Below are 57,671 nucleotides of genomic sequence, written 5' to 3'. Positions count from 1 at the left end.
CAAAGCTTAAAAATAAGCATATCGAATTGTTCTGGTGGTTAAGGTTTTCTTAATACAGAAGTAGACGGTTTTTCTATGACCTAATATCACAAAAAGTCCATATGGATTAATAACTTTTTGAATACTTTTTCTTTTCTTCTAATTGGGTTATTTGCTTACCATTCCCCACTAGAAACTTGGTGGGTAATGTTTCTCTATCCTTAAATCGCTGTAAAAATACAATAAAGTGTAAATGCGGTCCGGTAGACCACCCAACATTACCACTATATCCAATATGTTGACCTTTTTTCACCATTTCTCCAGGTTCTACTTTAGCGCCATCCTTTTTAATATGAGTATACTCGGCAAAAGTTCCATCGGAATGATATACTAATATGTAATTATTAAATTTGGCACAACCTTGCTCCGTACATGTTTTATCAAAATTTTGTTCTACAAGTACTACTTTTCCATCTCTTGCCGCATATATAGCAGTTCCTATTGGCATTCTAAAATCCAATGCATATTCATTATGATGAGAGACCGCGCCATTATATCCTTGTGTCACCATATACTCGGCTCCTTTCTTAAAAGGTAAATGGTATGCATATTCTTTATCGTAAGAAGTCTGTAAATGATTACCGTGATTATACCGTATACTAAATCCCAATCTCAGCGCTTTTTTTCTGTCTACGACCGTAAGATCTGCAATGTAAAATTTGGTAGTCTGTGCTGGTACTTCTATAATTTTAATATCTCCAATGCTGGATGAAAGGTTCTCTATTTTAAAGTCAATCTCTACAGAAACCGGACAAAACTCACCATTATCTGCATAGATTTTATACCCATTCTCATTTTCTTCATAATATACCTTGAAATTTTCTTGTGCAAAAGTGGATATCGATAGTAGACTACATATCCAAAAGATAACGCTGTTCATATTCAATTCATTTCCAATTACTACAATAAAATACAGTTTTTTAATGTATAATCTCTAATCAGAAACATTTTTAACTAAATCTCTTAATAATTAAACTTGTATGTAATACCTCCTAGCACTTGTATTCCTTGTACGGGAAAGTTAGACCAACGTTCGTAGTTTTCGCCTGCAAGATTATTTCCTTTTATAAAAACAGATAGTTTATCATTAAATCGATATCCAAGATTTACATTGGCATCAAAATAACTATCCAAGGTAACCGTAGCTTCAGGAGTTGGTGGCACAAAAGTAATAGCTGTATTGATATCTTTTCGTTCTCCTACATAAAACAATTGTGCTCCGGCAAACCACTGATCTGTTATCTGATAATCTAATAGCACGGATGCTCTGAGTTCTGGTAAATTCCAAGCTTCTTGCTCGTCTTCTGTGTTATAATCAAAATATTCTGCGGATACGCCCAGCTTAAACTTTTTATTAATATTAAAATTCAGTTCCCCATACCCACTAAGCGTTAATATATCATCATATCGATACGCAAAAGAGTTCCCAAAATCATAGCCTTCTAATTGTAATGTCTGCGGTCTGTTATTGACAAACAACGCTTTATCATCTTCAGAAGCATAACCTCCTCTAAAATTATAACTCACTACATCAGAGATTTTACCTTTTAATCCCACATAGGCATCAAATTGATTGTGCGTAGTTGTTAAAAATAACGTTGGCGACACGTACGGATTGACTTGTACTGCATCTCTATAAGTATTTTGTTTTAAACCTCCTTCTAATCCTCCATATGCAATTACTGCTTCATCTAATAATCGATAAGAAGCGGTAACTTTAGGGTAGATAAAAAAGTCATTATCATTATTCTGACTGTCTATACTATAAAAAATCGCTGCTCCAAGATTTAATGTTAGGTTATCTCTTAGCACTACTAAATTTGGCTGAATTCCTAAATTAAGAATACTAAAATCATTTGGTGTTTGCAATGTAAGATTAAGTGGTCTATCAAAACTTCCTCCTAGATAATCGATAATAAAATCCGTAGTAATTAGCTCGTCAGCTATTTCGAACTCAAATGTAGGTGTAAAAACTGCGTGATGCTCTGCAGTACTTAACGCATCTCCAAAATATCGATAATTTAATGAAGCTCTTTTAAAATACAAATCGTCAAACTGCAATTTGCCCCCCAACTTGGCCCCAAAATAATTCTGTTGGGGGTCAATTGCATCAATTTCTGCTTGTGTCAATACAGGAGTTTCTGGTAAGCCATACCAGTTATACAATTGGTGCTCTACTCCCAATTCTATTCCGTATGTAAAATCCTTAGTACGGGATGTGTAATTAAGATCTAAAAATGTATTATAGAACTTATCATCTAACTCTATGTCTTTTATTCCTCCTTGAGAAGAGTTATGATGTAAATATAATCCAACATTATCCGTACGATTTATTTGGAAATTGCTGTAAAACTCTGCTAAAACCGACGTGAAATTACCAAATCCTAAAGTTGCATAATTATCATACAGTGGTATTTTTTTTGGTCGATCTATATTGGCGGCTCTACCCTTTGCAGGAGTAAATGTGGATGCTACAGGAACTGAAAAAATACTATATCGTAGTTGTTTCTTCTTCTGGGTAACAGAATCATTTAATATTGGTGTAGATTTTATTTTAAATGCATCACTAATGGTAGGCGTGTATGTCTTTACAATTACTACGCGTTCTGTTTCTATAGTTTCCTCTTCTTTTTCCTGGGCAAGCATGTTACTCACCATTGAAATACTAAATAAAAACAGGATTATTTTAGACCTCACAGGTCTCGGAGACCTGTGAGGTCTTCTTAATTTCTTACAATATCTAAACATAAGATATATTCGTTTATAACTGATTATTATTGTTCGGTTTGGATGGATGAATTTGTTTTAGCTTCTTCGGCTTTTATTTTTTTAAGTTCGGATCGCGCTTCAGCAACTACATCAGGATAATCCGTAAAGTTTTTGATAACACTTTCTAAAATATAGGTTGCCTGATAGGCATCTTCTAATCCATAGAAGTTTTTAGCCATAAGGACAAGACCTTTGGCTCCATATAATTTATATCCTGAATAATCTTTGGCTAATTTTTGTACAGTTTCATTCGATGCTTTATAACTACCTTCTTTGTTTTTAAAATAAGCTTCATAATATAACGCCTCTGCCGCCAACTCTCCAGTCGCAATTTTTCTTACCTCGGCATATGCTCTTTTGGCTCTGGCATCATCTGCAGTTTGTAATGCTGCGCGAGCAATAAAAATCTGCGCATCACTTTTTACATCATTCTGGATCTTTGGATTTTGCAATACCTTTTCGGCGTATGCAATAGTTTCCTGATAATGCACTAATTGATAATGTGATTTCATCAAATTAGATTGTGCAAATATGATATTCTGAGGAAAATCAGCTGCTGTTTCTAGTCGCTCTAACACAGGAATAGCTTTATCATAATTACGATCTTCTAAATAGATTTGGGATAATCTTGCTAATGCTTGCTCAGTGAATTCTGTTCTATCTTTTTGTAACACATATTCATAATGAGGAATCGTAGCTTGTTTATCTCCTTTCTTAAAATATAATTGTGCTAATTGAAAATGACTTTTTAATGCGTGAAGGCCATTAGGAAATTCTTCTAAATATTTTTGAAAACCAGCGATGGCTCCATTATCATTATTCTCTAAGAACTGTTTTTCTGCTGCTTCATAGGAGGTATTATCCAGATCCGCATCTGTAACATCTACAAAGCTTAATCCTTTTACCCAACTAGAATATTCATCAGTTCTACCCAGATCTACGTAGATTAATCTGGCTGTATTCACTGCTTGCAAGGCTTCATCAGTTCCTGGATAATCCGCGACTACTTTTTTGAATTTGATTAACGCTCTATTTCCCTGATCACCATTATAATAGATCAACCCTTGTTTTAACAATGCTTTTGGCACATAAGAACTCTTAGGAACTTCTTTAACCAACCGATCATACGCTGCAATACCTCTTTGGGTTTTATTTTCTGCCACATAGGTATTTCCTAAAGCAAACATTGCATCATCACGGTAGGTTGATCTTGTATATTGTTTCAGAAACATCTCTAGGTCATTGATTTTCTTATCATTCTTTTTTACAAAACCATAGCTAATGGCTTTCTGATAATGCGCATAGTCTGAATCTGGTCCGCCATTTTTGATAGCCTTGTTGTAAGCCTCCATAGCCGGCCAATACTTACTGGAAATGAAATGACTATCTCCTAATCTTAAATAAGTATCCGTTAGTCTTATCTCATCAATACCTCTTTTCTTAGAATAAGTATCAAAGAAATCTGCAGCTTGTGGATATTGTTTTAATTTGAAATAGGTATATCCAATATTATAATTTATTTCATTAAATTCATTAGTGGTTGAAGCTCCCTGACTTCCTTTAAACTGTTTAAACCCTATTAATGCTTCTTCAAAATCACTTAATAAATAATCACATTCTGATTTCCAATACATAGCTTTAGCTGCAAACTTCGGATCCGTTTGTTGCGCTAAAGATTTATCAAAATATACTTTTGCATCTATATAGTTCCCTTCATTATATAGTTCTACTCCTCTGAAATAAGCTACCTTTTGATAAACAACCTTATCATCAAAATTACGACTCCCTTCTAATAGATCCATAGCTTCTTTATAATTCTTAGAAGTGATATACGAGCTGATCAATAATTCTTGTATCTCTTCTTTGAACTCTGAATTAGGGTAGGTTTCTGCATAGGATAATAACACTTTTGGTGTACTTTCATAAGAATTACCGATCTCATAACTCAACTTCGCATAATTATAAAGTGCATCTTCTTTAATCTTAGCTTCAAAATCCATTTCTGAAGCATTTTTAAATGCATTTAATGCTTGTTGTTTTTGATCTGTCTTTAAATAGGATTCTGCCAAGTGGTAATAAGCATTTTGAGCGGTAGCATTACGCCCATCTACTATTTTATTAAATTCTGAAATTGCATTGGTATAATCTACTCCTTTATAATAGGCATATCCTAATTGGTAATAATCGGTATTATTCCATTTTCCTTTTCGCCCTCTATACGCCTTAAGGTGAGGTATTGCTTTATCGTATTGACCAAGGTTGAAATAACTCTCTCCAATAATCTTATTTAGTTCTGATTTTTCTGAAGGTTTTGATCTAGAGAGTTGTCCTAATCCATCATTGATAGCTTCCTGGAACTTTCCTGATTTAAAGTTCATATCACTCTGAAAATACGATAGGTTCTTGTTGTATTTATCAAGATCCTTTACCTCATCAAAAAGCTTATCTGCTTCTTGATAGTTATCTCCTTCGTAAGCAATAAAACCCAAGTAATACTTTGCCTGAGCTCCATATTTATCAGTTTCTTCTACTTTGGTTAAAAACTTTTTTGCTTCATTAAACCGTTGAATTTTAAAATATGCATATCCATTATTGAAATTAAACTTTTCTTTTTCAGTACGACTCATATTTCCTTCATCTACCTTATCATACCATTTACGAGCATAGGCGTATTTACCATTGTCAAAATAGTAATTGGCTACATCAAGATATGCTGCATTACGTTTAATACTAGTAGGGTATTGTACCACAAACTCTTCCATCAAGGCATCTGCTCCCTTTTGATTAAGCCATACGGCACAATTGGCTATGTAATAAGTACATTCTGCATCAATATTTTCGTCATCTACAGCATCTCTAACTTTATCAAACAAATTCTGAGCTGCCAGAAACTGCTTATTATTATAAAGTTCTAAAGCCTGATTATACAGTACTAATTCGTTAGTATAAATTGCTGATTGTTGCGCAGAAATCTTAGAAGATAGGATCGCAACAAAAAGCATCAAAGTGATGTATTTGTTCATGTAAATATTTCTTTCAAAGTTTAGATTCTGTATTATAACAGAATAACAGTTTAATAGAAATTTCAAGGTTTCCCTTGACCAATTTTTCTTAAAGTAAATATCGCTTCCCGTGAATAAATTTTGTGTTAAAGATACCCTAATCTTCATCTTAATAACGAAATATTTTTGAGATAATTACATCAATCATCATTTTTCGGATCAGATATGATTGTATTTATGATTTTTGTATACTTTTCGGCTCCTTTATGATTTAAATGATCAGGATCGTATAAATCAGATTTCTCTAGTCTAGGATCTTGACGTAAATTAATATACATCACATTACTATTATTGATTGCCAAATCACTGCAGGATTTAGTTATTTTCTCAAGCTTATTCGAATCTAGTAAATCTAAGTATCCTTCATATACTGGCATATCTACTAAGTAGACATTACAATGTATTTTCTTACAATACGCTATAATAGATTGCAGTCGAGAGATATTTTCTTCAAAATTAAACAGGAAATCTTCATGTCTTTTTGCTGTAGCTCTGCTTTCTATATCCAAAACTCCCCCGTTTGTATTTTCATAATACGTACCCCAACCAGTAGCATCACATCCTATGATTGTTCCTTTCTCTACATATGTATGAATCAAAGAAACAGATTTATTAAAACGACGTGTCATTGATAAACTATACTTTTTAAAATCAAATGGACCAATAACTGGCACATCCAGCTCCATCTGACTACGATAAAAATATTTCCGCCATACATCTTCTTTAGTATTTGGTAATTGACTTAAACTATAATAACCGATGGTTATAATCACATTTCTAAGCTTAGGAAGACTATCTATATGCTTCTCGAATAGCAATTGATCAAAATATAAACTTTGACTAATGTTTGATAAGTTATATGCCCTAGTATCTAGATATTCTGGATTAATTCCGAAAAAAGCATGAGAATCTCCTAGAATCAATGTTTCTATATCATCATAGTTCTCAGAAATCAATCGATGTTTATACGAATAATTGGATGCAACAGTTTTATAGAAACATTCTAATACAGCCCAAACAATTAGAATAGGTATAATAAAAACGAGTATTTTTCTTATAAAAACCTTCATCATTAAAACTGAAAATATATAAAGGTTTGTAAATCTCCTCCGTAATAAAATACCAAAAATGCAGTAGCGTAATAAATCAAATATCTAATAGGTTTTAAGGATATATGACAAATATCCAATAAGTGTTCTCTTTTTTTCTGAAACCATTCTATTAAGAAATACCCCATCAACAAAATCAAAAACAACTTATTCCCTTGAGGTATAGAAAAGAAGGATGTAGAAAAAATCCGATTAATGTACCCAAAAGCTTCCGTGATGTTTTCTGCTCTAAAAAACACCCAAGCAATGGTAACTATAAAAAATGTGATCCCGATTCTAATAAAATCAATAGCAATGGATTTTTGATTATCCATAAAAACATTTAATCTCTTATACTTACTTATAAAAACAGTACATATCAATATCGCCCCATGAATCAATCCCCAAAATAGAAAAGTAAGATTAGCGCCATGCCATAGACCACTTAATAAAAAAACGATTAGAATATTGAAGATCAATCTGGAATTTGAAACTCGATTACCTCCTAAAGGGATATATATGTAATCTCTGAACCAAGTAGAAAGTGAAATATGCCAACGTCTCCAAAATTCGATCAGATTCTTTGACAAATATGGGAAGTTAAAATTCTTCATTAGATCGAAGCCTAATAACCTTGCAGAACCAATTGCGATATCAGAATAACCGGAAAAATCTCCATAAATCTGAAAACCAAAAAATATGGCTCCACAAAACAACGTACTACCTGAATAGTCTGTATAATTTTCGAAAAGATTATTAACGATTAGTGCACAATTATCTGCGATTACCATTTTCTTAAACAATCCGCCCAGAATCAATCGTAATCCATCAACACTTTTATGATAATCAAATATTCTGGTTTTCTGAAACTGTGGTAAAAGATTAGAAGCTCTTTCTATAGGTCCAGCAACTAATTGCGGAAAAAAAGAAACAAATGCAAAAAACGAAACAACATCAGCAGTAGGATCTATTCGCCTTCGATATACATCTATAGTATAACTTAAGGTCTGAAAAGTATAAAAACTAATACCTACAGGAAGAATAAATTCTAAAGAATTGTAAGATATAGGTTTTCCAAATAACAAAAAGGCCTCTGTAAACGTTTCTATAAAAAAATTAAAGTATTTAAAAACAAAAAGTATCCCAATATTAAAAAACAAACTGATTCCAAATAGTACTTTTCTCGGATTACCTAATGCAGATTTCAATTGCCTACCAACTAAAAAATCAATCAAAGAACTCAAAAAAATTAATGATAAAAATCGCCAATCCCAAAAAGAATAAAATAAGTAGCTTATTATAAGAAGAAAAACATTTTGAATCCTTGTTGATCGATTAAACACAAACCAATACAACACAAAAACGATTGGAAAAAATAACGCAAAATCGACAGTATTAAATTGCAAAATGTATGTAATATGAATTCTTTGGAAAAGTACTTAAAATCAACGTGGATAAAAAAACATTTTTAATAAATACATTATTGCATAAACTTTTTACTTTTACTAAAATTAATAAAATCAGAATCTCATATTATGTCCGAACCGGTTCTAAGTCTTAAAAATGCATCTATTTATCAACGCGAAAACTTAATCCTATCCGATGTGAACGTAGAGGTTAACAAAGGAGATTTTGTTTATCTGATCGGAAAAACAGGCACAGGTAAAAGTAGTTTTATGAAAACTCTTTATGGCGATATTCCTTTGATAGAAGGAGAAGGTAGTATCGTAGATTTTGATTTAAGTACATTAAAAGAAAATCAAATTCCTTTTCTTAGAAGAAAATTAGGGATTGTTTTTCAGGATTTTAAATTACTTAATGATAGAACTGTAAAGGATAATTTGTTATTTGTATTAAAAGCTACTGGTTGGACTGATCAGAAAGCCATGGATAGTAAAATTGATAATGTACTGGATAAAGTTGGAATGAAAACCAAGGATTTTAAGTTTCCATATCAATTATCTGGCGGAGAACAACAACGAATTGCAATTGCCAGAGCTTTACTTAATGATCCCGAGCTTATTCTTGCGGATGAGCCAACCGGAAATCTGGACCCTCAAACTTCTGTAGAAGTAATGGAAGTATTACAGGATATTAATAAAAATGGAAATACGATCTTAATGGCCACTCACGATTACGCTTTGTTACTTAAATATCCTTCAAAAACATTGAAATGTGAAGGAAATAAGGTTTTTGAAGTAGTACAAAGAAAAGGGTAATCTAATTACAATCTAGATATTGTTATGCAAATTAATTCTAAATGTAGACGGGACAATTATTGGCAAAATTAATCAATATTGGAACAAGTGTTTTAAAGTTGAATATGAATACTAAAAAGAACATTTTAGTTATTTTGGATTTATGAAAAACATCCTAACTAATCTCTTTTAAGAATCATCTTTCTTATAAACATGAGGGTTTTCTCTAATCCCCTTTTTGAATATTTTTCGAACCCCCATTCGCAGAGATGAATCAAGTTTAAGGATTTTATCTTTAAAAAACTGACCAGGTCTCCCTCTAAATGTAGTTACGTGAAACGATGTTTTAGCATCTACAGGTTCTGTAGAAAAATAATAGTTAGAAATACAACAACGCACTTGGTCTTTTTTTACCTTACTAACAGAGTGCCAAGATTGTTTGTGGGTTACCATAATTACCAACCTATTAAACTTTGAGTTTATTGAAATAGGTTCACTTTTTAATCCGTTTGGCCATAATTCTAGATTTCCTCCATTAGTAGGTTCCCAATTTGGAGTAACATAATATAATAAATTGAGTACTCGCCATAGCTTTACATCTTTATCATGAGAATTATCTAAATGTGGATTTAAGTAATTCCCTTTCCCCATCATAGAAATTCCACCGGCATAAAGATTTTTATCCGGCACCACATTGTTATAATTACAAATCATAGCAATAAGATCAACAATTTTACGATCTTGAAACGCATATATAACCTCTTCTAACAATGGATGATATTTGTTCATCTGAGCAGCTACATACTTATATTCTCGAATACTTTTTTTAACCTTTACTTCTTTGGTTCTTGGAAATTTATCAAAAATATCTCTAGCCAACTCATCCGGTAACAAATCATCTAAATAAAAATAACCAATACCTTCACTAGTCTGACGAAAGTGATTTTTTAAAACTTCTTCATTATCTTTGAGTTTTAAAAAAATAAGATCGGCTATTTTATCTCTATCGAGGTGACTCATCTATCCAATTACAAATTTGACCTAAAAATAATTATAAACTTCTAGTAAAGCATCTTTAAATGTTATCAATTTTGATCCCAGTTTATAATTATAATGTAATTCCTTTAATTGAGGAAGTTCATCAACAAGTTTCTTTATGTAATATAGCTTTTGAAATACTTGTACTAGATGATGAATCAGAGCTTTATTCTAAGGAAAATAATCTTATCAATAACATATCAGGATGTACATTTAAAAAATTACCAAAAAATATAGGACGAAGTGCAATACGAAATCTACTAGCTTCTAAAGCTTTATACGACTTCCTTTTATTTATTGATGCAGGAACATTTCCTAAGGACAAAAACTTTATCAGAACGTATTTAGAGAATATAGATCAAGAAGTAGTAACTGGTGGAATGACTTATTTAAAAGAACCTCCAAAAAAACCTTTTAAACTACGTTGGGTTTACACTAAAAAAAGAGAATCCATATCTCAAGGTCAAGGAAATAAGCGATCTGTTGTTTGTTCTTCTAACTTTTTAATCCATAAAGAAATTTTTAAAACTATAAAATTTGACGAATCTCTGCATAAATATGGGTGTGAGGATGTAGTCTTTTTTGATGCAATTACTAAAAAAGGTATTCCTATTAAATATATTGATAATCCTGTGATTCATGATGCTATGGACGACGCAGAAACTTTTATAAAGAAAACCGAATTTGCTATTGAAAATTTAATTGAGTTAATTAATAATGACAAACTTGAATATAACCGATATAAAGTATCTAATTTATACTACACTATGAATAAAATTAAAGTTGATAAAGTTATTTCATTAATTTTCAGAATCTCAAGAAATTTACTTAAAAGAAACTTCAAATCATCTTATCCTTCTATTTTATGTTATGATTTCTATCGTTTGGGTTACTTTTGCTTAACTAAAAACAAAACCTAGTGCCTTTTTTCTCCATTATAGTTCCGCTTTACAATAAAGAGAATAGCATTGCTAATACATTAGAATCAGTTTTTAATCAAACTTATATCGATTATGAAGTTGTAATTGTTAATGATGGTTCTACAGATCATAGTGAAGAGATTGTAAATCGGTATACTGATGAAAGAATACATTACTTTTCTACAAAAAACAATGGTGTTTCTAAAGCGAGGAATCTGGGGATTGAAAAAGCTAAAGGAAAGCTCATTGCTTTTCTTGATGCAGACGATTATTGGTATCCAAATCATCTTGAAATAGTGTTCCGATTATATCAAAAATTTCCTGATGCTGGTCTATTTGCTACATCTTATGAAAAAAGGTTTAATGCAAAGTCTACGTTTTTAGCTAATTTCAAGAATATCGATGCGAACAGTAACACTTTAATGATTATTAACGATTTTTTTGAATCCAGCACTATTGATGCTATCGCTTGGACTTCTGCTTGTGCAGTTCCTAAAAAAACTCTGGACAATATTGGTCTTTTCGACACTTCTATTACCCATGGAGCAGGAGAAGACACAGATCTTTGGATTAGGATTGCACTTAAATACAAAATTGCCCTAGCTACCTATGTTACTGCCACCTATAACTTAGATGCTAATAATAGAATTTCAAAAACAGATACACTAAAAAGAAACTTTCAAGATCTTAATAAGTTCGAAAAAGAAGAGAAAACTAACCCCAGTCTAAAAAACTATTTGGATCAAAACAGATATTCAATTTCATTGCAATATAAAGCAGCTGGAGATTCAAAAACTGCTAGAAAGTATAGAGAAGAAATTGATTATAAAAACCTAAATATTAAACAGAAAATATTATTAACTACTCCCAAATTCCTTTACAGCTTTTTTAAGATTATTAGGAGGAAATTAATTTTAAGTGCCGGTATCAAACTATCAGCGTTTGAATAATGAAAAGTCGTTAAAATCTCTAATATAATCTTCTTCTTCAAAAACTTCAGAGGCTAATACTAGACAAACCGAACCAGAAGAAAAATTCTCTAACTCTCTCCATATTCCGGATTTAATCAACAATCCTTTATTTGGTTTATTAAGAGTAATCTTCTTTTGTTCTCCACCATCGTGTAAAATCACATCAAAACTTCCACTTAGTGCTATAAGAAATTGGCATAAGTTTTTATGCGCATGACCTCCTCTGCTCGCATCACTAGGAACATCATATAAATAGTACACTCGTTTCGTTTCAAAAGGGATTACATCCTTCTCTACTACAGCTATGTTTCCTCTTGGGTCTTTTATCTTGGGAATCTCAATAATTTTACAATCCTCAATGGTATTTGTGTTTTTTATCTTTTTCGTGGAAGTATTGCTTGCCATTGTGGAATTATATTTTCTATTTTAAATTTGGATACACTAATGATAGTACCTTCTTTACATCGTTTGTGAAAATCCTGATCTTCTATCATTTTATTTAAGGCCTCAGTATACGCCTGCTCATCTTTGAACGGCACTAAGATACCATTCTTACCTGTAACTATAACCTCTGAAGGTCCGGATTTACAATCCACAGAAACTACAGGTGTTCCTATGGCCAAAGATTCAAGTAAAACCATTGGAAAACCTTCATAATTACTGGTTAAAGTAGTAAACAACGCTTGTTTTATATAAGGAAATGGATTTTCTAAAAACTCCTTAAAAATAACATATTCCTGTATTCCGTAGAATTGAACAAGATTTTGAATCTTTATCTTATCTGGTCCATCTCCAATAATAAAAAGTTTTATTCCTCTCTTAGGTAATTGCGATTGAGAATATGTTTTGATCAAAAAACTATAATTTTTTATCTCATCAAAAATTCTACCATACGATAATATAAAAGGTTCTTCTGATATATCAATCTTAACTTTTGATAACATATCCCAATGAGCTTCATCAAATGCATTATAGATACATCTTCCCTTTTGCAAACCATATTTTTCCTTAAAATGAGTCACAGAATCTTTAGAAACTCCTACCAATTCATGTGAATTTTGATACAAATACTTACCCAAAATCGTATGGTTAGGAAAATAACTATCGAGATTATAACTATGCACTACAAATACAGTACTTGTTTTTTGATATACAAAAGTATTAATAAACCATTGTTTAAACCATCCTGGTCTTGATGCTGTATCTATAACATAATCAAATTTATTATTACTTAATATATTTCTACTAATAATAAACTTACGCCAGCGTTTGTATAATCCTTTATAAGTTGAAGTTAATAGTTCGAGATTTACTAGTTCTCCTTTGTAATCATATACAATATCATTCAAAATACTTATGATTGTTACATCATATCCTGAATCAACCAACATTTTTGATAAAATAGCACTTGATCTTTCTGCTCCTCCTACTCCTAAAGAAGAAACCATTATACAAACTTTTATGCTATCTTTTTGATTCACTTTAATTAAATATCTCTATCAGGTCCAAAAAATGATTTTCTGAATACCAGTATCAATAATAGAAAATAAAAAACATAATTAAAAAAATACGCCATAGAAGCACCAATAAAACCGAAATGTTTTATCAAATAAATACTTACCAGATACAAAAAACCAAACGAAATGATCTCTGTGATTATATAATACCAAAACATTCTCTTAGCCAAGAATTGGTATGCTATTACTAAGGAAGCTATTTTAAAAAAATCCCCAAACAATTGCCATAAAAACAATGGTTCCATGGCTACAAAATCATCAGAAAAAAGAATTCTAATTATGATATTTCTTAGAAAGTAGATAATTAAAAACCCAACAACAAACACAGGTAATATAGTCTTGTAAAAATTTATTACCTCTAATCTAAAATCTTTACTTCTACCAATCTCTGCCAATTTAGGAAGGAGATAAATCGTTAACAAAGTTGTTATAAAAAGCATATATTGATTGCTAATACTCTGTATTGCTTCCCAATAACCTGCTTCTTCTACTCCTTCTGTATTAATAATAAAATTTCTAATTCTAATAAGAATTGCAGGTAATACCGTAGCAGATATCAAAGCCATAATAGCATAAGAACTTAATCTTTTTATATACCTTAAAGAAACTTTTGTAAACTGTAGCGGGTTAATTACATTTTTAAGATTGGTCATAATCACAATTGTGATTATTAGTGAAATTGCAGGATTTATTATGATAGCTATAAATGCACCTTCTAATCTATATTCCCACACTAAAAAAACAGTCACTAATAAACCTAAAAAGCTACTAGCTATATTAACTCCTATATATGCCTTATACTTAGAATAACCATTAATTATTGCCAAGCATAACGTATTGATAGAATAAAAAGGTAAGGCAATCGCTATAGCTTCAAAAATAAAACCATAGTCATATTGATTTCCAAAAATCAAATTATTCCAAAAGTTCGGATCAAAATACAACCAACCTGATAAAATCAAGGTGATTATAAAACAAAACAGATAAGTAGTTGATAGCATTGCTATTAACTCCTCTTTATTATTTTTAAATTCTGCTATGTATTTTACTACCCCATTATACAATCCTAAGGTGCCTGCGGATTGTATTGAAGTCAAAACATTACGAAGATTACCCATCAAAGCCAACCCCTCTGGACCTAAGAATATCGCTATCACTTTTAGGCTAATAACACCAGTAATCATTTTTACAAAAACACCAATAGCATTAAAAGAGCTAACTTTAATTAATACATTGTTTTTTAATTTATCAAAGTATGAATTCACTCTATTAATATTGATTAAGTGTCATTATTATCTGCTCGATCTGGTAATTTTCTAAACTTATATTCAGAGGAATACTTACTACTTCTTCATGTATTTTTTCGGTGATTGGTAATGACAGATCAGAAAATTGTTTTAACGCTTTTTGGCGATGTGGCGGAATTGGGTAATGTATATGGTATCCTATCCCAGATTTTTCTAAATAATCACAAAATCCAGAACGATCAGCAACTCTTATAACAAAAAGATGAAATACATGATTTCCTGATCCATCCCAAAATGGTAATTGAATTTTTTCATTTTTAATTTCTGACAAATATTGTTTAGCTATTTGCCCTCGTAATTTATTATCATCTTCTAGATTTTCAAGCTTTTCTAACAAAAATGAAGCTTGCAACTCATCTAATCTAGAATTTACTCCCAGATAATTATTTTCATATTTTATGGACGAACCGTAGTTTCCAAGATCTCTTACAACTTTTGCTAAAACTGCATCATTAGTAGTCACTGCACCTGCATCTCCAAATGCTCCAAGATTTTTAGCCGGATAAAAACTAAAAGAAGAAGCATCACAAAGATTCCCTGCTACACCATTATCATTATTTTTAGCTCCATGCGCCTGAGCGGCATCACTAACAACCAATAAACCATGTTTTTTAGCTATCGCATTTATTTCTTTCATTTGTGCCAATTGCCCATAAAGATGCGTTGGAAGAATTACTTTAGTTTTATCAGTTATATTTTGTTCAATCTGATAAACATCCAGATTAAAAGTCTTTTCATCTGGTTCTACCAATACAGGTTTGAGTCCAGAATATTCAATAGACAAAATTGTCGCTATAAATGTGTTTGCTGCTACAATTACCTCATCACCAGGATTTATTTTACCTATTTCAATATATCCTTTTAGAATGAGTGTCAGTGCATCTAGACCGTTACCAACACCAACACAATGTTTAGCACCGCAAAACCCAGCAAATGTGTTCTCAAACTTTTCTACAAAACTTCCTTTAATATAAATGCCCAAATCTAAGAAATCCGAAAAACGGTTTTTAAGTAGTTCATGATAACGACTATTAATTTTATGTAGATCTAAAAATGGAATCGACGGTTTATTGTTTGTCATTATCAAAAATATCTAACTACCTTTATTAATTCTATTAGTACAAAATAATTCGGCAGGACTCTGTTTTTATTATTAAAATATTAAAAATACCTTTACAACAAAGATATTTGTTTTTGTGTACCCCCATAAAAACGTGTCATATTTTTTTAAAGTCTTACGTTACACATAAAGACTTAATATTATTTTAATGAACATATTACTAGTAGGAGAATATAGTCGGCTACATAATTCGCTTAAAGAAGGTTTGATAAAAAATGGACATCAGGTAACTATTATTGGTAATGGTGATCTTTTTAAAAAATACCCTGTAGATATTGATATAGATGGAAAGTTTATAAAAAATAATTTTCTTCTAAATAAAATCAGACACGTAATCTTTAAAGTTACCTCGGTTGATATCGCATCTATTGAAACTTTTATAAGATTCGGTAGAAATAAAAAATCCTTATTAAACTATGATTTTGTTCAATTGATTAACGAAACTCCTTTTAATATTGGATCTTATTTTGAAAAAAAGCTATTAACATTCCTTTTTCGAAATAATAAAAATGTCTTTTTACTTGCTTGTGGCGATGATTATAGATATATATCGTACTTACTTTCAGGAAAATTTGCATATAGTACAGTCAGTCCTTTATTAGACAATCCGAATCTAAAAACGACCTATAGACATACATTAAAGTTTGTATCCAACAAACAAAAAGAAATTCATGATTTTGTTTTTAAACACATTAAAGGTGTTATTCCCGTTAGTGTAGAATATCATATTGCCTATGAAAACACTTCTAAAACATTATCATTAATTCCTAATCCTGTAAATATTGATAAAATTGAAGTTGTTCCTTTTGGAAACAACAGAAAAATAAAAATATTACACGGAATTAATAGCGCTAATTACCTAAAGAAAGGAAACCGATATTTTGAAGAAGCATTAGAGATCATCGCTCAAAAATATCCAAATAAATTCGAAGTAATTACGACCAAAGACCTACCTTATAAAGAATATATAAAGCACTTTTTATCGGCTCATATTATTTTAGATCAAGCGCAAGCTCATGACCAAGGATATAATGCTTTAGAAGCTATGGCTATGGGAAAAGTAGTTTTCACAGGTGCTGGAGCAGCCTTTATAAAACACTACAAATTACGGGAGACTGTAGCGATTAACACATCTCCGGATAGTAATAAAATCGCAGCAGATCTAGAGCAACTCCTTATTAATCCAAGTGAAATTAAAGAAATTGGTAAAAATGCCAGAGCATTTATAGAAAAAGAACATAACTATGTGGAAATTGCTAAAAAGTATGCGGAAACTTGGAAAACCAATTTTTAGAAAACCCAACACCTATTTGGACTAAAGATCTAATCTATAAAAATCCTGTGTGTAGATTTCACATCCTAATTCTTCTTTCTGTTTTAGTAGTCCAAAGTTATTTTCAGTTACCGTACCCATATCAAAAAATCTATAACCTTCTTCCCGATATTGATTAATCAATGAAATAAAAAGGAAATCAAGTGCTCTATGTTTTTCACCCTGATCCGTAACAGCTCCGTATTGAGATTTTACGACCTCTTTAGTCTTAAAAATAGTAATTCCTGCTAAAATTTCATCATCCAAACTAATGACAAATTGTTTTATGGATTCAGGAAATTTATCTTTAAGCAAATGAATTTCTTCTAGAGTGTGTACTGGCTTAGTACTATGCCTTTCTTGTAATCTTGGAATCAATACTTCATTCCAAAAGCCTGAAAAATCATCCACTTCCATTATCTCAAAGCCAATATTCCTTCTTTTTTCATAATGTTTCAGTTTACTTTTATGAATGGTAGAAGGTAAATTATAATCAATTGCCAGATTAAGATCTCTACCATAGAGTTCTGCACCAAATTCTGAAAAGAAAAAAGCGAATTCATTAGATGGTTTTTGATGGTAAAAAATAGGTAGTGATTTAACATACAAACAATCAATTGTATGAGAACGAAGAAAATCAATTACATCAGAAAGAATATTTCTTACTTTCTCTCCTCCTATACTCTTCCCTAACACCAACCCTCCATAGGTAAGTCCTTGATGAGAATATATTTTTTCATCTTTTATATTAGAAGGAAAAACAGCAATTATTTTTTTTTTATCATAAATCAATAGAGAAAAATCCTGGAATCGGTCCGAATGGTATTCCATAAAATCTCTATAAAATAGAAAAGTACCGTTTTTAGAATTATCTATAAAACTATTCCATAAAGAATAATCATCTTTATGATATCTCTTAATCGTATACGTTTGCAAAATAATTATTTAGGAAAGTGAAAATACTTAATTTGTTTGAGTATTCGGAATATTAGTCTTACTTTTAGCTAACAAGAAAAAACAGTTGCGTTTTTTCTTACAAAAAGGCAATAAAATTTACACCTTATTTTATATCATTAGTAATGATTATAGACAACGGTTACCCCGTAAATCTAAAAAGCCACCCACCCCGCAGTATTTATAGAAAAAAATTTAATGTTTTGCATTAAAAAATAGGTGTAACCATCATAAATGGTGTAAAAACTCTTTATTAGTTTTATTGCGAAATTTTGATTCAAACAAGAAAAAAAGTGTATTTAATCGATAAAAAAAGTATTTTACCGTTATTTTAAAGAATTTTACAAGTTATTCATTGGTTTAAACCTTTACATTTGTCGAAGATAAAAAATATTGAAAAATAAATAATTTACCCCTCAAAAACGAATTGATCCCAAAACCATAATTACCCCATAATTTCGACAAAAAATCCCGAGTTTCCTCGGGATTTTTTAATTGTATATAAAATTAGAAATTAGATTATACGATCTTATTTCTTTTACGCTCTACTTCAGTTAAGAATACTTTTCTTAATCGTAAATGATTAGGAGTCACTTCTACATATTCATCCTTCTGAATATATTCTAAAGCTTCTTCTAAAGAAAATTTGATAGCAGGAACAATTTTAGCTTTATCATCAGCACCAGAAGAACGTACATTACTCAACTTCTTAGTCTTAGTAATATTTACCGCCATATCATCTCCACGAGAATTCTCTCCAATCACCTGTCCTTCATAAATATCTTCTCCCGGATCTACAAAAAACTTACCTCTATCTTGTAACTTATCAATTGAGTAAGGTATTGCAGAACCTTTTTCCATAGAAACCAATGATCCATTAATACGACCAGGAATATCACCTTTAAGCGGCTGATACTCTTTAAACCTGTGTGCCATTATCGCCTCACCAGCGGTAGCAGTTAGTAACTGATTACGCAATCCTATAATACCTCTAGAAGGAATCATAAATTCGCAAACCATACGCTCACCTTTGGCTTCCATGCTTAACATTTCTCCTTTACGCATTGTTACCATTTCAACCGCTTTACCAGATACGTTCTCAGGTAAATCAATGGTTAATTCTTCTATCGGTTCACACTTAACACCATCAATTTCTTTAATGATTACCTGTGGTTGTCCTATCTGCAACTCATATCCTTCACGACGCATTGTTTCAATAAGAACAGATAAGTGAAGTACACCTCTACCAAAAACTAAAAATTTATCTGCACTATTAGTTTCATTAACTCTAAGTGCTAAATTTTTCTCTAATTCTTTTTCTAATCTTTCTTTGATATGTCTAGAAGTAACGAACTTACCATCTTTTCCAAAAAATGGAGAATCATTAATAGTAAATAACATACTCATTGTTGGTTCATCAATCGCAATTGTTTTTAAACCTTCTGGATTTTCGATATCAGCAACTGTATCACCTATTTCGAATCCTTCTAAACCAACTAAAGCACAAATATCTCCGGCTTCTACTTTATCAACCTTCATTCTTCCTAAACCTTCGAAAGTATGAAGCTCTTTAATTTTAGATTTCTTAATCGTCCCATCTCGTTTCACCAAAGAAACCTGCATTCCTTCAGTTAAAGTTCCTCTTTGTAAACGTCCAATTGCGATACGACCTGTAAATGATGAGAAATCCAAAGATGTAATTAACATCTGTAATGTTCCTTCTTCAATTTTTGGTGCAGGAATATGTTCCATTACCATATCTAATAATGGTTCAATACTATCAGTTTCTTTCTGCCAGTCATCACTCATCCAATTGTTCTTAGCAGAACCATATACAGTAGGGAAATCCAACTGCCACTCCTCTGCTCCTAATTCGAACATTAAATCGAATACTTTTTCATGTACTTCATCTGGTGTACAGTTTTCCTTATCCACCTTATTAACAACAACACAAGGTTTTAAACCAAGGTCAATTGCTTTTTGAAGTACAAAACGTGTTTGTGGCATCGGTCCTTCAAAAGCATCTACCAACAATAAAACTCCATCAGCCATATTTAATACACGTTCCACTTCTCCTCCGAAATCGGCGTGACCTGGTGTATCAATAATGTTAATTTTTGTTCCTTTATAAGTAACAGAAACGTTTTTCGAAGTAATCGTAATTCCTCTTTCACGCTCTAGGTCGTTGTTATCCAAAATTAAATCTCCTGTATTCTCGTTTTCACGAAACAATTGACAGTGATACATAATTTTGTCTACCAAGGTAGTTTTACCGTGATCTACGTGAGCAATAATAGCAATGTTTTTTATAGCAGTCATATACGCCTGAATTTAAGGGTGCAAATGTACGTTATATTTTAATAGGTTGTATGTTAAATTAAAAATATTGAAAAATCCTCAAAATCAGGGATTTAAATCTACCTTTCGAAGCCGTTTATATTTTCAGTCGAAATGCGTGATCCGGAAGACTATCTACCAATAATACAAACAGCTGAAAAACAAATAATGCATGCTTTTAAAATTATTCTGATCATAAAATTTCTTATTGGATGATGTAAACTTTTCATACGATTATTAAAACGCATATCTTTGCTTTTTTAAAATATCGTTATGGAACTTTCTAAGATCAAAAATCTAAAAAACCTTGATGCTAATAATTTTTTCCTTCTTGCTGGACCTTGTGCCATCGAAGGTGAAGAAATGGCATTGCGAATTGCCGAAAAAGTGGTAGAAATCACTTCTAAGTTAAAAATTCCATATGTTTTTAAAGGTTCTTTTAAGAAAGCAAATCGTAGCCGTATTGATAGTTTTACTGGTATTGGAAATGAAAAGGCGTTAAAGATTTTACGTAAAGTCGGAGAAACTTTTGAAGTTCCAACCGTAACAGATATTCATGAGAATGAAGATGCTGCAATGGCTGCGGAGTATGTTGATATTTTACAGATTCCTGCTTTTTTGGTTCGACAAACAGATTTAGTTGTAGCTGCTGCAAAAACCGGAAAAACTGTAAACTTAAAAAAAGGGCAATTTATGAGCCCTGAAGCGATGCAACATGCGGTTAGAAAAGTAAAAGATAGTGGTAGTGATCTGGCAATGATAACAGATAGAGGAACCATGTTTGGATATCAAGATATGATCGTAGATTTTAGGGGAATACCTACTATGAAAGAATATGCAACTACAGTTCTGGATGTAACACATTCATTACAACAACCTAATCAATCTAGCGGAGTAACGGGAGGCAGACCCGATATGATAGAAACTATTGCACGTGCAGGAGTGGTTACAGGTGTGGATGGTTTGTTTATGGAAACACATTTTGACCCTGCAAATGCTAAAAGTGACGGAGCAAATATGTTAGATCTCCAATATTTAGAAAAATTATTAAGTAATTTGGTTGCTATCAGACAAACAGTGAACACACTATAATTATTTCTCAAAAAACCTTATTATCCTAGTATCCAATCTGATTATCCATATCGAAGACTTCATTTAAAAAAATCCGAGTGGAAAATTAGTTATTTAGCACATTTCATCAAGAAATGCAACAACTTATATCTTAGACTTTTAGCTTTTAACAGAACGCTATAGTTAACCAATTCCTTTAATCATTATGTCAAACTTACAATCAATTGACTATTGATTATCAACACCATAGACAAAATTTAGTGTATATTTATGGTAAAGTAAAGTGCTTTAAACAAATCTGTTTTGTAATAATTTTTGGTAAAAACAACAGCTATGTCCAGTAGAGTTCATATCGTTTTTAATAAGATAACTGAATTAAATAATCTTGAAGGTTATGTTAACGAAAAAATATGCAAACCTCCCACAAGTAAAACCATGACTTTTTCGAACATAGAAGACCAGGTCAAAGTTTTAAGAACACAAGAAATGATACAAAGTATTACTTCAAATCTTAGTGCAGACTTAGAGCCAAAAATAGCTACTATAGAAAATATTTCTAACGGATTGGAGATACAACAAAATCTGAAACAACAGATTGATTGTTTTATTCAAGAAACTGATGCTGTCATAGCATTAGGTATAGGTGAAGAAATAGTACCGAATGGTCAGACCGCTTCTTACTTGTTAGAAGATTGGAAAAACTACAAAAAAGGAACACCATTTGTAAAAAGAGTAACTAATAAATCTACGCTGTATTTTTTTAGACCAGATCTGATTATCGAAGATGGAAAACTAAAAGATATTTCTCAGGAGGATATCGAAATGCCGTCTGATTTAATAAACCTATCCCTACTATCTGGACAAGTTTATGCGCAAGATGCAGATTGGACCAAAGGAGTGAAAGTTTTGCTTGATGCACTTATGGGAACAGCACCTCCTCCATTAAATATATTAGGCGCAGCATTACTCGCAATGGTATGGCCAAATGGTGGTGACACTAATTGGCAGGTAATTTATGACAATATTCGTAAAATTATTATTGAAGAACTGGATAGAAAGACACTTACAGACACCTATGCAGAACTTAGTGGCATATTAGATTATATATCTAGTGAATATAAACATCTGGCAGAAGACCCAAAGACGCCCAAGGAGACATTACAATCCAAACTTGAATTCTATAATCATACACTATACACCAAAATTCTAGCTATTTTTCAAGAAGAACGTTATGCAAACGCGGCATTAGGAAATTTCTTAATTGCTGCGAGCACACATATTGCATTATTCCAAGAGAGAGCATTACAAGATCCTAATCACCTCACGGACCCTTCTAATTCTCCTTATGCGAAAACCTTATCCCAAAAGGCCAGAGAATATGCTACTCATATAGACACCGTAATTCCTAAACTTGCTGCTTCGAGAGTAACAAAAATATCCGGTTTGAAGATCTATCCGGATTGTACAGCATCAAGTACAGGTGATTTAATCTGTTCTTACAGTTACTACTATGTTGATTCAAAAACTGGTAAGAAATCCAAGTATATAGGCAGGGAAGCCGGAAAAAAGGCTTTAGAAAAAAAATGTAAAGCTAATGCAGAAAAGCATAGAAAAGAATATATAGCACAAGTCAAAGCTAACACAACTAAACAACTTCAGGATACGGCTGGAAAAGTAGGAGAAAAATGGAGAATGTTAGCAGAAAATCCAATTCCAATAATTAAATCTATTTAGTTCTTCTTTAATCAAACAGATAATTAATCTGTAATAAATTTTTCATTTCTGTAGGTATATGCCTGCTGAAGAATCGTTACAAAAACTTGCTCGTCTATCTCTTCTGGTTTACGATACCGAAAAGACTTTACATACTTTCTTTTATCAGTAACTAGTTTATCAACATGGTCTGTAAAATATTGGGCTCCCCAAAAACCCACATCGACATATCCCTTTGTTACATTTAGATAACAAATTGGACTCTTACCAATATAATAAAAAGGTACTCTCCATTTATATAACAATTCGACTTCCGGTAAGGTAGCCTCAATAATTACTTGTAAATGAAGTAACATTGATTTAAATGGTTCTGGTTGATTTAAAATATACTCTTCTGCTGGTTTCATTAAACAAGCCTTTACTATTTATTTACTAAATCTAAAAAATCATTTGCACAATTCAATAATTTAATTTTACTTTGTATTTCAAAGTACTTTTAATATGAGCACAGAAGATTATTTAAAAGATATCACAGAGATCAAAGACATGATGAATAAATCATCTCGTTTTTTCTCTCTAAGTGGTTTATCTGGAATTCTAGCAGGGATCTACGCATTAATCGGTGCAGGTATCGCCTATTACCTCGTTAGCATTAGTGGAAGAGAATACTTAATTCTAGATGGAAAAATATTTAACTACATCTTAATTGATTTGGCTGCTATTGCTCTGTTAAGCATCATAACTGCAGTGATTCTGAGTAGCAGAAAAGCTAAGAAGAATAATGAAACCTTATGGAATGGTGCTTCTAAAAGACTACTCACTGCCTTTTTAGTACCATTAATTACAGGTGGGATTTACATCATGATCAAAATCTTTAGTAATCATTATGGTCTAACTGGTTCTTTGATGCTTATTTTTTATGGACTTGCGCTGGTAAATGCTTCAAAGTACACTATCGGAAATGTAAAATATTTAGGATATGTAGAGATTATATTAGGATTGATCTGTGCAATATATCCAGGTTTTGGTTTTTGGTTTTGGGTGCTCGGATTTGGCGTAATGCATATTATATACGGAAGCTTAATTTATTTTACACATGATTATTCTAAATAACAATATGATGATACTTAATCTCAACCGAAAAGCAACAAATAAATACTCTAAACTAAGAGAAACTTTTATAGAAAATTTAAAAGTTTCAATTGCTATTAAACCATTACAATATTTGTTTCAATCCAGAAGCGAAGTAACATTAGATGAATTGAGTTTACTACCTGAAGGAACAATTGGAAATGATGTTTTTAAAATGTTAAATAGCCGTCATTTAAAAATCATTCCAAAATTTGAAGAACATGACATGAAACACATTATATTAGGATACAGTATGTCATCTATTGATGAAATAAGAATGCAAGCCTATTTATTTGGAAATGGTAATTATAGTATATCTTGTATTTTATTTTTAGCATCGGGTATACTATTCCCAGAGCATTGGAATACTTTTTATAAAGATTATAGAAAAGGTAAAAATGCTATATCTATATCAAGTTTAGTACTTAAAAAGTGTCAAGCCGAATTAACAAAAGATTTAAAAGCTATTTATTGTAAAAAATAAGATCATAAATAATTCATTAATAAAACAATAATTAGAAGACAAGTATAAAATCCTAAACTAATCTTGGGGCACCAAATGAAAAACATAATTAACGACATAAATAAAGCATTTGATCATCGTATACGATTAGGAATTATGTCGATTCTTATGGTAAATGAATATGCCGATTTTAAAATGTTAAAAGAACTTTTGGGCGCAACCGATGGTAACCTAGCTAGTCACACCAAAGCTTTGGAAAAAGAAGAATATATAGTCGTAGAAAAATCATTTATCGGAAGAAAACCGAACACTAGGTACAGTACCACCAAAAAAGGTCGTGAGGCTTTTAAAAAACATGTAGAAGCTATTGAAAAATTACTAAAACAATAACATTATAATTTGCCCTATATAATGAGCATATTTTTTTTATCATTTAACTTTGAAATTCAAAGTACTTTTAAAACAAAAAAATGAGATCAATTTTATTAGAAATATTATACGAATGGAGTAAAATTCCATATCAAAAATGGTTTAAAAAAGAAGAACCCTGGGACATATCAGTATCGCAATTATTGAAATATCCCACAACCAGTCTTGGGTTTCATCTAGGAAGTTTTTTACTACAACATGATTTTACACCTCAACCTAAACTAGAAAACCATGATGTGTTTCACGTATTGACAAAAACAGGAATCACGGTACCTGAAGAAATCTCCATGCAATATTATCTTCTGGGCAACGGCAAGAAAAGCTTATACCTGTATACTGTAATTTTCATTGGAACCCTACTCTATCCGGATAAATTCAAGATGTTCAGAACATCTTATACAAAAGGGCGCAGTGCATATACATTTTATCAATTGGATTTCAAAAAATTACTAGATCAACCTCTAGACACTATAAGAACCACATTTTTAATTTCTACATCATGCAAATAATACAATCTATTAATAGAAATGCATTAATCATTGCAACTTTCAGCTTTTTATTGGGTACAATTCTTTTATTACTACATCTCATTACTTATTGGGATAAAGTCATAATCATTGGATTATTTTATGTGTTAATCGCTGCAGCTCTTAATGGTATTACCTTCATTGGACTGTTAGCTAATACAATTATAAATCATCATTATTACAAAGAAAATCTAACGACCATATCGATATTCCTACTTAATATTCCTATCACCATTGGGTACTTTCTTATTGTAGTCAATAACCCTTTTCATAATACTTTCATATAATGAACATAATCTATAAACAATTACCTTTTATTAAAGGTTTCAGTATCGCTGTTACATTCAGCATCATACTTCTGTACATAAGAATAACAAAAGTAGAATCTATTTTTTTCTTATTCTTAGTTTGGAATCTGTTCTTAGCCTGCATTCCATACGGAATAACAACAATATTAAGTTTCAGAAAAATACATCAGAATAGGTTTTTGTTTGGAATAGGCTTCACCTTTTGGTTAGCATTTCTTCCTAATGCTCCATATATCCTTACCGATTTACAACACATCCGTCTCAGTACTTTACAATCTGTATGGTTTGATGTATTACTGATTCTATCTTTTGCCATCAATGGATTGATTGTGGGATTTGCTTCTTTACGAACTATGCAAGAATTACTTCGAAAACATTTTTCAAAGAAGACAACCAATTTCATAATACATCTCACACTATTATTATGCGGATTTGGGATTTATATGGGACGAATATTACGATGGAATAGCTGGGATCTTCTCCAAAATCCAATGAATATTCTAGGAGATATATTTCAGCGAATCATATTCCCAATAGAACACATAAACACTTGGGCATTTACTATTGGGTTTGGTGGTTTTTTAATCATAACCTATCACCTGTTCTATCATTACAACAAAGAAAATAACTAAAAATACAATCACTATAAATTTCAAATATTATGGAAGTTCAAAAACAAAAAAAGTCCTTCGGGCAATGGATAAAAACCTCAATCACCGTACGCATGTTAATGGTTGGCATATTAATTTTAGTGCTGTTAATTCCGCTCTCTTATATCAAAAATTTAATACAAGAAAGAGCTTACAGACAAGAAGAAGTAGTAAGTGAAATTAATCAAAAGTGGGGGAATGAAGTATTATTATACGGACCGATCCTGAAGGTACCTTATCAGACTCATAAACTTAAAAAAATCTGGGACGAAAAGACCAAATCTTACCTTCGGGAAGATATCATTTCTGTTCATCAGGCTTTCTTTTTTCCGAACACATTGGATATCAATACTAATGTGGAATCCGAAAATCTAGGTAGAAGTATTTATGAATCGGTTGTATATACAGCCGATATGAAAATCAAGGGTTCGTTTACTACTCCAAATTTTGAAATACAGGATATTAAATCAGAAGATATATTGTGGAACAAAGCTACTGTTATAGTAAATTCTACTAACTCCAAGGGAATTAGAAGTAATTTAGAATTAAAAATTGGCACAGAAAACTATCCATTACAATCCAGATATACTCAAAATACCAATACCAACAGGTTCGAGACAAAATTTCTTAAGGATTCTTCTTTACCTAAAGAAAACCAGATCAATTTTGAAATGGACTTAAAAGTCAACGGTAGTGAGCAACTACGCTTTATACCTGTGGGAAGAGAAACCAATGTAACTATGGCCTCTAACTGGGCTTCACCAAGCTTTAATGGTAACTATTTACCAGATACCAAAACTAAAGAAATCACTGAAAATGGTTTTAAAGCAAACTGGAAAGTATTACAAATAAATAGAGAATTCGAACAAGAGTTTTTTGGAGAACTACCACATATAAACTCATCTGCTTTTGGAGTTAAGTTATTAATTCCCGTAGATGAATATCAAAAGAGTGAGCGTGCTGCTAAATATGGATATCTGGTCATTGCACTGACTTTTTTAGTGTTTTTTTTGATACAAACGGTTAGCAAGATCACTATTCATCCATTTCAATATTTAATGATTGGATTGGCGCTCACTATGTTTTATACCTTATTGATCTCCATCTCTGAGCACTCTAGTTTTCTTTATGCATATGGAGCTGCCGGGATTGCGGTTGTATTACTAATATCCATTTATTCTAAAGCAATTCTTAGAAGTTTTAAATTTATGGGACTCATAGCAGCATCGCTTACAGCATTATATACATTCATTTTTGTCATTATTCAATTAGAAAACTATGCCTTACTCGTAGGAAGCATTGGATTGTTCTTAATACTGGGAACTATTATGATGATATCCAGAAAAATTGATTGGACCGAATAATTTCAGTCCAAATAATCTTATATATTGTAGCTTTAGTATTTATAAAAACATAATCATATACAAATACCTAAAATAGTATGAACCTAGATAAAAACGTACCATACTACATACTTGGAATTTTTCTTTTTTTAGTGTTCAAACTTGGTTTTAAATATGCGAACCATGAGGATTTAATCTTTTTAATTAAACCAACGGATACATTAATTAGCTCATTAACTGGATCTACATCAGTTTACATAGAGAATGAGGGATATTATAACAATCATCTCGATATATTAATTGACAAATCTTGTGCTGGTTTTAACTTTTGGGTCCTATCTTTTCTCATGATTATGTTTTTACTACTTAAATATGCTAAATCACATTTACAAAGAATAGCATCAATTCCGGTAGCGCTTCTCTTTACATTTGTTTTAACTATAATAGTAAATACATCTAGAATTTATGTATTGATTGTGGCACAAAACAGATTAAGTTCTCTATTAAGCATAGAAACCACAGTCATCCACGAAAGTATAGGAATCCTCATCAATTTATCGTTTCTAATTATCACGTATCTGATGCTTGAAAAAATCATCATTAAATATAAAAATCATGCAAAATTTGCTTAATCCTAGGTGGATTCTAATAATCAATACGATTCCAATAGTACTATTATATTTCCTGTTTTTTGGGCAATTTACTATTATTCATAGCTTACTGGATGATATTCATATAACACACTGGAAAACCTTCGGAAGTATATTATTCTTATTAGGTTTTCTAAATCTTCTTTATGCTATTTTTCTTATTATCAAAAAAAGAAAAGTTTCGATTTTTTATGCTATTATAGCACTACTTGCATACATTCCTTTTATCTACGTGTATAACGAATATTCGAATGAGATTATACCATTCTCAATCCCACAATGGATGGTTTCCAGTAATATCACTTTGTATGTTGGAACTTTTCTTATGCCTACGATAGCATATTCTTTATTTATAATAGTTATTCGTCTTACATCAAAAAACAAAGAACACAATGCAGGGAAGAATTTCCTTGCAGCTATTGCAGTTCCATTATGTGGGTATCTTTTTTTTCAAGTAATATTACCTCTTTGGAAACCTGTAGAAAATAAATTTAGTGTACATGCTTTTTTGATCTTTTTAATTTCTGGAACTTTATTATTTCTTTTTTTTATCATTCGAGGGTTTTTCATACTTGCAACCAAAAAAGGTAATTTATGGAAAAAATATGAATTAGCCTGGAAAATCCCCATATCAATTCTATTTCCTTTACTAGGTCTAGCAATAAACAATGGTCTATTATCTAATTTCAATGCATTCGATAATTCTTCTGGTTTCTTTGGTGATTTTAATGATCCTTGGTTCTATATCATTGCTGTTATCAATGGTATTCTGGTTTGCTTACCTAATCGTCCAAATATAAAGTATCAAATACCCCTATTTATAGGTAGAAATATCACATTTGTATATAGCGTATATTTTTTCATTGTATTCCTTCCGTTTCTACCATTATCGGTGATCGCAATAATTGTAATTGGTACTGGATTCTTAATGCTAACGCCTTTAATTTTATTTATAATTCATATCCAAGAACTCGTAAACAGTTTTAATTTACTAAAACAACATTTCTCTGTAAACGTATTACGTATAATTTCTATCCTTAGCTTTTTAGTTATTCCGATATGCATCACCATTCAGTATAAATCAGATCAAAACACTCTAAAAGAAACGCTCAATTACGTATACAATCCTAATTACTCCAAACAATATTCGATAGACAAAAATTCATTAAAGTACACAATTAACACTGTCAAGCAACATAAAGAAAGAAGAAATGGCGAGATTTTCAATTCGGGTCAAACTCCATATCTATCTTCTTTTTATAACTGGATTGTCTTAGGAAATCTAACTTTATCAAATGCCAAAATAGATATCATTGAACATATATTTTATGGCGATCCTTCATCAGAATTTCTCTCAGAAAACATAAGAAACGATACGGTAGAAATTTCTAATATAACAAGCGAAAGTGTTTTCGATCCATTACAAAATGCTTGGAAAAGCTGGATTCATCTAGAAATTGCAAACAACGATTCAACAAATGGGTTTAAGGAATATGCTACTACACTAAAATTACCCACTGGTTGCTGGATTAGTGATTATTATCTATATGTAGGAGACAGAAAAGAAATGGGATTATTAGCAGAAAAAAAATCCGCTATGTGGGTTTTCTCGCAAATACGAAATGAAAATAAAGATCCTGGATTACTTTACTATCTAACCGGAAATAAGGTAGCGTTTAGAGTTTTTCCTTTTACAAGGAACGAAACGAGAAAAACCGGAATTGAATTTATTCATAAAGATCCATTTACATTAAATATTGATGGAAAAGAAATAGCACTCGGTAAAGAAGCACAGCAAGTAATTAACACCTCATATAATAATGGTAATACTATTTATATTTCTTCCAAAGAAAAAGAACAGCTTAAAGAAATAAAACGTAAACCTTATTTCCATTTTCTTGTAGATATCTCTGCAAAAAAAGACACCCTTATAAATAATTTTAGTACTAGAATAAAAAAACTTACTTCGGAGCATAAGGAACTCTCTCAAAACGCAAAGATCAGTTATGTAAACACTTATGTTTCATCATCTGAATATAATGATAGCTGGGAAAAAGAATATAAAAATCAATCATTTGAAGGAGGGTTTTATTTAGATAGAGCAATAAAAAAAACACTATTCAATTCTTATCTTAATGATACGGATTCATATCCTATTATGATTGTTATTACTGACTCTATCGAGAATTCAGTATTACATAAAGATTTTTCAGATTTCAAAATAACTTTTCCTGAAAATAATGAATTCTACGATCTCTCCGAAAAAGGAGTGCTACAACCTCATTCGCTTCTTTCGAATCCTAAAAAAAGAATTACTGACACTATTACTCTAAAACAGTTTGACAAAACGGTACTCGAGTATAGAGATAACACTAATAGTATAACATATCTCCCTAATAATAACGAACCTTCTATTATTATTAAAAAAGGAACTCATAAAACTAAAGAAAATAAAATACTCGAAAAGAATTGGGCCGATGCTTTATCAATGCAAGGTATGTGGATTTCTCAAACCTTGTATCCTGAAAACTCTAAAAAAGAATGGTTAAACCTGGTAAAGCATAGTTTCACTACTAAAGTAATGTCGCCTGTGACCTCTTATTTAGTAGTAGAAAATGAAGCTCAAAAAGCTATTCTCAAAAAGAAACAAGAACAAATTTTGTCTGGCAACAAAGATCTAGACATTGGAGAAGACACTCCAAGAATGAGTGAGCCTAGTATTTTAGTAATACTTATTCTTCTTATCTCGGTACTTTTCTATAGACATAAACAGAGAAATAAAAATGCTGGTTAGTTAAGAAAAAGTCGTACTTCAGAAATCTGAAGTGCTGCTTTTTTTTAACAAAGATTTGTCTTTGTTTGAAATTGCGATTCAAAAATAAAACTATTACTTTCAGATTCTAAATAAATTCCGCTATACACCAGAATGACAAAAAGAAAATACTAATGAAAAAAAACATTTTTATAATATTTATAGTTGCTTTTACTTTATCTATTTTTTCTTGTAAGAAAGAAAACGACAAAAAAATTATTACTGAAGAAATACAATTTACTAAAGAGGGAGAGCTTTCTATATATAACCTAAAGGATTCTATTCCAAATCAAATTGTTACTTTGGATATTGAAATTGCCGATAACGACTATGAAAGAGAAACAGGTTTGATGTATCGAAAATCTATGGAAGAAAAAAGAGGCATGCTTTTTATCCAGGAAAACATGAGACCTCAAAGTTTTTATATGAAAAACACTTTAATACCACTGGACATAATCTACATAGATGATCAATATAAGATTGTAAGTTTTCAGAAAAACGCAAAACCACTTGACGAATCGTCATTACCATCTGGAAAACCCGCAAAATATGTTTTAGAAATTAACGCCGGACTATCTGATCAATGGAATTTTAAAGTTGGTGACTCTATATCTTATAAAAAGAGCTAGATTAAGTTATTACATAAAAAAACCCTTGAAAAGAATAACTTTACAAGGGTTTTATCTAGGGATATTCTGAGAAAATTTATTTGATAATTTTCACAACCTTATTCATAGTTTTATTACTGAATTTCACAAAATACATTCCTTTTGCAACATCAAGAGGTATTGATATTGTTCCGTTCTTACTAGATATTGTATCGGAGTAATATAATGCTCCTTTTACATCTCTAACGGTAACATTGAGGGATTTTACTTCTCCTAATAGATTAAAATTAATTTCATTCTGAAAAGGATTAGGGTACGGCGAAGAAATTAGGGTTGTAGCAGTCTCAGGTTGTTTATTTAAAGGATTGCTTACCCAACCATTATCATACCATCCTTCTCCGCATATTTCTAAATCTTCTGTTTGCTGTCCTCCATTAGTACTAAAAATAACTTTTGCACACTCCACACCAGATAATGTATATTCATACCATCCGTCTCCATCTATATCGGTCATCTCGATACCCGGCCAGGAAGTAGTTAAAGATATAGGAGTTGTCTCCCAATAATATAAGGTTACTGGATTCCAATTGGTATTGTTATTATTAAAATGAATTATCAATTCGTCATCAGAAATATCACCTGGACAAGCTGTTGGACACGAATCATACCATTCATTAGTAGATGGATCATACCATCCGTTTGTTGCCCTAGTTAAATCATCCGATTGTCCTCCATTGTTGTTGTTATTAAAAACAATCCCTATTTCAACATTATCTTCAACTAAAAATGAATACCATTGAGAAGATTGTTCTCTATTCATAGGTTTACCAGGCCAATTCCACCCTGGTAAAGGCTGATTAGTATTTTTGTCAAACAAATACACATATACATCATTCCAGCTAGATATATTTCGGTAATAAACTGTGTATGATTGAGTTTCAGCAATATCATAATCTTCAGAAATAATAGAAGACTGACCAATACTATTATAAGCAATAGCTTTTAAAGTAGTATCTTCAGTAAAAGTTAATTCGTTTTGATACAAAGAACTTGAATCTGAAGGTTCTGATCCATCGGTAGTATAATAAATAACTCCTTGATTCGTAGAAGATAAATTTACCGATACGCTACTCTCATAAGATCCTCCCGGAGGAGTAATCGACAATTCTGGCAATCCTAAAACTCCCGGACAATCCGAAGGGCATTGGTCATACCAAATATCTTCTGAATATACATACCAGCCATCTGTGTTTCTAAATTGATCATCCGATTGTTCGCCATTTCCATTTGTAAAAACAAGACCAACTTCTACTGACTCTGCTATCGTTGTTATATACCAAGGAGAATCTTGCTCTTTAGTCATTAATTTGCCTGGCCAATTCCATCCAGGTAACGCCGCATTGTTATTTTTATCAAAAGCATACACATAAACTTGATTCCAATTGGAAGTATTCTTAAAGTGAACATCATAAGAAGGTAGATCACCAAATGTATAATTTCTGGTAATCACTTCTGAAGCGTTTCCATCAGCATCATATGCGATAGCTTTTAGTGTGATAGGTTCGCTATCATTACCTCCAAGACTAAAAGTAGAAGTGTACTGGATACCAGACTGGTTTGGTTCTGATCCATCCGTGGTATAATAAACAACCACTCCACCTGCATCAGCTGTTGTAGATCCTTCCATCATTACAGCAACCGCATCATCATAATTCCCAGAATCAGGAGTAACGGTAAGTGTTACTTCATCACTGTTATTAAATCCTCCAACATACACATGCTGAATAGGTGTTTTAAATACATTCCCCTTAGTATCCACAGCTTCTACATAATAATCTACTAATACATTAGACAGACCTTTAATCTCTGCATAACACAAGTCTGCAATTGCCGTTGGTTCTATAAACAAGTCTATTTCCGGATCTTGTGTTACATTTCCTTTAGGGAATTCTTTCTGTACCATGGAGATACTACTCCAGGAACTCACACCATCTCCACTAGAATATACATCATTCACATTATCGGAAATAGGGTTTACTCCATCATTATCCGTTCTATATTTTAATTCTACTGAAGCCAAACCACTTACATCATGTGCAAATGTCCAAACGTGGAAATCAGAAGTATTCTGAACTTCTTGATATGCATAAATAGGTCCAAAACCCTTTCCTCCTGGATTATATGGAAAACGTTGTGGTATAAATACTGATGGCGGTGTACTATCTTGTTCTGGACTGTCTCCGATTTCAGCTTTCGCGTGCTCTATTGCTATATTACCCGCTAAAGTCTGCTTAACCTCCATATCAATTGCTTTTCCGTAATACATATAACCGCTAGTTAAAGACGGTAAGAAAAAATGCCAAGCTTTTTCTGCATTAGAAGCTCCAAAAGAAGGATCAATAACTTTAGCTAAATCTACTCCTCCACTATTATCTTCTGCTGTTAATACATAGTTTTCTGCAGCAGTAATTACAGCCCAGTTTCTAGCATCCTCAGTCCATCCATCTGGATTGAATCTATAATCTGTAGTATCATATAAAGGCCATAACCAATTAATAAATTGAGGATGTCCCCAATCATTAGCAGCATTAACCCAAGATCCATCTTCTACTTTTACAATATCACTTTCGGGAACCGGATAAGAATTTAAGAATTGTTGTATTGTAGTAGGATCATACCCCTTAGAAGCAGCTTCATTAGCAAATCCAGGAACAGATTCTTGGTAATAACTATCTCCACCTCCCCAAGCATTATCTCCATCATGGGCAAGCAATACAATCGATGGTTGACTTGCATTACTAAAAGGAGCAATATTCGCATCTATTTCTCCTGTTCCCATAGAACTGAATCCATTCTGATAACTTAATAGATCAGCCATAGGAACCACATCCATTTTATATGCTTGACCAGTTTCCGGATCTATATATTGTGCTTTATGTGCTTGATAACAATAAGGAGCAGCAAAAGTTCCTCCTCTTCCATCAATTTGACCTTTCCACCAATTCTGTCCATTAGTAGCTACTTTATCCGCCGCATTAGGTGGATCAATATTAACCCCAGAAGTCCCATAATCTAATGGGTAATCATTTAAAGTACGTGACAAATGACTATTTGCTATAACCGACCATTGAAAACCTTCTTCTACTAAAACCTTTATAATCCTTTCTGAAAAGGAACATTCTGCCGGCCAAAAGCCTTTAGAATATTCTCCCCCAAAAGTTTCAGTCATTATTAATTTATGGGTTTTTAATTCCATTCTCAAAGCACGTTCGCTTATTAATGGTGCTAACGCATGATGAAATGTAAATCCCGTTAAATCCATCCTAGGTTGCCCTCCAGATGTTTTCCAGTTTTTAGCTTCTATAAAATTATTTTCCCATCCCTGACTATATCCCCAAACTCCTGCATCTCCCAAACTATTTACATTTTCTATCAGACAACCTGAATAATTAACTTGTGCACCACCATTTGGTAATCCTAATAAAGTTTGAACAGAATTCTTTGGGCCATACTGATATGCTTTTACGCGGTCATTCTTCCCAAAAATCTCTTCCAAGTTATTTAATGGATGACTTATTCCATCATCATATATATTCCAGGAATCACCAGAAATTTTTAGATTATGAGACTCTAGAACAGTCTGATAGCGGTTAGGGTTTTCTTTACTTTTCTCAGGCCAATAATTAGGCTGTTGCATATGCCACAAATAAGAAGTGTGGACCTGTTGTGCTACTATCCCTGAATAGACAAATAGTAGAACTAAAAATAAGTTAGTGTTTTTCATGAATCTTGTGTGTTAAATATATAATCGTATTGCGCTGCTAACAGCGGTTATATATTCCAACAGCAACTAATCCCTGCAAAGAAAGTTTCCCAAATCTTTTATTTGCAAATAACTTATACATATCATTATGTAAACTAAAACTTTCGATTATAAATAATTACATAATACTAAAAGTCTATAGTTATTATTTTTACATCATGTTTTCAAACTATCAATGATTTAAAAAATTAACTATTTAATGATGATATTTTCAAATGTAGACAATTAAAAAAGTTAATTTCTTATTCCTCTATTACTCAAACGATATAGTGTTAACAAAAAGATTAAGATTCACAAAACTACAATCTATCCATTGGGGAAAATTCCAACAAGAAAAAAGAGCTATATCCTAAAAAGGATACAGCTCTTTTTTATCAAAGTTTCTAGAAAACTACTCTTCAGTCTTCTTCTTTTCTTTTAAACCTACTTTCTTTACTGTATCATACATTACAGGAGTTGCAATGAATAATGAAGAATAGGTACCTACTAGCACACCAATAATTAATGAGAACATAAATCCTCTTAATGGCTCTGCAAAAATAAAGATTGCGATCAATACTAATAAAGTTGTTAATGAGGTATTTAACGTACGACTTAATGTACTGTTTAATGCTCCATTAATATTCTTATCTAATGTCCAGGTCGTATGTTCTGCAAAATATTCACGAATTCTATCAAACACCACCACCGTATCATTCAGCGAGTACCCGATAACCGTTAATATTGCTGCGATAAATGCCTGATCTATTTCCATATTAAATGGCATGAATTTCCAGGTCAATGAGAATACACCTAACACAACCAATACATCATGGAATACTGCAGCTACAGCACCTAAACTAAATTGCCATCTTCTAAATCTAAATAGGATGTATAAGAATACTACGATAAGAGACCCGATCACAGAAATGAAAGCTGCTTGCTGAATATCATCCGCAATAGTAGGTCCAACCTTCATAGAACGCATAATACCCTCTTGTTTATCTTCATCTCCATTAGAAAATTCATCATATGTCATTCCATCGGCTAAATACGGTTTTAATGCTGTAAATAAAGAATTAGCAATTTCAGAATCTACTTCCTCACCTGTTTCATCTACTTTATATTTAGTGGTAATCTTTAACTGATTATTAGCTCCTAAAGTTTTTGCCTGCGCACTACCAAAAACAGCCACTAAATCTTTCTCTACATCCGTAGGTACAACATCCTTAGCAAAACGAACTGTATATGTTCTTCCTCCTACAAAATCAACACCTTCATCTAAACCTTGTCCTGGTGTGAATAGCGATATAAGTCCTCCTACAACTATAATACCAGAAATCACATAAGCTATCTTTCTTTTTCCTAGGAAATTGATGTTTATATTCTTGAATAAATTCTTAGTAGCAGCTGTAGAGAATGCTAATTCTTTACCATTTTTACCGTATCCATCAATAAATAATCTAGTAATGAATATTGCTGTAAATAATGAAGTAAGAATACCTATTAATAAGGTAGTTGCAAATCCTTTAATTGGACCTGTACCAAAGAATAAAAGTATTAAACCAGTAAGTCCCGTGGTAATGTTAGCATCTAATATTGATGATAATGCATTATTGAAACCATCTTTAATTGCATCTACCTGAGATTTACCTTTGGCAAGCTCTTCTTTAATCCTCTCAAAGATAAGTACGTTTGCATCCACAGACATACCTATCGTTAATACGATACCGGCAATACCAGGTAATGTTAATACCGCTTTTAATCCAGCCAATACTCCAAAAATGAACAAAATATTCACTACTAAGGCTACATCAGCAAAAGCTCCCGCTTTTCCATAGTAAAAAATCATCCAAATTAGGATCAATACCAATGCAATACCAAAAGACATAATACCACTATCAATAGCTTCTTGTCCTAAAGATGGTCCTACTACTTCACTCTGAATAATATCTGCTGAAGCGGGTAATTTACCAGCTCTTAAAACATTTGCTAAATCCTGCCCTTCTTCTACGGTAAAGTCTCCAGAAATTTCACTTCTACCTCCGGTAATTGCTCCTTTAGAAACACCAGGCGCAGAATACACAATATTATCTAATACAATTGCAATCTGACCTCTGGTCTGAGAAGCTCTTCCAGTCATTTCTGCCCATTTCTTAGCTCCTTTACCATCCATTTGCATGGTAACTACTACATTATTAACCTGATCATACGATTGAGCCGCATCTGTAATAACACCTCCACTTAATTCTGGAGTATTATCACGATTACCTTTTAATGCATATAAATCTACTCTTTCTCCTTCTTTTTCAGGTTTACTCCAAGCAAACTTCGTATATCTCAAAGCTTGTGGCAATAAAGCTCTAATATCTTTTCTTTCTAGGTACTCATCAAACTGCTCGACATCCTTAAGCGCAACAGAAATCAACGCTCCAGGAACTGATGGAGGGCCTGCTAAATCATTAATAGGATTTACTTGTGCTTCTATATCAGTAGAATCCTCAGAATCAGCTAATAATTTTTCAATCTCTGCATCTGCATCTAATTTTGTAGTATCCTTCTGAACAGTATCTAATACTTTTTCTGAATCAGCAATTTCTGATTCTAAAGTATCTTTTACAACCTCTTCTTTAACTTCTTCTTTATTGTTTTTAGCTTCTAATTCTTTTTTAAGCTTTTCATTCATTCTATTAAGAAAAAGTCCTAATTCTTGAGAACCTTCAACATCCCAGAATTCTAATTGAGCTGTACTCTGTAAAAGTTTCTTAACACGATCTACGTCTTTTGCACCTGGTAATTCTACCAAAATACGGCCAGATTCACCTAAACGTTGGATATTAGGTTGTGTAACTCCAAACTTATCAATACGCTTACGTAATACTTCGAATGCAGAAGTAACAGATTCGTCAATCTTTCTTTTCAGAACCGGTTTTACTACATCATTTGTCATATCAAAAGTGATATCATCACTTAAGTTCTTATTCGCAAAGATATCTGGTGATGCTAATTGCGCATCTGGGATATTTTCAAACTCTGCAAAGAAGTCTTCTACATATGTATTCTGACTATCTTTCTGTGTTTGATCTGCAGCATCTAACGCCTGCACAAAAGCAGGGTTCTTAGAGTTATTAGCCAATCCTTCTAATATATCTCTTACCGAAATCTGTAGAATCACATTAATCCCTCCTTTAAGGTCAAGTCCTTTATTAAGTTCTTTTCCTTTGGCATCATTATAGCTGAAATTCGCAAAAATCGGATCCTTCCCGATAGAATCTAAATAATTTTTCTCTGCTGTTTCTCTTAATTTAGAAGCATCTGCTTCTGGATATTTAGCTAAGGCATAATTCTCAGCTTCCTTTTCTTTTGTGTATGTTAAATATGTGAACGATAATTGGTAAATACATACCAATCCAAATAAAATCGCAAACACTCTAACAAGTCCTTTATTTTGCATTGTTATTTATTTTAGTTAAATCTTCTGAACAAATGATTATTACAATCACTTAAGATTCAACGATTACTAGTTTATTAATATTCTGTTGATTAGAAAGCCTTGTCACAATTTTGACATTGGCTTTATTTTATAAAGTTGAAAGTAGTTCAAAGAAGCAATGATCACTCTTTGTTTTTAACTTTTAAAATTTACTGAAATTAAAGGGTTTTGTAAAATTCGTACCCTTGTACTAAGAAATTGGTCCAGCTCTTACTTCTGGAATCTGGTATGAAGTATTATCAATCCCAATAGCAATTGCCCCATTTACTTTTAAGGCAAGTTCTGTGAGATCATTTCTATTATTGTTACTATTTTCAGTAGCAAAACTATACCCATAAGAACCTGAAGCTCTATTATCTTGTTTTTGCTTTATTTCTAAAACATAGATACCATTAAAATCAGTATTCGCATCTGTGCTTTTCTGGATTTTATAAACATCTAGATTATAATCAGCAGAGTTCTTACCTAGAGGTAATTGATCATTTGATGTATTCTGATCATAAAAAACGTGGTCTAGAGCTACGTGTTGCTCTTCTGAAAGTATTTTTTTTATACTTTCTACATCAGCATCACTATAATAGGATATCTTAAGTTTTCCATTATATAATTCTTCAGATATACGAGTGTTTTTAACTCCGATGGATTCCAATTGCTTCTTTACAATTGTTATCACATTTTGAGCTTCTAAAGAAGTAATCTCAATATCCGTAAATTCCAGAACAATTTCCTGATTAGGTACCACAGTTTGTTGTTGCATTACCACGAGTAATGCAAACGCACTGATTAAAATCTTGAAGTACCATTCCTTCTTCATGCCGCAAATATAGAAAAATTAAAACTGCATTTCTAAAGTCTTCTAATAAATATAAGTCATAATAGTTTCTACGCTAAAAAGCTTCTATTTTATTTTTTTTACTTCAACATTAATTATTTTCATTTTCGGTATAGAACCTGACATTAAGATATTAGCAAAATCCTGCGCTTCTTCTGCTGTAAACTCTCCAGATATTTCAGAACTACCTCCGTGTATTGGCCCAGATGACACACCAGGAGCACTATATACATGATCATTCAAAACTATGGCAATATTAGATCTTTGTTGAAAAACTTTTCCTGTCAAATCTTCCCATTTTTCGGCTCCTTCTTCATTCATTTGCATTGAAATTGCTGGCATGCCCAATGCATTATACGTCGGAAAAGCATCTACCACTACATCACCACTAAGAGCAGGTTTACCTAGTTTGTTTTTCTTAAGAGCATATAATGGAATATATCCTGTCTCTTTTTCTTTTATACCCCATAAAAATTTTATAAATCTCTTTTTTATTGGCAATGCAGACTCAGCTTTTTTAGAAGATATAAATTCATTTACCCAAACAGTATCTTTTTCTGCTACATAAAACAAAACTGCATCTCCTGAATAACCGCCTCCCTTAATCAATTCATAAAATGGGTCATCTTCAGATTCTTTATTGATTTTCGATGCTTCATTAACTTGTACAAAAAAAAGCGACAAATCCTTTGAGTTATACGTTTCATAAAAATCCAATTTCCCTGGATTTATGGTATAACTTTTAAACCTTTCGATTTTATAATGAGTAGCTATTGTAATTTTGATATGATTTTTATTAGGTAATACCGATAGTTCAGGGTTTTTAGTTATTTTTTGTAACCTCTTATTTAACTTTAAAAGGATTAAGTCAATTTGCTTATCAGAATTGATTTTTTCAGGTAATTCTAAAGTCATTTCAATAACCTTATCAGGTTGCGGTCCAAAATCACAAGAACTTACTATCAATAACAACAAAATGGTTCTAATAAAAACTGGGAACATATGTGTATTTTTTAACATTCTCATTTATTCTAAAAACAAAAAGAGCCACTATCTAATAGCGGCTCTTAATTATATCATAACAGGATAAAACTCATTATAGTTCTAACAATCCATTTGTTTTCTTAACTCCTTCTGCACTTTCTGCAAGTTTTGATTTTTCGGCATCACTAAGTTCTATCTCCACTATTTTTTCAATACCATTTCTACCTAATACAACTGGTGCTCCAATACATAAATCATTTAAACCGTATTCACCTTCCAACAAAGTAGAACAAGGGAATATCTTTTTCTGGTCACAAGCAATAGCCTGAACTAACCCAGAAACTGCAGCTCCTGGTGCGTACCAAGCAGAAGTCCCTAACAAACCTGTAAGGGTCGCTCCACCAACTTTAGTATCAGCAGCAACTTGCTCTAAACGATCATCAGATATAAATTCTGAAACTGGCACACTATTTCTAGTTGCTAATCTTGTAAGTGGTACCATACCTTTATCACTATGACCTCCGATAACCATCCCATCTACATCCGAAATAGGAGCTCCTAATGCTTCAGCCAATCTATACTTAAAACGAGCACTATCTAAAGCTCCACCCATACCAATAATTCTATTCTTAGGAAGGTCGGTAGTTTTATGAACAAGATATGTCATTGTATCCATAGGATTACTTACTACAATAATAATTGCGTTTGGAGAATGCTCGATTAAACTAGAAGAAACTGTTTTTACAATCCCTGCATTAATACCAATCAATTCTTCTCTAGTCATTCCTGGTTTACGCGGAATACCTGATGTAATTACAGCAATATCACTTCCTGCAGTTTTAGAATAATCATTGGTAGTTCCTGTAATTTTGGTATCAAATCCATTTAAAGAAGCTGTCTGCATCAAGTCCATTGCTTTACCTTCTGCATATCCTTCTTTGATATCCAATAACACTACTTCTGAAGCAAAATCCTTAATGGCGATATACTCGGCACAACTTGCACCTACTGCACCAGCTCCTACTACTGTAACTTTCATTATCTCTATATATTTTTGATTACTATTAACTTGCTTATTGAATTTCTTCAATATCAGCGCGAAAATACAAATTCTTTAAGGATTTTGTTTGTGAATTCTTAGTTAAATTACCAACCAAAATTCAATCCAATAGAAAGGTTTTGATAGTTCTGAAGTGTATAATCCAAATTTGCTCTGAAGAACCCTAATTTTACATTAGCACCAATAGTTGCTTTAAGACCTGAAGTTTTATTATCTACAGAAATTGGATCTTCTAAAGTTTGTGAAGCCAAAGGTCCATTTATCACTCTATACGTGCCCAAAATATCCGCAGTACTGTTTCCTGTATAATACCCAAAACCTCCATAAAAATTGAATTTAGGAAGTTTAGTAGAAATAATACCACTTACCAATAAGGAATTGGATTTTAATCGTATCTCTTGATCTTCTCCATCTATGCCGCTGTCTGCAGCAAAATCATAAAACCCTCTCACACTTGTATATCCTATTAATCCCGAAACTCTAAACGGAAGTCTTTTCCAAGAAAAAATCCAATCTGTTAATTCATGCTGTACTGCCAAACCATATAAAAAAACTTCCGTATTCTCTCTTACGGCAATTTTTGGCAAAAACCTTGCTTTAACTTCTGTACTTCTAGACACTCCCATGGAAGCCTGAAGAAAACCTGTAGGTGCTATATTAACTTCTTTAGCCCCAATTCCATCAGGAAGCGTCACTTCTACTTGTGCTAATTGACCTTGATTTAAAACTACAACAATATCACCTTGATTACCTCCAAAAGCATTAGCAACTAATTGACTAGAAGGGCCTTCTCTAAATTCTAACCCATCATATTCTGCTATATTTAGAATGAAGGATTGCTTTTCTTCTCTAACAAAAGACAGATTTCCGATAAAACCAACTTCAAAACGCCATAATTTCTTAACCTTAGCCGTTTTATACCAACCGTTAGACATGCTATTTACCAGTGCTTCTCCGGCAGGAGCAAAATAATCCTCACTAAAACGCTGGGCATTTTCTATACCTAATTCTAATAATTGATCTACATTAGTTTGAGAGTATGACACCTGGAATATAAGTATCATAAAAAGTAGTATCGTTTTTTTCATCCGTTTGTATCGTTTTCAATAATCAGATGGAATTCACATAACCATATATTCGAACAATATCGAAGTGCTTTGGCGTGCTCATTTCATAAGATTTGGGTTTTATAGGCGCAACAATATATAAAAAAATCCGCTATACAGTGTACAACGGATTTCATTCTAAACTATTTAGTAACACTTATATTAAGCATCAATATTAGCATAAACAGCATTTTTCTCAATAAATTCTCTACGTGGTGGCACTTCATCACCCATCAACATTGAGAAGATTCTATCAGCTTCAGTTAAATTATCGATAGTTACCTGACGCATTGTTCTAAACTCAGGGTTCATTGTAGTATCCCACAATTGCTCTGCATTCATCTCTCCAAGACCCTTATAACGCTGTATTTTAGAATTTTCTCCAAATTCTTTTACTATAATATCGCGTTGATCATCATTCCAAGCATATTGTTTCTTTGCTCCTTTCTTTACTAAGTATAACGGTGGTGCAGCAATATAAATATGTCCTGCTTCTATCAACTCCTTCATATAACGGAAAAAGAACGTCAAAATTAAGGTAGAGATATGACTACCATCCACATCCGCATCACACATAATCACTATTTTATGGTAGCGTAATTTAGAAAGGTTCAATGCTTTACTATCTTCTTCTGTACCTATAGTAACACCAAGAGCAGTAAATATGTTTTTAATTTCTTCATTCTCAAAGACTTTGTGATGCATTGCTTTTTCTACATTCAGGATCTTACCACGTAATGGAAGAATTGCCTGAAACATACGGTCACGTCCTTGTTTTGCAGTTCCACCTGCCGAATCTCCCTCGACAAGGAATACTTCGCATAAAGCTGGATCTTGCTCTGAACAATCTGATAGTTTACCAGGAAGGCCTCCGATACTCATTACAGTTTTACGCTGTACCATTTCACGAGCTTTCTTAGCTGCATGACGTGCTTGTGCTGCAAGAATAACTTTCTGAACAATGGTTTTAGCATCGTTAGGATTTTCTTCAAGATAGTTTTCTAACATCTCAGAAACTGCTTGAGAAACAGCAGAAGTAACTTCTCTATTTCCTAACTTCGTTTTTGTCTGGCCTTCAAACTGCGGTTCTGCAACTTTTACAGAAACAATTGCTGTCAATCCTTCTCTAAAATCATCACCCGCTACTTCAAACTTCAGTTTATCAAGCATTCCAGAAGCATCAGCATACTTCTTTAATGTAGAAGTAAGTCCTCTTCTAAATCCAGAAAGATGTGTCCCTCCTTCGTGCGTATTAATATTATTTACGTATGAATGTAGATTCTCTGCATAAGAATCATTGTAGATCATGGCAACTTCTACAGGAATATCATTTTTCTCCCCTTCCATAGAAATCACATCTCCAATAATCGCATTACGACTCGTATCTAAGAATTTTACAAATTCTTTTAACCCTTCTTCCGAATGGAAAGTTTCGGAAACATAATTACCTTCATCATCTTTATGACGTTTATCCGTTAAGATAATAGTTATACCTTTATTAAGATATGCTAGTTCGCGCATACGACTTGCTAAGGTGTCATAGTTATATTCTAATGTCTGCTGAAAAATAGTTGCATCAGGTTTAAAAGTAACGATGGTACCATTAAAGTCAGTATCACCAGTAGATTTTACCGGATATAGTGGCTTTCCTCTTTCATATTCCTGCTCCCAAACTTTTCCGTCTTTATGTACAATCGCATGTAAATGGTCAGAAAGTGCGTTCACACAAGAAACCCCAACTCCGTGCAAACCACCTGATACTTTATAAGAATCTTTATCGAATTTACCTCCAGCTCCAATTTTAGTCATTACAACCTCTAAAGCAGATACTCCTTCTTTCTTATGAATACCAACAGGAATACCACGCCCATTGTCCTTAGTAGTAATAGAATTATCTTCATTTATTGTAACATCTATAGCATCACAATGACCAGCAAGCGCTTCGTCAATGGAGTTATCTACTACTTCATATACCAAATGATGCAAACCTCTAGTTCCTACGTCTCCAATATACATCGATGGACGCATGCGCACATGCTCCATTCCCTCTAATGCCTGAATACTATCGGCAGAATAATTATTTTTCTTTGCTTCTTCGCTCATAAATCAGCTTTATTTATTACAATTTTTGGTCAACAAACAAAGATAAAAAAAGAGTGAAATGTTCAAAGTGTTTTATAGGATATGATTTAAAGAGTTATCAACAATTAGTTAAGAACAATACCAGAAAAACAAAAAAACCTCTTAAAAGCGATAAAAACGGTCTTAAAATGGATTTAAGAGTAATTTAATAATTTACTTTCTCTTGAGAAAATTAATCCAACACTTTGTAAATAAACGCGTTAATAAAAAACTCTCTACAAAAAATCGAAGGTAATTTCTTCTTTCAAATTTAATAAACATACTTCATAAGCATGTTTTAGTTAAAAATAAAACTCGTGTTTAAACCTTTTAACGACTACGGTTTCTCAATCAATGCTTACGAATAATAAAAGCTAATCATTTTAAGAGCTTTGTTTACAATATTATTATGACCATCCGTTAGAGTAGCAAAGTAACTACAATGTTAAAACAAATAAAAAGTAAAACACAAACTCAACTAATTTTTTTTAAAATGAAAACTAAAAATCTAGTGAATTTCGGTAAAGCTGCTTTCATCTGTTTAGGACTTTTAGCAAGTTCCTGTACAAACGAAAGTTTTGAAGAAGTATCAGGTACTGAAGAAACCGAATTGATCAAAAAATTCTTTAATGACGATGTTGTATCGGTAAAAGACCTAGGAGACGGAACATTTTTGGGCGGTGATATCATTTATGAATCCAGACAGCTAACAGACCAAAAGATTGGATATGAAGCTAATCCAATTCCAAATGAAGATTTAGACGAAAGGCTAGGTTTCTATAGAGGGGTTCAAAAATGGCCAAATAATACCATCATTTACGTTTTTGACAATAACTTGAGTAACAACCAAAGACAAGTGTCTTTGAATTCCATGCAAGAATGGACTAGTAAAACAAACATCAAGTTCAAAGAAAGAACTAATGAAAATTACTATGTTACCATAACAAATAATGGAGACAACTGTAACTGTGCAAGTGCTAATTTAGGTGTTAATGGTACTCGTGGAAGAATTAATATGGGCGTTAGAACTAGCGAAGTAGTAATGATTCATGAAATTGGTCACACTCTTGGTTACATTCACGAACAAACTCGTTCTGATAGAGATAACCACGTAAGAATTCTTTTTGAAAATATCCAAAATGGCGCTGCAAGTCAGTTTAGAAAAAATGAAAACTCTGTAAACATTGGTGAGTTTGACATCAAATCAACGATGATGTATGGCGCCTATACCTTTAGTAAAAATGGACAACCTACTATCGTTCAATTAGACGGAACTACACACCCAAGAAGAAGACCTGAATTATCTGCAGGAGATATTGCTGGTACAAACCAAGTATATCCAGCCGGAGATGGCGACGGTGGCGGAGACGGCGGTGGCGATGGAGACGGAAACGATATCTGTGAAGGAATTGACGAATGGTCTCCTAATATTAGATATAGTGTTGGTGATAAAGTAACCTACCAAGGATTCCTATATGAAAGAGATTTTAACGGATGGAATCGATTAGGAGAGTGTGGAGACACACAAACAGCTGATATTTGCGAAGGTGTTGATGCTTATAGCAGAAATAGAAGTTATTCTCCTGGTGATCAAGTTACTTATAATGGATACTTATATCTTTTACAAAGTAACAGAAGATGGTCTAACCAAGGTCGCTGCGGAAGCAACTAAGCTATATTGCCCTAATAAAATCATAAAAAAACCCTGAGAAACTTTCTCAGGGTTTTCACATCTCAATTAACTCAACTTTCAGCGACTCAAGCTGAAATCTTTAAATTTCTTCGATATACTATTTATTGAACAACCTCTCCTAATAAGTAAGCGTCATCGTGAACGTTTGCCACAGCTCTTCCACTTGGATCATTCATATTCTTAAAAGCCTCATCCCATTCGAGAGCAATTTTTGTACTACATGCGACAGAAGGCTCTTGCGGAACACTTAATGCTGCTGCGTCACTAGGAAAATGACCTTCGAATATAGATCTATAATAAAATTCTTCTTTATTTTGCGGCGTTTGAATTGGGAACTTAAAATGCGCATTTGCCATTTGCTCATCTGTTACTTCTGTCTCCACTACTTCTTTTAAAGTATCAATCCAACTATATCCGACACCATCAGAGAATTGCTCTTTTTGTCTCCAAGCTACGCTTTCTGGCAAATAAGATTCAAAAGCTTTACGTATTACCCATTTCTCCATTCGTTCTCCATTAATCATTTTATCTTGCGGATTAATACGCATAGCTACATCCATAAATTCTTTATCTAAGAAAGGAACTCTTCCTTCGATTCCCCAAGCTGCCAAAGATTTATTCGCACGCAAACAATCGTACATATGAAGCTTATCTAACTTACGAACAGTCTCTTCATGAAACTCTTTTGCATTCGGTGCTTTATGAAAATATAGATATCCTCCAAATATTTCATCTGCACCTTCACCAGATAGCACCATTTTCACACCCATAGACTTTATCACCCTAGCCATCAAATACATCGGAGTTGACGCTCTAATCGTAGTGATGTCATATGTTTCTAAGTTATATATCACATCCTTAATAGCATCTAATCCTTCTTGGATGGTGAATTTAATTTCATGATGTATCGTTCCTATATGATCAGCCACTTTTTGTGCGGCAGCTAGATCTGGAGAACCTTCTAACCCAACAGAGAAAGAATGCAGTTGTGGCCACCAGGCTTCTTTCGTATCACCAGACTCTACTCTTTTCTCAGAGTACTTCTTAGCTATCGCAGAAGTTACAGAAGAATCTAAACCTCCAGATAACAATACCCCATACGGAACATCAGACATTAATTGTCTATGTACAGCGGCTTCTAATGCATCCCTAACTTCGTCAATACTTGTTTGATTATCTTTTACTGCATCAAAATCCGACCAGTCCCTGATATACCATTTTGTTAATTCCCCCTTCTTACTATCTAAATAATGACCAGGTGGAAATAATTCTATCTTGGTACAAACACCTTCTAGCGCTTTTAATTCAGAAGCCACATAAAAAGTTCCATTTTGATCCCAACCCATATATAAAGGAATAATCCCCATATGATCTCTTGCAATTAAATATGAATCTTGCTCTGCATCATAAAGTGCAAAAGCAAAAATACCATTTAGATCATCTAAAAACCCTGCTCCTTTTTCCTTATATAAAGCTAAAATAACTTCGCAATCAGACTCCGTTTGGAAGTTATATTTCCCTTCAAACTCTCTTCGAATTTCTCCGTGATTATATATTTCGCCATTGGCAGCTAAGACTAACTTCTTATCTTCACTAAACAAAGGTTGTTTACCTGATACAGGATCAACTATTGCTAATCTTTCATGAGCTAAGATTGCTTTTTGATCCGAATAAATACCACTCCAATCCGGACCTCTATGACGTATTCTCTTTGACATTTCCAATAACTGAGGTCTCAAAACCTCTGCTTTTTCTTTTAATTCAAAAGCGCAAACAATTCCACACATATTCTTCTTTTTCTATTAATTGAGAAGTCAAAGATGATATTATAGTTACACTATTTAAATATTAAATCAATAATTGCTTTCAAATTGAAATAAAAAATAACCATTTACATACCAAAAAACAATTTTTATTTCCAAAATTCCACATAAAACTACCAAGTTGTTATTTACCTCTTTTTAACAGAACTTAAAGACAGGATTAACATTTCATATGTATGTTCACATATATCTTTACGACGGTTAAAAATAAAATCACGAATTATGAAAAAATCACTTTTATTCGCAGTTATTATGTTTTTAGGGACTGTAACTAGCATAAATGCTCAAAAGTTTGCAGGTTTACAGAAAAGCCCAACAGATATTTCTTATGCAAAAACAGATAGGAATGCAAAACCAGATATCAAGGTTATTTACAGTAGACCACAGAAAAAAGGGAGAACCATGTTAGGAGACAAAGTACCTTATGGAAAAGTTTGGAGAACAGGAGCTGATGAAGCTACTGAGATAAAACTTTTTAAGGATATGAAATTAGGTGATGGAACAGTAAAAGCCGGAACCTATTCATTGTTTACTATACCTGGAGAAAAAGAATGGACTATTATTCTAAATTCTGATTTAGATGTTTGGGGAGCATATTCTTACAATGATAAAAATGATGTTGCCAAAATAAAAGTTCCAGCAGGAAAAGGTGATGAATTAGAAGCATTTTCTATTGCTTTCAAAAAAGTAGACAAAGGTTATCATATGGTACTAGGATGGGAAACTACTAGAGTAGAAGTTCCTTTTTATAACTAAGTAACAACTACTACATTAAGATAAAAGTAAAGCGAGGTTAAAACTAACCTCGCTTTTATTTTTTTACATTAACCTTTTGACTAGAAAGGTATAATTATTTCACTGAAATAATAACTATCTGTGGATAGCGTGACTAGACGCTCCTGGTAATTCTTTAAGAAAGTCCATGACAATCCTAAAAGTTAATCTGAATTTAGTGTAAAATAGCCCCATAATATTTCCAATTTAATTATTTACAAGATAATACCTAAAAGACTTAAAATCAATTTTTTTAACAAAATATGTAAGTGCTTTTAGATGTAAAGTAATGTTTAATCGATTAAAAACGTAAATTTTATTTATACTAGTAAAATCAATTCCTACACATTCATTGATCTTTACTAGTATATAGCAAAAAATCATTCTTGACAAAACAAAACATTACTATGTTTTTCCCTTTTATAAGCTAACCAATTTAATTACCTATGAATAGCATTACTACATGCAGAAGGCAATTCTTTCAGAAAATTCATTAATGCTTTAACATCAATTGTCATTATACCGTAAAATAACTTCATAATAGTTTGATTTTTAATTTGTTATGCAAAGATAAATCTCTATTACATATGAGTAAAAAAAATTAACATATAGAAATTCAAATTTTAGACATAAAAACACTTATTTCAGATATAAAGACACAATTGAAAAGTACTAATGTTAAATAATGAAGAATTACCCTACAGAAAAAAACATAAAATAAGGGGCTTATCCCCCTGAATTTTTAAGTTATTAGCGCATACTACTCTTAAAGGAGAAAAGAAGTTATATTAAAACACACTTCTTGAGAATATCTGGTATATACTTTATATGGGTAAGTAGAAAGTTTTTCAATTTTGAAATGCTATAGATCATTCAATTATTAATATACTAGAATAATTAGAAAATCTAACACAGCAAATTACATTATAAAAAAGGGATTATCTAATCGACAATCCCTTTTACAATTTTGTAAAATACATAGAATTTGGGTTTTATGTATTATAATTAAATTATTAATGTCTAATTACGTGACTTGAAGCAGAAGGCAACTCCTTAATAAAAGTTATAACAGACTTAAATTGTAAACTTAAAATAGTGTAAAAATTTCTCATAGTAAATTGTTTTTAATTATTTACATAAATTTAACAACTACTTTAATGATTTTCAAACATATATGTTAAAAAAATATCTATTTTTGATAAAAAACGTATTTAAACGATTAAAAACACTTTTTGGGGAATTTTACACCAAATAAAGTAATCCTATTCCTACTTTAATGTAAATAAATTAGGGGGATATTTCCCTTAATTTTACGGTTAAACCATAATCAACTATAAATCAGACGCTTAGTTTTTTCCAAAAAAAGCAAAAAACCGTAATTGAAATGCGTTAATTAAGGAATATTCAGGTACTTATGAGTCTGTAATGACACCTTCCACTTAGGGTTTTCCATCACATAATCTACTATTAACGGAATCACCTTATCTCTAACGCTCCATTCTGGCTGTAGATACAACACACAATTCTCCGAAACTTGTGCTGCTTGCTCTTCTGCAAAATCAAAATCATTTTTATTATAAACGATGCATTTAAGCTCGTGAGCTTCGTTATATATTTCCGGTTTAGGAAGCTTTACTTTTTTTGGTGATAAACATATCCAATCCCAATGACCTGTAAGCGGATAGGCTCCTGATGTTTCAATATGGGTTTGAGCACCTTTACTTTTTAGCCCCTTAGTAAGTTCTGTCATATCCCAAGTTAGCGGTTCTCCTCCTGTAACCACTACTACATTGCTATATTTTACTGCATTTTCTACAATAATATCTGTTGTAGTAGGCGGATGTAAATCTGCGTTCCAACTTTCTTTTACATCACACCAATGACATCCAACATCACAGCCACCAATTCTTACAAAGTAAGCAGCAGTACCTTTATGGTACCCTTCTCCTTGTATAGTATAAAACTCTTCCATAAGTGGAAGCATTTTACCTTCATTCACCAATTTCTCTGTACTTTCTTGCATAAGGCTGCAAAGGTAGATAATAAATTACGAAAGATGAATGACGAACTACGAATCTTAAAATAAGATTACTAACTTAAAAAATTGTATACAATAGTCATAGAAAAAATGCTTATTCTATAAGCTCTCTATTCCGATTTAGCAGCGATACACTCTATTTCGATCTTTGCCCCTACTGCTAAACCTTTGGCCGCAAAAGTAGTTCTTGCAGGCTTTTGAGGAAAGTACGCCTTATAAACTTCGTTAAACGCTACAAAATCTTTTATATCTGCAAGTACAACCGTACACTTAACTACATTATTCATATCCATATTATGATGCTTTAATACAGCTTTGATATTCTCTAGAGTTTGTTTTGTTTCTTCTGTTATACCTCCAGTTACTAATTTACGTGTCGAGTGATTCATTCCGATCTGACCAGAAAGAAAATATAAATCTCCTACTTGTACAATATCAGAAAACGGAGCATTTTCTTTTTTAGGTTCATGAGTTTTATGAAAAACAATTGAAGTTCCTGAATCAGAACGGTTACTACAACTAATAGAAAAGGTAATTATGATTATTATTACATATATCTTTTTCATTATACTAGAGATTATAATTTGTAACCTATAAAAGTAAACTATAATTTTCTACACTTCTGCTTATTAAATTAAAAATTATAAATTTATCGAAAACAAAATCATATTCATTTCGATAGAATACGTAAGATTCCTATTTTTATCAAAATTTACATCAATTATGAGTAGTAATCAGGATTTTTTTGATCATATAAATAAAGGATATACTACCAAAGGTGATTATATCGCCTTAGGGGCAGCAATGCATAATGGAGAAACTGTCACAAATGCTCACGTTAAGATTCCGCTAAAAACATTAAATAGACATGGACTTATTGCTGGTGCTACTGGAACTGGTAAAACTAAAACACTGCAAGTTCTCGCAGAGAATCTAAGCGAAAAAGGCATACCAGTGCTTCTTATGGATATTAAAGGTGATCTTAGTGGATTAGCTGCTGCTAGTCCAGGTCATCCAAAAATTGATGAACGACACGAAAAAATAGGAATTCCATTCGAAGCAAAAGATTTTCCAGTAGAAATTCTCTCTTTATCAGAGCAAGATGGAGTTAGACTTAGAGCAACAGTAAGTGAATTTGGTCCGGTTTTATTTTCCAGGATATTAGATGTTACTGAAACACAAGCGGGTATTATTTCTATTATTTTTAAATATTGTGACGACAACAAACTACCACTTCTAGATTTAAAAGATCTTAAAAAAGTACTTCAGTTTGCTACTCGAGAGGGAAAAGAAGAGTTAGAAAAAGACTATGGAAGAATTTCTACAGCATCTACAGGTTCTATACTTCGTAAAATAGTAGCATTAGAACAACAAGGAGCTGATGCATTTTTTGGAGAAAGGTCTTTTGATGTACAAGATTTATGTAGAGTCGATGATGATGGTAGAGGTTTTATTAATATACTACGATTAACTGATATCCAGGATAAGCCTAAACTATTCTCCACATTTATGCTTAGTCTTCTGGCAGAAGTGTATAGTACGTTTCCGGAACAAGGGGATAGCGGAAGACCTGAATTGATAATTTTTCTGGATGAAGCGCATTTGATATTTAAGCAAGCTTCTAATGCTCTTATGGACCAAATAGAAAGTATTGTAAAGTTAATACGCTCTAAAGGAGTTGGTCTTTATTTTGTTACTCAGAACCCTACAGATGTTCCTGATGGTGTTTTAGGTCAACTAGGACTTAAAGTCCAGCATGCCTTAAGAGCATTTACTGCAAAAGATCGTAAAGCCATCAAGCTTACCGCAGAAAACTATCCAATTTCTGAATATTATGACACTAAAGAAATACTAACATCGTTAGGTATTGGAGAAGCTTTGGTATCCGCTCTTGATGAAAAAGGTCGCCCGACACCGCTTGCAGCAACTATGCTTAGAGCACCTATGAGTAGGATGGATATCCTTTCAGAAAGTGAGCTAAAAAAATTATTAAAAAAATCTACACTTTCTAAAAAATACAATGAAGATATTGATCGAGAAAGTGCCTATGAGATTCTTAATGAAAAAATAGAAAAAGCGGAAGCGGAAGAAGCCAAAGCCGCTGCAAAAAAAGAACGAGAAAAACTTAATCGAAAATCATCAAGTTCACGTTCAGGAAGAAGAAGATCCAGTACTACGGAAAAAGCTGTTATCAAAGTACTAACAAGTGCTACTTTTATTAGAGGAGCACTGGGAGTTCTAAATAAATTATTGCGCTAAATACAACACAAATTTTTGTTTAATCTTAGGATAATTAACTCATTATGTCTAAAAAAATTAGCTACCTATTACTTATTGGTATAACGATATTAAGTTGTCAGAATGACAAAAAGCAAGATCCTTTCGAAATTTCTTATAATAGAATAGGAAAACTAACCAATACTATAAAAGTAAATCAATTAGATTCAATCTACGCAAGTGATTCTATCGTAAAAAACTCTAAAAACAGCCAATTCTTAAATGTTTCTAACACGATTGAAATTTATGAAAAAGGTGGAGCTAAACTATTATCTATAGAACCCAGAGAAGAAAACGATCCATCATCAGTGATCGAAAGCGTTCAGGTTATCGACCCTAGATATAAAACTGTATCGGGATTATCTGTGGATGGAGTTTTTAAAGATATTAAAGACAATTACAGTATTACCAAAATTAATAATACACTAAGTGCTGCTGTTATATTCGTTGATAGTATACAAGCATCTATAACTATTGATAAAAAAGAATTACCCAGTGAACTTAAGTTTACTACTGATAAAAAAATTGATGCTTCGCAAATACCAGATTCTGCAACAATTAAGCATTTCATCATTAACTGGGATGCTAATTAAATTTTGACGATTTAGTCCTATGAGTAAGAAATATCATATTCAGAAATCACCATTTGTAGTACCTACCACAGATGGAAAATTAATAGAAGAGCATTTTGGAAAAGCAACAGACGGCAATTCTCAGGTTAGTATTGCACATATGATCGCTCCACCCGGTTGGAGCGAACCGTTCCAAACACCTGAATTTGATGAATATACTTATATCATTAGCGGAAAAAAACAATTTATCATAGATGGAGAAAAAGTAGTGTTAGAATCTGGGCAGTCTATTAAAATTGAAAAAAACACCAGAATCCAATATGCTAACCCTTTCGAATCAGCTTGCGAGTATATTTCGATTTGCATTCCAGCATTTTCTATAGAGTCTGTACATAGAGAAGAATTATGAAGGAAAAGCTAAAAAAGTATATCCCGATTTTGATCGGAAAACGACTTTTACTCTTGTTTTTTTTTAATCAAAAAAAGGCATTACATAAAGCCTACATTTTATTCTCTACTCCATTAAAAGGAAAAGTGTTGCCAGATCAGGAATATTTTCTGGAAGAAGCAGAAGATGAAGTTATTTCTGTAAATGGAAATTATTTACAAACCTATCGCTGGCCTAATATGGGTGAAACAATATTAATGGTGCATGGATGGGATAGTAATAGTCATAGATGGAAAACACTTATCGAAAAACTACATCAACAAAACTATAATATCATAGCTTTTGATGCACCTGCACACGGTAATTCTTCTGGTAAAACACTGAGTGTTCCTCTGTACGCAGAATGCCTCCAAAAAATAGTAGAACTGTACCGCCCTAATTATATTATTGGTCATTCTGTTGGTGGAATGACTACTATATTTCATCAATTTAGGTTTCCAAATCTCGAAATAGAAAAATTAGTTGTACTTGCTCCTCCTACAGAATTATCTGTGATTATGGAAGGATATCAAAAGACCCTCAAACTATCTGATAAATTTATGGGAGCTCTAAGCCAATATTTCAAGGATCAGTTTGGATTTCATTTTGAAGAGTTTTCTATTGCGGAATTTGCAAAAAATCTAAAACATCCAGGATTATTGATACATGATAAACACGATGATATAGCTCCACATTCTGGTGCAGAGAAGATTCACAAAAACTGGAGTACTGCAAAATTTATTACTACGGAGGATTTTGGACACTCGTTATTTTTTGATGAAGTCGATGATATGATCATCGATTTTTTGAAAGATTAAATTTTATGATCACCTTTGCACTGTGGAAAACTCTAATCTTACAAGACTCAATAAATTTCTTAGCGAAGTTGGATACTGTTCTCGAAGAGAAGCAGATAAATTGATTGATCAAGGTCGCGTTACTATAAACGGTAAAGTACCAGAAATGGGTACGAAAGTAGCTCTTGGAGATGAAGTTCGGGTTGACGGCGAAATCATCAATAAGCCTAAAGAAAAACACGTATATCTTGCTTTTCATAAACCCATTGGAATTGTTTGCACCACTGCTCAAAATGAAAAAGATAATATTATTGACTACATCAATTATCCAAAACGTATTTTTCCTATCGGTCGGTTAGATAAACCCAGTGAAGGTCTGATTCTACTGACGAGCGATGGAGATATTGTCAATAAAATACTTAGAGCCAGAAATAATCACGAGAAGGAGTATATTGTTACAGTAAACAAATTAATCAGTCCTCAATTTATCAAAAGAATGGGAAACGGCATTCCTATTTTAGATACGGTAACCCGTAAATGCGAAGTTGAACAGATTAATAAATACGATTTTAGAATCGTACTTACTCAAGGATTAAATAGACAGATTCGAAGAATGTGTGAATACCTGGGGTATGAAGTAACTAGATTGAAAAGAATTCGTATCATGAATATATCTTTAGATACTCCAGTGGGCAAATGGCGATACCTAACAGAAAAAGAATTACAGATTATCAATTCTGATGTTGGAGACTCTAGCAAAACTGAAGAAGCTTCTGTTATCGAAGAAAAAAAACCAAAAAGACAACGAAATAATCCAAAAAGTTTCAATAGTAAATACCACAATAGAAAAAGTTCTAATGACAAAGATTCTTTGGCTTCAAAAAAAAGAAAGCGAAGTGATCGAAGGCGTTAAAACGTGTTGTTAATTATATCTTAATTATTAATCTCTTGTATTTATAAATATTTCAAAATAGGTAAATTACCTTACTAATCAATTCATAAATATTATGAGATTAATAGTAATAAGTCTACTTATTCTTGTTCCTATTCTACTAACTGCTCAGAGTGAGTATGAACCTTCCGATGCATATCCATTTGGGAGACCAAACCCAGAAGCTCCAAAAGAAATAAAAGATTTTGATCCCTTAATCGGAATTTGTGATTGTAATTCTCAAACCAGAAACCCTGATCAAACCTGGGCTAAACCAAATAAAATGACTTGGGAGTTTAAATATATTATGAACGGCATGGGAGTTCAGGATCAAACATTAAAAGAAGATGGTAAGCATTCTGGTAGTATAAGGCAATTCATTGCAGATAGCAGTAGGTGGTTTGTTCACTATTACTCAAACACCTCTCCTACTCCAGTGTTATCAGCTTGGGAAGGAAATAAAAAAGAAGATAAAATCATTCTGTATCGTGAACAGAACGCTCCGAATGGCATGAATGGTTTTTACAAAATAAATTTCTATGACATCAATAAGGATGGCTTTAAATGGTTAGGAGAATGGGTAAATACAAAGGAAACAATTTCG

The 57,671-nt window shown here is 32.3% G+C and carries 47 protein-coding genes (1 of these 47 only partly in view); 24 read left to right on the top strand and 23 right to left on the bottom strand.

Translation table 11 applies throughout. The annotated features are described in order from the left end of the window. Nucleotides 1-106 precede the first annotated feature (106 nt). From Q0829_RS25205 to Q0829_RS25185, 5 genes are all read right to left on the bottom strand, one after another. Nucleotides 107-919 (bottom strand): M23 family metallopeptidase, encoded by an 813-nt coding sequence (locus Q0829_RS25205; RefSeq protein WP_298548275.1) that lies wholly within the window; start codon nt 917-919, stop codon nt 107-109. 83 nt (nt 920-1,002) lie between these two features. After that, complete coding sequence (locus Q0829_RS25200) at nt 1,003-2,787, bottom strand: TonB-dependent receptor (RefSeq protein WP_298548273.1); 1,785 nt, start codon at nt 2,785-2,787, stop codon at nt 1,003-1,005. Between the two features lie 26 nt (nt 2,788-2,813). Then, the gene (locus Q0829_RS25195; RefSeq protein WP_298548272.1) at nt 2,814-5,831 is read right to left on the bottom strand and encodes a tetratricopeptide repeat protein; all 3,018 of its coding nucleotides are present in this window, start codon (nt 5,829-5,831) and stop codon (nt 2,814-2,816) included. A 179-nt stretch (nt 5,832-6,010) separates the two neighbouring features. Next, entirely contained in the window at nt 6,011-6,940 is a 930-nt protein-coding gene (locus Q0829_RS25190) for a hypothetical protein (protein WP_298548271.1), read from the bottom strand. A 2-nt stretch (nt 6,941-6,942) separates the two neighbouring features. Further along, on the bottom strand, nt 6,943-8,193 hold the full coding sequence (locus tag Q0829_RS25185) for an MBOAT family O-acyltransferase (RefSeq protein ID WP_366894006.1): 1,251 nt from the start codon (nt 8,191-8,193) through the stop codon (nt 6,943-6,945). Nucleotides 8,194-8,493: 300 nt separating this feature from the next. On the opposite strand from Q0829_RS25185, the gene Q0829_RS25180 reads away from it, so the two are divergent. Then, nucleotides 8,494-9,177, top strand: coding sequence for an ATP-binding cassette domain-containing protein (locus tag Q0829_RS25180; protein WP_298548268.1), 684 nt, complete (start codon nt 8,494-8,496; stop codon nt 9,175-9,177). Between the two features lie 168 nt (nt 9,178-9,345). On the opposite strand, the gene Q0829_RS25175 is transcribed toward Q0829_RS25180, so the two are convergent. Further along, the gene (locus Q0829_RS25175) at nt 9,346-10,176 is read right to left on the bottom strand and encodes a 2OG-Fe(II) oxygenase (RefSeq protein WP_298548266.1); all 831 of its coding nucleotides are present in this window, start codon (nt 10,174-10,176) and stop codon (nt 9,346-9,348) included. 59 nt (nt 10,177-10,235) lie between these two features. On the opposite strand from Q0829_RS25175, the gene Q0829_RS25170 reads away from it, so the two are divergent. Together Q0829_RS25170 and Q0829_RS25165 are read left to right on the top strand one after the other, a co-directional pair. After that, nucleotides 10,236-11,114 (top strand): glycosyltransferase, encoded by an 879-nt coding sequence (locus tag Q0829_RS25170; protein WP_298548264.1) that lies wholly within the window; start codon nt 10,236-10,238, stop codon nt 11,112-11,114. Beyond that, nucleotides 11,114-12,064, top strand: coding sequence for a glycosyltransferase family A protein (locus Q0829_RS25165; RefSeq protein WP_298548262.1), 951 nt, complete (start codon nt 11,114-11,116; stop codon nt 12,062-12,064). Before Q0829_RS25170 ends, Q0829_RS25165 begins: the two co-directional genes overlap by 1 nt. On the opposite strand, the gene Q0829_RS25160 is transcribed toward Q0829_RS25165, so the two are convergent. From Q0829_RS25160 to Q0829_RS25145, 4 genes are read right to left on the bottom strand one after another with little or no spacing between them, the layout of a single operon-like run. Further along, nucleotides 12,050-12,490 carry an FdtA/QdtA family cupin domain-containing protein gene (locus Q0829_RS25160; RefSeq protein WP_298548260.1) on the bottom strand — a complete coding sequence of 147 codons (441 nt, stop codon included), beginning with the start codon at nt 12,488-12,490 and terminating at the stop codon, nt 12,050-12,052. The genes Q0829_RS25165 and Q0829_RS25160 overlap by 15 nt on opposite strands. Continuing rightward, on the bottom strand, nt 12,460-13,533 hold the full coding sequence (locus Q0829_RS25155; protein ID WP_298548258.1) for a glycosyltransferase: 1,074 nt from the start codon (nt 13,531-13,533) through the stop codon (nt 12,460-12,462). Before Q0829_RS25155 ends, Q0829_RS25160 begins: the two co-directional genes overlap by 31 nt. A 38-nt stretch (nt 13,534-13,571) precedes the next feature. Beyond that, nucleotides 13,572-14,867 (bottom strand): O-antigen translocase, encoded by a 1,296-nt coding sequence (locus Q0829_RS25150; RefSeq protein WP_298548255.1) that lies wholly within the window; start codon nt 14,865-14,867, stop codon nt 13,572-13,574. Nucleotides 14,868-14,871: 4 nt separating this feature from the next. Beyond that, nucleotides 14,872-15,990, bottom strand: coding sequence for a DegT/DnrJ/EryC1/StrS family aminotransferase (locus tag Q0829_RS25145; protein ID WP_298548252.1), 1,119 nt, complete (start codon nt 15,988-15,990; stop codon nt 14,872-14,874). Nucleotides 15,991-16,177: 187 nt separating this feature from the next. Here Q0829_RS25145 and Q0829_RS25140 point away from each other — a divergent pair, with 187 nt between their 5' ends. Then, nucleotides 16,178-17,323 (top strand): glycosyltransferase, encoded by a 1,146-nt coding sequence (locus tag Q0829_RS25140; protein ID WP_298548250.1) that lies wholly within the window; start codon nt 16,178-16,180, stop codon nt 17,321-17,323. A gap of 21 nt (nt 17,324-17,344) precedes the next feature. On the opposite strand, the gene Q0829_RS25135 is transcribed toward Q0829_RS25140, so the two are convergent. Both Q0829_RS25135 and typA read right to left on the bottom strand, forming a co-directional pair. Then, a complete protein-coding gene (locus Q0829_RS25135) occupies nt 17,345-18,277 on the bottom strand; it encodes a GNAT family N-acetyltransferase (RefSeq protein WP_298548247.1) in 933 nt (310 codons plus the stop codon). Nucleotides 18,278-18,814: 537 nt separating this feature from the next. Continuing rightward, nucleotides 18,815-20,614, bottom strand: coding sequence for a translational GTPase TypA (gene typA, locus Q0829_RS25130; RefSeq protein WP_298548245.1), 1,800 nt, complete (start codon nt 20,612-20,614; stop codon nt 18,815-18,817). A 291-nt stretch (nt 20,615-20,905) separates the two neighbouring features. On the opposite strand from typA, the gene kdsA reads away from it, so the two are divergent. Together kdsA and Q0829_RS25120 are read left to right on the top strand one after the other, a co-directional pair. Next, entirely contained in the window at nt 20,906-21,724 is an 819-nt protein-coding gene (gene kdsA, locus Q0829_RS25125; RefSeq protein WP_298548242.1) for a 3-deoxy-8-phosphooctulonate synthase, read from the top strand. 312 nt (nt 21,725-22,036) lie between these two features. Beyond that, nucleotides 22,037-23,437 (top strand): insecticidal delta-endotoxin Cry8Ea1 family protein, encoded by a 1,401-nt coding sequence (locus Q0829_RS25120; protein ID WP_298548240.1) that lies wholly within the window; start codon nt 22,037-22,039, stop codon nt 23,435-23,437. Between the two features lie 23 nt (nt 23,438-23,460). Here Q0829_RS25120 and Q0829_RS25115 read toward each other — a convergent pair whose 3' ends face one another. Then, a complete protein-coding gene (locus Q0829_RS25115; RefSeq protein ID WP_298548237.1) occupies nt 23,461-23,823 on the bottom strand; it encodes a DUF1801 domain-containing protein in 363 nt (120 codons plus the stop codon). Between the two features lie 94 nt (nt 23,824-23,917). Here Q0829_RS25115 and Q0829_RS25110 point away from each other — a divergent pair, with 94 nt between their 5' ends. The 10 genes from Q0829_RS25110 (at nt 23,918) to Q0829_RS25070 (ending at nt 32,358) form a co-directional block, all read left to right on the top strand. Beyond that, nucleotides 23,918-24,529, top strand: a complete 612-nt coding sequence (locus tag Q0829_RS25110; protein ID WP_298548235.1) for a hypothetical protein — start codon at nt 23,918-23,920, stop codon at nt 24,527-24,529. 7 nt (nt 24,530-24,536) lie between these two features. Further along, complete coding sequence (locus tag Q0829_RS25105; RefSeq protein WP_298548232.1) at nt 24,537-25,031, top strand: hypothetical protein; 495 nt, start codon at nt 24,537-24,539, stop codon at nt 25,029-25,031. 75 nt (nt 25,032-25,106) lie between these two features. Further along, nucleotides 25,107-25,400, top strand: a complete 294-nt coding sequence (locus tag Q0829_RS25100; protein ID WP_298548229.1) for a transcriptional regulator — start codon at nt 25,107-25,109, stop codon at nt 25,398-25,400. A gap of 80 nt (nt 25,401-25,480) precedes the next feature. Next, complete coding sequence (locus Q0829_RS25095) at nt 25,481-25,948, top strand: Coq4 family protein (RefSeq protein WP_298548227.1); 468 nt, start codon at nt 25,481-25,483, stop codon at nt 25,946-25,948. Beyond that, complete coding sequence (locus Q0829_RS25090; protein WP_298548224.1) at nt 25,939-26,253, top strand: hypothetical protein; 315 nt, start codon at nt 25,939-25,941, stop codon at nt 26,251-26,253. Before Q0829_RS25095 ends, Q0829_RS25090 begins: the two co-directional genes overlap by 10 nt. Further along, nucleotides 26,253-26,906 carry a DUF1361 domain-containing protein gene (locus Q0829_RS25085; protein WP_298548222.1) on the top strand — a complete coding sequence of 218 codons (654 nt, stop codon included), beginning with the start codon at nt 26,253-26,255 and terminating at the stop codon, nt 26,904-26,906. Before Q0829_RS25090 ends, Q0829_RS25085 begins: the two co-directional genes overlap by 1 nt. Nucleotides 26,907-26,935: 29 nt before the next feature. Further along, nucleotides 26,936-28,288 carry a cell envelope integrity protein CreD gene (gene creD, locus Q0829_RS25080; RefSeq protein ID WP_298548220.1) on the top strand — a complete coding sequence of 451 codons (1,353 nt, stop codon included), beginning with the start codon at nt 26,936-26,938 and terminating at the stop codon, nt 28,286-28,288. A gap of 77 nt (nt 28,289-28,365) precedes the next feature. Beyond that, the gene (xrtK, locus tag Q0829_RS27635; protein WP_366893997.1) at nt 28,366-28,899 is read left to right on the top strand and encodes an exosortase K; all 534 of its coding nucleotides are present in this window, start codon (nt 28,366-28,368) and stop codon (nt 28,897-28,899) included. Next, entirely contained in the window at nt 28,883-31,711 is a 2,829-nt protein-coding gene (locus tag Q0829_RS25075; RefSeq protein WP_298548218.1) for an MSEP-CTERM sorting domain-containing protein, read from the top strand. The genes xrtK and Q0829_RS25075 overlap by 17 nt, the downstream gene beginning before the upstream one ends. Nucleotides 31,712-31,863: 152 nt before the next feature. Next, entirely contained in the window at nt 31,864-32,358 is a 495-nt protein-coding gene (locus Q0829_RS25070) for a DUF192 domain-containing protein (RefSeq protein WP_298548216.1), read from the top strand. 76 nt (nt 32,359-32,434) lie between these two features. On the opposite strand, the gene Q0829_RS25065 is transcribed toward Q0829_RS25070, so the two are convergent. The 7 genes from Q0829_RS25065 to gyrB all read right to left on the bottom strand — a co-directional run bounded on the left by Q0829_RS25065 (nt 32,435) and on the right by gyrB (nt 45,717). Beyond that, the gene (locus Q0829_RS25065; RefSeq protein WP_298548214.1) at nt 32,435-36,121 is read right to left on the bottom strand and encodes a starch-binding protein; all 3,687 of its coding nucleotides are present in this window, start codon (nt 36,119-36,121) and stop codon (nt 32,435-32,437) included. Nucleotides 36,122-36,551: 430 nt separating this feature from the next. Continuing rightward, nucleotides 36,552-39,593, bottom strand: a complete 3,042-nt coding sequence (secDF, locus tag Q0829_RS25060; protein ID WP_298548211.1) for a protein translocase subunit SecDF — start codon at nt 39,591-39,593, stop codon at nt 36,552-36,554. A 229-nt stretch (nt 39,594-39,822) separates the two neighbouring features. Then, entirely contained in the window at nt 39,823-40,446 is a 624-nt protein-coding gene (locus tag Q0829_RS25055; protein ID WP_298548208.1) for a hypothetical protein, read from the bottom strand. A gap of 84 nt (nt 40,447-40,530) precedes the next feature. Continuing rightward, complete coding sequence (locus tag Q0829_RS25050; RefSeq protein ID WP_298548206.1) at nt 40,531-41,466, bottom strand: hypothetical protein; 936 nt, start codon at nt 41,464-41,466, stop codon at nt 40,531-40,533. 94 nt (nt 41,467-41,560) lie between these two features. After that, nucleotides 41,561-42,487 carry a malate dehydrogenase gene (mdh, locus tag Q0829_RS25045; protein WP_298548204.1) on the bottom strand — a complete coding sequence of 309 codons (927 nt, stop codon included), beginning with the start codon at nt 42,485-42,487 and terminating at the stop codon, nt 41,561-41,563. Between the two features lie 107 nt (nt 42,488-42,594). Then, complete coding sequence (locus Q0829_RS25040; protein WP_366893993.1) at nt 42,595-43,596, bottom strand: DUF6588 family protein; 1,002 nt, start codon at nt 43,594-43,596, stop codon at nt 42,595-42,597. A 180-nt stretch (nt 43,597-43,776) separates the two neighbouring features. Beyond that, complete coding sequence (gene gyrB / locus Q0829_RS25035) at nt 43,777-45,717, bottom strand: DNA topoisomerase (ATP-hydrolyzing) subunit B (RefSeq protein WP_298548199.1); 1,941 nt, start codon at nt 45,715-45,717, stop codon at nt 43,777-43,779. A gap of 511 nt (nt 45,718-46,228) precedes the next feature. Between gyrB and Q0829_RS25030 the strand changes: the two genes are divergently transcribed. Continuing rightward, entirely contained in the window at nt 46,229-47,407 is a 1,179-nt protein-coding gene (locus tag Q0829_RS25030) for a M12 family metallopeptidase (RefSeq protein ID WP_298548196.1), read from the top strand. Between the two features lie 122 nt (nt 47,408-47,529). Here the strand turns inward: Q0829_RS25030 and asnB are convergent, their stop codons facing one another. Then, complete coding sequence (asnB, locus tag Q0829_RS25025) at nt 47,530-49,215, bottom strand: asparagine synthase B (protein ID WP_298548194.1); 1,686 nt, start codon at nt 49,213-49,215, stop codon at nt 47,530-47,532. Nucleotides 49,216-49,473: 258 nt separating this feature from the next. Here asnB and Q0829_RS25020 point away from each other — a divergent pair, with 258 nt between their 5' ends. Next, nucleotides 49,474-50,007 carry a DUF2911 domain-containing protein gene (locus Q0829_RS25020; RefSeq protein WP_298548192.1) on the top strand — a complete coding sequence of 178 codons (534 nt, stop codon included), beginning with the start codon at nt 49,474-49,476 and terminating at the stop codon, nt 50,005-50,007. A gap of 1,411 nt (nt 50,008-51,418) precedes the next feature. Here the strand turns inward: Q0829_RS25020 and Q0829_RS25015 are convergent. Both Q0829_RS25015 and Q0829_RS25010 read right to left on the bottom strand, forming a co-directional pair. After that, on the bottom strand, nt 51,419-52,048 hold the full coding sequence (locus Q0829_RS25015) for a 7-carboxy-7-deazaguanine synthase QueE (protein WP_298548189.1): 630 nt from the start codon (nt 52,046-52,048) through the stop codon (nt 51,419-51,421). A 125-nt stretch (nt 52,049-52,173) separates the two neighbouring features. After that, the gene (locus Q0829_RS25010) at nt 52,174-52,629 is read right to left on the bottom strand and encodes a RidA family protein (protein ID WP_298548186.1); all 456 of its coding nucleotides are present in this window, start codon (nt 52,627-52,629) and stop codon (nt 52,174-52,176) included. Nucleotides 52,630-52,786: 157 nt separating this feature from the next. On the opposite strand from Q0829_RS25010, the gene Q0829_RS25005 reads away from it, so the two are divergent. The 6 genes from Q0829_RS25005 to Q0829_RS24980 form a co-directional block, all read left to right on the top strand. Continuing rightward, nucleotides 52,787-54,322, top strand: coding sequence for a helicase HerA-like domain-containing protein (locus Q0829_RS25005; protein WP_298548183.1), 1,536 nt, complete (start codon nt 52,787-52,789; stop codon nt 54,320-54,322). 44 nt (nt 54,323-54,366) lie between these two features. After that, nucleotides 54,367-54,933: a hypothetical protein gene (locus Q0829_RS25000; RefSeq protein WP_298548180.1), complete on the top strand. Its 567-nt coding sequence runs from the start codon at nt 54,367-54,369 to the stop codon at nt 54,931-54,933. Between the two features lie 19 nt (nt 54,934-54,952). Beyond that, on the top strand, nt 54,953-55,321 hold the full coding sequence (locus tag Q0829_RS24995) for a cupin domain-containing protein (protein ID WP_298548177.1): 369 nt from the start codon (nt 54,953-54,955) through the stop codon (nt 55,319-55,321). Further along, nucleotides 55,318-56,157 (top strand): alpha/beta hydrolase, encoded by an 840-nt coding sequence (locus Q0829_RS24990; RefSeq protein WP_298548175.1) that lies wholly within the window; start codon nt 55,318-55,320, stop codon nt 56,155-56,157. Before Q0829_RS24995 ends, Q0829_RS24990 begins: the two co-directional genes overlap by 4 nt. Nucleotides 56,158-56,179: 22 nt before the next feature. After that, a complete protein-coding gene (gene rluF / locus Q0829_RS24985) occupies nt 56,180-57,049 on the top strand; it encodes a 23S rRNA pseudouridine(2604) synthase RluF (RefSeq protein ID WP_298548173.1) in 870 nt (289 codons plus the stop codon). Between the two features lie 94 nt (nt 57,050-57,143). Further along, on the top strand, nt 57,144-57,671 hold the 5' portion of the coding sequence (locus Q0829_RS24980) for a nuclear transport factor 2 family protein (protein ID WP_298548171.1). The gene runs 429 nt beyond the window's last position; only the first 528 of its 957 coding nucleotides appear in the window; the start codon lies at nt 57,144-57,146; the stop codon falls past the right edge of the window.

The organism is uncultured Aquimarina sp., assembly GCF_947492405.1.
Classification (GTDB): domain Bacteria; phylum Bacteroidota; class Bacteroidia; order Flavobacteriales; family Flavobacteriaceae; genus Aquimarina.
Note: the sequence above shows the minus strand (reverse complement) of the source record. Positions and strands in the feature narration are given on the sequence as shown.

What these genes read in the sequence shown, in the direction of transcription:
- Q0829_RS25205 (WP_298548275.1), bottom strand. Translation starts at nt 919, where the DNA reads ATGAACAGCGTTATCTTTTGGATATGTAGTCTACTATCGATATCCACT.
- Q0829_RS25200 (WP_298548273.1), bottom strand. Translation starts at nt 2,787, where the DNA reads ATGTTTAGATATTGTAAGAAATTAAGAAGACCTCACAGGTCTCCGAGA.
- Q0829_RS25195 (WP_298548272.1), bottom strand. Translation starts at nt 5,831, where the DNA reads ATGAACAAATACATCACTTTGATGCTTTTTGTTGCGATCCTATCTTCT.
- Q0829_RS25190 (WP_298548271.1), bottom strand. Translation starts at nt 6,940, where the DNA reads ATGAAGGTTTTTATAAGAAAAATACTCGTTTTTATTATACCTATTCTA.
- Q0829_RS25180 (WP_298548268.1), top strand. Translation starts at nt 8,494, where the DNA reads ATGTCCGAACCGGTTCTAAGTCTTAAAAATGCATCTATTTATCAACGC.
- Q0829_RS25175 (WP_298548266.1), bottom strand. Translation starts at nt 10,176, where the DNA reads ATGAGTCACCTCGATAGAGATAAAATAGCCGATCTTATTTTTTTAAAA.
- Q0829_RS25170 (WP_298548264.1), top strand. Translation starts at nt 10,236, where the DNA reads ATGTTATCAATTTTGATCCCAGTTTATAATTATAATGTAATTCCTTTA.
- Q0829_RS25160 (WP_298548260.1), bottom strand. Translation starts at nt 12,490, where the DNA reads ATGGCAAGCAATACTTCCACGAAAAAGATAAAAAACACAAATACCATT.
- Q0829_RS25155 (WP_298548258.1), bottom strand. Translation starts at nt 13,533, where the DNA reads ATGGTTTCTTCTTTAGGAGTAGGAGGAGCAGAAAGATCAAGTGCTATT.
- Q0829_RS25145 (WP_298548252.1), bottom strand. Translation starts at nt 15,990, where the DNA reads ATGACAAACAATAAACCGTCGATTCCATTTTTAGATCTACATAAAATT.
- Q0829_RS25140 (WP_298548250.1), top strand. Translation starts at nt 16,178, where the DNA reads ATGAACATATTACTAGTAGGAGAATATAGTCGGCTACATAATTCGCTT.
- typA (WP_298548245.1), bottom strand. Translation starts at nt 20,614, where the DNA reads ATGACTGCTATAAAAAACATTGCTATTATTGCTCACGTAGATCACGGT.
- kdsA (WP_298548242.1), top strand. Translation starts at nt 20,906, where the DNA reads ATGGAACTTTCTAAGATCAAAAATCTAAAAAACCTTGATGCTAATAAT.
- Q0829_RS25120 (WP_298548240.1), top strand. Translation starts at nt 22,037, where the DNA reads ATGTCCAGTAGAGTTCATATCGTTTTTAATAAGATAACTGAATTAAAT.
- Q0829_RS25115 (WP_298548237.1), bottom strand. Translation starts at nt 23,823, where the DNA reads ATGAAACCAGCAGAAGAGTATATTTTAAATCAACCAGAACCATTTAAA.
- Q0829_RS25110 (WP_298548235.1), top strand. Translation starts at nt 23,918, where the DNA reads ATGAGCACAGAAGATTATTTAAAAGATATCACAGAGATCAAAGACATG.
- Q0829_RS25105 (WP_298548232.1), top strand. Translation starts at nt 24,537, where the DNA reads ATGATACTTAATCTCAACCGAAAAGCAACAAATAAATACTCTAAACTA.
- Q0829_RS25100 (WP_298548229.1), top strand. Translation starts at nt 25,107, where the DNA reads ATGAAAAACATAATTAACGACATAAATAAAGCATTTGATCATCGTATA.
- Q0829_RS25095 (WP_298548227.1), top strand. Translation starts at nt 25,481, where the DNA reads ATGAGATCAATTTTATTAGAAATATTATACGAATGGAGTAAAATTCCA.
- Q0829_RS25090 (WP_298548224.1), top strand. Translation starts at nt 25,939, where the DNA reads ATGCAAATAATACAATCTATTAATAGAAATGCATTAATCATTGCAACT.
- Q0829_RS25085 (WP_298548222.1), top strand. Translation starts at nt 26,253, where the DNA reads ATGAACATAATCTATAAACAATTACCTTTTATTAAAGGTTTCAGTATC.
- creD (WP_298548220.1), top strand. Translation starts at nt 26,936, where the DNA reads ATGGAAGTTCAAAAACAAAAAAAGTCCTTCGGGCAATGGATAAAAACC.
- xrtK (WP_366893997.1), top strand. Translation starts at nt 28,366, where the DNA reads ATGAACCTAGATAAAAACGTACCATACTACATACTTGGAATTTTTCTT.
- Q0829_RS25075 (WP_298548218.1), top strand. Translation starts at nt 28,883, where the DNA reads ATGCAAAATTTGCTTAATCCTAGGTGGATTCTAATAATCAATACGATT.
- Q0829_RS25070 (WP_298548216.1), top strand. Translation starts at nt 31,864, where the DNA reads ATGAAAAAAAACATTTTTATAATATTTATAGTTGCTTTTACTTTATCT.
- Q0829_RS25065 (WP_298548214.1), bottom strand. Translation starts at nt 36,121, where the DNA reads ATGAAAAACACTAACTTATTTTTAGTTCTACTATTTGTCTATTCAGGG.
- secDF (WP_298548211.1), bottom strand. Translation starts at nt 39,593, where the DNA reads ATGCAAAATAAAGGACTTGTTAGAGTGTTTGCGATTTTATTTGGATTG.
- Q0829_RS25055 (WP_298548208.1), bottom strand. Translation starts at nt 40,446, where the DNA reads ATGAAGAAGGAATGGTACTTCAAGATTTTAATCAGTGCGTTTGCATTA.
- Q0829_RS25050 (WP_298548206.1), bottom strand. Translation starts at nt 41,466, where the DNA reads ATGTTCCCAGTTTTTATTAGAACCATTTTGTTGTTATTGATAGTAAGT.
- mdh (WP_298548204.1), bottom strand. Translation starts at nt 42,487, where the DNA reads ATGAAAGTTACAGTAGTAGGAGCTGGTGCAGTAGGTGCAAGTTGTGCC.
- Q0829_RS25040 (WP_366893993.1), bottom strand. Translation starts at nt 43,596, where the DNA reads ATGAAAAAAACGATACTACTTTTTATGATACTTATATTCCAGGTGTCA.
- gyrB (WP_298548199.1), bottom strand. Translation starts at nt 45,717, where the DNA reads ATGAGCGAAGAAGCAAAGAAAAATAATTATTCTGCCGATAGTATTCAG.
- Q0829_RS25030 (WP_298548196.1), top strand. Translation starts at nt 46,229, where the DNA reads ATGAAAACTAAAAATCTAGTGAATTTCGGTAAAGCTGCTTTCATCTGT.
- asnB (WP_298548194.1), bottom strand. Translation starts at nt 49,215, where the DNA reads ATGTGTGGAATTGTTTGCGCTTTTGAATTAAAAGAAAAAGCAGAGGTT.
- Q0829_RS25020 (WP_298548192.1), top strand. Translation starts at nt 49,474, where the DNA reads ATGAAAAAATCACTTTTATTCGCAGTTATTATGTTTTTAGGGACTGTA.
- Q0829_RS25015 (WP_298548189.1), bottom strand. Translation starts at nt 52,048, where the DNA reads ATGCAAGAAAGTACAGAGAAATTGGTGAATGAAGGTAAAATGCTTCCA.
- Q0829_RS25010 (WP_298548186.1), bottom strand. Translation starts at nt 52,629, where the DNA reads ATGAAAAAGATATATGTAATAATAATCATAATTACCTTTTCTATTAGT.
- Q0829_RS25005 (WP_298548183.1), top strand. Translation starts at nt 52,787, where the DNA reads ATGAGTAGTAATCAGGATTTTTTTGATCATATAAATAAAGGATATACT.
- Q0829_RS25000 (WP_298548180.1), top strand. Translation starts at nt 54,367, where the DNA reads ATGTCTAAAAAAATTAGCTACCTATTACTTATTGGTATAACGATATTA.
- Q0829_RS24995 (WP_298548177.1), top strand. Translation starts at nt 54,953, where the DNA reads ATGAGTAAGAAATATCATATTCAGAAATCACCATTTGTAGTACCTACC.
- Q0829_RS24990 (WP_298548175.1), top strand. Translation starts at nt 55,318, where the DNA reads ATGAAGGAAAAGCTAAAAAAGTATATCCCGATTTTGATCGGAAAACGA.